Origin of the sequence: Roseibium sp. MMSF_3412 (genome assembly GCF_030733265.1) — a bacterium.
Classification (GTDB): domain Bacteria; phylum Pseudomonadota; class Alphaproteobacteria; order Rhizobiales; family Stappiaceae; genus Roseibium.
Window position 1 is genome coordinate 1 of the sequence record NZ_JASHJI010000007.1, and the last position, 56,879, is coordinate 56,879.

56 protein-coding genes (1 of these 56 running past the window's edge) are annotated in these 56,879 nt (G+C 59.0%); 27 read left to right on the plus strand and 29 right to left on the minus strand.

Translation table 11 applies throughout. The features are described from left to right. The 4 genes from RBB49_RS13860 to RBB49_RS13875 form a co-directional block, all read right to left on the minus strand. Positions 1 to 1,350: amidase (locus tag RBB49_RS13860; RefSeq protein ID WP_306143427.1), on the minus strand; the 1,350-nt coding region annotated here is incomplete at its 3' end. Further along, positions 1,351 to 1,554 (minus strand): hypothetical protein, encoded by a 204-nt coding sequence (locus RBB49_RS13865; protein WP_306143428.1) that lies wholly within the window; start codon positions 1,552 to 1,554, stop codon positions 1,351 to 1,353. 61 nt (positions 1,555 to 1,615) lie between these two features. Further along, positions 1,616 to 2,767: a Xaa-Pro peptidase family protein gene (locus RBB49_RS13870; RefSeq protein WP_306143429.1), complete on the minus strand. Its 1,152-nt coding sequence runs from the start codon at positions 2,765 to 2,767 to the stop codon at positions 1,616 to 1,618. A 51-nt stretch (positions 2,768 to 2,818) separates the two neighbouring features. After that, positions 2,819 to 3,976 (minus strand): Xaa-Pro peptidase family protein, encoded by a 1,158-nt coding sequence (locus RBB49_RS13875; RefSeq protein WP_306143431.1) that lies wholly within the window; start codon positions 3,974 to 3,976, stop codon positions 2,819 to 2,821. Positions 3,977 to 4,345: 369 nt separating this feature from the next. On the opposite strand from RBB49_RS13875, the gene RBB49_RS13880 reads away from it, so the two are divergent. The 7 genes from RBB49_RS13880 to RBB49_RS13910 all read left to right on the plus strand — a co-directional run bounded on the left by RBB49_RS13880 (position 4,346) and on the right by RBB49_RS13910 (position 9,614). Beyond that, the gene (locus tag RBB49_RS13880; RefSeq protein ID WP_306143432.1) at positions 4,346 to 5,188 is read left to right on the plus strand and encodes a transporter substrate-binding domain-containing protein; all 843 of its coding nucleotides are present in this window, start codon (positions 4,346 to 4,348) and stop codon (positions 5,186 to 5,188) included. A gap of 54 nt (positions 5,189 to 5,242) precedes the next feature. Further along, entirely contained in the window at positions 5,243 to 5,908 is a 666-nt protein-coding gene (gene ehuC / locus RBB49_RS13885) for an ectoine/hydroxyectoine ABC transporter permease subunit EhuC (protein WP_306143434.1), read from the plus strand. A gap of 4 nt (positions 5,909 to 5,912) precedes the next feature. Next, entirely contained in the window at positions 5,913 to 6,581 is a 669-nt protein-coding gene (gene ehuD, locus RBB49_RS13890) for an ectoine/hydroxyectoine ABC transporter permease subunit EhuD (RefSeq protein WP_306143435.1), read from the plus strand. Further along, entirely contained in the window at positions 6,581 to 7,393 is an 813-nt protein-coding gene (gene ehuA / locus RBB49_RS13895) for an ectoine/hydroxyectoine ABC transporter ATP-binding protein EhuA (protein WP_306143436.1), read from the plus strand. The genes ehuD and ehuA overlap by 1 nt, the downstream gene beginning before the upstream one ends. Positions 7,394 to 7,415: 22 nt before the next feature. Further along, on the plus strand, positions 7,416 to 8,222 hold the full coding sequence (locus RBB49_RS13900; protein ID WP_306143437.1) for an aspartate dehydrogenase: 807 nt from the start codon (positions 7,416 to 7,418) through the stop codon (positions 8,220 to 8,222). 95 nt (positions 8,223 to 8,317) lie between these two features. Then, positions 8,318 to 8,971 carry a GntR family transcriptional regulator gene (locus tag RBB49_RS13905; RefSeq protein ID WP_306143439.1) on the plus strand — a complete coding sequence of 218 codons (654 nt, stop codon included), beginning with the start codon at positions 8,318 to 8,320 and terminating at the stop codon, positions 8,969 to 8,971. Positions 8,972 to 9,089: 118 nt separating this feature from the next. Then, complete coding sequence (locus tag RBB49_RS13910) at positions 9,090 to 9,614, plus strand: GNAT family N-acetyltransferase (RefSeq protein ID WP_306143441.1); 525 nt, start codon at positions 9,090 to 9,092, stop codon at positions 9,612 to 9,614. A gap of 12 nt (positions 9,615 to 9,626) precedes the next feature. On the opposite strand, the gene RBB49_RS13915 is transcribed toward RBB49_RS13910, so the two are convergent. From RBB49_RS13915 to RBB49_RS13935, 5 genes are all read right to left on the minus strand, one after another. After that, positions 9,627 to 10,577, minus strand: a complete 951-nt coding sequence (locus tag RBB49_RS13915; protein WP_306143442.1) for a bifunctional helix-turn-helix transcriptional regulator/GNAT family N-acetyltransferase — start codon at positions 10,575 to 10,577, stop codon at positions 9,627 to 9,629. Positions 10,578 to 10,690: 113 nt separating this feature from the next. After that, a complete protein-coding gene (locus RBB49_RS13920; RefSeq protein WP_306143443.1) occupies positions 10,691 to 11,599 on the minus strand; it encodes a fatty acid desaturase family protein in 909 nt (302 codons plus the stop codon). A 609-nt stretch (positions 11,600 to 12,208) separates the two neighbouring features. Beyond that, a complete protein-coding gene (locus RBB49_RS13925; protein ID WP_306143444.1) occupies positions 12,209 to 16,183 on the minus strand; it encodes an efflux RND transporter permease subunit in 3,975 nt (1,324 codons plus the stop codon). Continuing rightward, positions 16,180 to 17,283, minus strand: coding sequence for an efflux RND transporter periplasmic adaptor subunit (locus RBB49_RS13930; protein ID WP_306143445.1), 1,104 nt, complete (start codon positions 17,281 to 17,283; stop codon positions 16,180 to 16,182). Before RBB49_RS13930 ends, RBB49_RS13925 begins: the two co-directional genes overlap by 4 nt. A gap of 24 nt (positions 17,284 to 17,307) precedes the next feature. Continuing rightward, entirely contained in the window at positions 17,308 to 17,859 is a 552-nt protein-coding gene (locus RBB49_RS13935; protein WP_306143446.1) for a PadR family transcriptional regulator, read from the minus strand. A 312-nt stretch (positions 17,860 to 18,171) separates the two neighbouring features. Here RBB49_RS13935 and RBB49_RS13940 point away from each other — a divergent pair, with 312 nt between their 5' ends. Continuing rightward, complete coding sequence (locus RBB49_RS13940; protein ID WP_306143447.1) at positions 18,172 to 18,546, plus strand: hypothetical protein; 375 nt, start codon at positions 18,172 to 18,174, stop codon at positions 18,544 to 18,546. A gap of 35 nt (positions 18,547 to 18,581) precedes the next feature. On the opposite strand, the gene RBB49_RS13945 is transcribed toward RBB49_RS13940, so the two are convergent. Then, complete coding sequence (locus RBB49_RS13945) at positions 18,582 to 18,710, minus strand: hypothetical protein (protein WP_306143448.1); 129 nt, start codon at positions 18,708 to 18,710, stop codon at positions 18,582 to 18,584. A gap of 324 nt (positions 18,711 to 19,034) precedes the next feature. On the opposite strand from RBB49_RS13945, the gene puuE reads away from it, so the two are divergent. The 4 genes from puuE (at position 19,035) to RBB49_RS13965 (ending at position 22,009) form a co-directional block, all read left to right on the plus strand. Then, entirely contained in the window at positions 19,035 to 19,946 is a 912-nt protein-coding gene (gene puuE / locus RBB49_RS13950; RefSeq protein ID WP_306143449.1) for an allantoinase PuuE, read from the plus strand. A gap of 522 nt (positions 19,947 to 20,468) precedes the next feature. After that, complete coding sequence (locus tag RBB49_RS13955) at positions 20,469 to 21,041, plus strand: hypothetical protein (RefSeq protein WP_306143450.1); 573 nt, start codon at positions 20,469 to 20,471, stop codon at positions 21,039 to 21,041. Between the two features lies 1 nt (position 21,042). After that, positions 21,043 to 21,426, plus strand: a complete 384-nt coding sequence (locus RBB49_RS13960; protein ID WP_306143451.1) for a helix-turn-helix domain-containing protein — start codon at positions 21,043 to 21,045, stop codon at positions 21,424 to 21,426. Between the two features lie 289 nt (positions 21,427 to 21,715). Continuing rightward, positions 21,716 to 22,009 (plus strand): hypothetical protein, encoded by a 294-nt coding sequence (locus RBB49_RS13965; protein ID WP_306143452.1) that lies wholly within the window; start codon positions 21,716 to 21,718, stop codon positions 22,007 to 22,009. Here the strand turns inward: RBB49_RS13965 and pcaF are convergent. Next, the gene (pcaF, locus tag RBB49_RS13970) at positions 21,976 to 23,181 is read right to left on the minus strand and encodes a 3-oxoadipyl-CoA thiolase (RefSeq protein ID WP_306143453.1); all 1,206 of its coding nucleotides are present in this window, start codon (positions 23,179 to 23,181) and stop codon (positions 21,976 to 21,978) included. The two genes, RBB49_RS13965 and pcaF, sit on opposite strands and share 34 nt — an antisense overlap. Before the next feature lie 97 nt (positions 23,182 to 23,278). Next, on the minus strand, positions 23,279 to 24,667 hold the full coding sequence (locus RBB49_RS13975; RefSeq protein ID WP_306143454.1) for a mannose-1-phosphate guanylyltransferase/mannose-6-phosphate isomerase: 1,389 nt from the start codon (positions 24,665 to 24,667) through the stop codon (positions 23,279 to 23,281). Positions 24,668 to 24,843: 176 nt separating this feature from the next. Between RBB49_RS13975 and RBB49_RS13980 the strand changes: the two genes are divergently transcribed. The 8 genes from RBB49_RS13980 to RBB49_RS14015 all read left to right on the plus strand — a co-directional run bounded on the left by RBB49_RS13980 (position 24,844) and on the right by RBB49_RS14015 (position 32,382). Continuing rightward, complete coding sequence (locus RBB49_RS13980) at positions 24,844 to 25,695, plus strand: metal ABC transporter ATP-binding protein (protein ID WP_306143455.1); 852 nt, start codon at positions 24,844 to 24,846, stop codon at positions 25,693 to 25,695. Continuing rightward, positions 25,685 to 26,503, plus strand: coding sequence for a metal ABC transporter permease (locus tag RBB49_RS13985; RefSeq protein WP_306143456.1), 819 nt, complete (start codon positions 25,685 to 25,687; stop codon positions 26,501 to 26,503). Before RBB49_RS13980 ends, RBB49_RS13985 begins: the two co-directional genes overlap by 11 nt. Before the next feature lie 37 nt (positions 26,504 to 26,540). After that, a complete protein-coding gene (locus tag RBB49_RS13990; RefSeq protein ID WP_306143457.1) occupies positions 26,541 to 26,951 on the plus strand; it encodes a Fur family transcriptional regulator in 411 nt (136 codons plus the stop codon). 164 nt (positions 26,952 to 27,115) lie between these two features. After that, positions 27,116 to 27,697: an NnrU family protein gene (locus RBB49_RS13995; RefSeq protein ID WP_306143458.1), complete on the plus strand. Its 582-nt coding sequence runs from the start codon at positions 27,116 to 27,118 to the stop codon at positions 27,695 to 27,697. A 194-nt stretch (positions 27,698 to 27,891) separates the two neighbouring features. Continuing rightward, positions 27,892 to 28,572: a tetratricopeptide repeat protein gene (locus RBB49_RS14000; protein ID WP_306143459.1), complete on the plus strand. Its 681-nt coding sequence runs from the start codon at positions 27,892 to 27,894 to the stop codon at positions 28,570 to 28,572. Then, positions 28,569 to 29,921 (plus strand): PQQ-binding-like beta-propeller repeat protein, encoded by a 1,353-nt coding sequence (locus RBB49_RS14005; RefSeq protein ID WP_306143460.1) that lies wholly within the window; start codon positions 28,569 to 28,571, stop codon positions 29,919 to 29,921. The genes RBB49_RS14000 and RBB49_RS14005 overlap by 4 nt, the downstream gene beginning before the upstream one ends. 153 nt (positions 29,922 to 30,074) lie before the next feature. Beyond that, positions 30,075 to 31,502 (plus strand): ribosome biogenesis GTPase Der, encoded by a 1,428-nt coding sequence (gene der / locus RBB49_RS14010; protein ID WP_306143461.1) that lies wholly within the window; start codon positions 30,075 to 30,077, stop codon positions 31,500 to 31,502. Between the two features lie 79 nt (positions 31,503 to 31,581). Beyond that, entirely contained in the window at positions 31,582 to 32,382 is an 801-nt protein-coding gene (locus tag RBB49_RS14015; RefSeq protein WP_306143462.1) for an inositol monophosphatase, read from the plus strand. A 6-nt stretch (positions 32,383 to 32,388) separates the two neighbouring features. Here the strand turns inward: RBB49_RS14015 and RBB49_RS14020 are convergent, their stop codons facing one another. The 11 genes from RBB49_RS14020 to rpsF all read right to left on the minus strand — a co-directional run bounded on the left by RBB49_RS14020 (position 32,389) and on the right by rpsF (position 42,332). Then, on the minus strand, positions 32,389 to 32,760 hold the full coding sequence (locus RBB49_RS14020; protein WP_306143463.1) for a VOC family protein: 372 nt from the start codon (positions 32,758 to 32,760) through the stop codon (positions 32,389 to 32,391). A 117-nt stretch (positions 32,761 to 32,877) separates the two neighbouring features. After that, a complete protein-coding gene (locus tag RBB49_RS14025; protein ID WP_306143464.1) occupies positions 32,878 to 33,603 on the minus strand; it encodes an SDR family NAD(P)-dependent oxidoreductase in 726 nt (241 codons plus the stop codon). A gap of 11 nt (positions 33,604 to 33,614) precedes the next feature. Next, complete coding sequence (purF, locus tag RBB49_RS14030) at positions 33,615 to 35,081, minus strand: amidophosphoribosyltransferase (protein ID WP_306143465.1); 1,467 nt, start codon at positions 35,079 to 35,081, stop codon at positions 33,615 to 33,617. Positions 35,082 to 35,227: 146 nt separating this feature from the next. Continuing rightward, positions 35,228 to 35,839: a CvpA family protein gene (locus tag RBB49_RS14035; RefSeq protein ID WP_306143466.1), complete on the minus strand. Its 612-nt coding sequence runs from the start codon at positions 35,837 to 35,839 to the stop codon at positions 35,228 to 35,230. 73 nt (positions 35,840 to 35,912) lie between these two features. Continuing rightward, positions 35,913 to 37,307, minus strand: coding sequence for a DNA repair protein RadA (gene radA / locus RBB49_RS14040; RefSeq protein WP_306143467.1), 1,395 nt, complete (start codon positions 37,305 to 37,307; stop codon positions 35,913 to 35,915). A gap of 11 nt (positions 37,308 to 37,318) precedes the next feature. Then, positions 37,319 to 38,461 carry an alanine racemase gene (gene alr, locus RBB49_RS14045; RefSeq protein WP_306143468.1) on the minus strand — a complete coding sequence of 381 codons (1,143 nt, stop codon included), beginning with the start codon at positions 38,459 to 38,461 and terminating at the stop codon, positions 37,319 to 37,321. A gap of 145 nt (positions 38,462 to 38,606) precedes the next feature. Next, the gene (locus RBB49_RS28415; RefSeq protein WP_369293626.1) at positions 38,607 to 38,891 is read right to left on the minus strand and encodes a PilZ domain-containing protein; all 285 of its coding nucleotides are present in this window, start codon (positions 38,889 to 38,891) and stop codon (positions 38,607 to 38,609) included. A 195-nt stretch (positions 38,892 to 39,086) separates the two neighbouring features. Then, on the minus strand, positions 39,087 to 40,571 hold the full coding sequence (locus tag RBB49_RS14055) for a replicative DNA helicase (protein WP_306143470.1): 1,485 nt from the start codon (positions 40,569 to 40,571) through the stop codon (positions 39,087 to 39,089). A gap of 369 nt (positions 40,572 to 40,940) precedes the next feature. Next, positions 40,941 to 41,558 carry a 50S ribosomal protein L9 gene (rplI, locus tag RBB49_RS14060; RefSeq protein WP_306143471.1) on the minus strand — a complete coding sequence of 206 codons (618 nt, stop codon included), beginning with the start codon at positions 41,556 to 41,558 and terminating at the stop codon, positions 40,941 to 40,943. A 108-nt stretch (positions 41,559 to 41,666) separates the two neighbouring features. Beyond that, positions 41,667 to 41,915, minus strand: coding sequence for a 30S ribosomal protein S18 (gene rpsR / locus RBB49_RS14065; RefSeq protein ID WP_029066450.1), 249 nt, complete (start codon positions 41,913 to 41,915; stop codon positions 41,667 to 41,669). A gap of 6 nt (positions 41,916 to 41,921) precedes the next feature. Beyond that, positions 41,922 to 42,332 (minus strand): 30S ribosomal protein S6, encoded by a 411-nt coding sequence (gene rpsF / locus RBB49_RS14070; protein ID WP_306143472.1) that lies wholly within the window; start codon positions 42,330 to 42,332, stop codon positions 41,922 to 41,924. 531 nt (positions 42,333 to 42,863) lie between these two features. Here rpsF and fabD point away from each other — a divergent pair. From fabD to gmk, 7 genes are all read left to right on the plus strand, one after another. Then, on the plus strand, positions 42,864 to 43,808 hold the full coding sequence (fabD, locus tag RBB49_RS14075; protein WP_306143473.1) for an ACP S-malonyltransferase: 945 nt from the start codon (positions 42,864 to 42,866) through the stop codon (positions 43,806 to 43,808). 66 nt (positions 43,809 to 43,874) lie between these two features. Next, positions 43,875 to 44,612, plus strand: a complete 738-nt coding sequence (gene fabG, locus RBB49_RS14080) for a 3-oxoacyl-[acyl-carrier-protein] reductase (RefSeq protein WP_306143474.1) — start codon at positions 43,875 to 43,877, stop codon at positions 44,610 to 44,612. 244 nt (positions 44,613 to 44,856) lie between these two features. Next, entirely contained in the window at positions 44,857 to 45,090 is a 234-nt protein-coding gene (locus tag RBB49_RS14085) for an acyl carrier protein (protein WP_006931822.1), read from the plus strand. 84 nt (positions 45,091 to 45,174) lie between these two features. Then, positions 45,175 to 46,440: a beta-ketoacyl-ACP synthase II gene (gene fabF, locus RBB49_RS14090; protein WP_306143476.1), complete on the plus strand. Its 1,266-nt coding sequence runs from the start codon at positions 45,175 to 45,177 to the stop codon at positions 46,438 to 46,440. 124 nt (positions 46,441 to 46,564) lie between these two features. Then, complete coding sequence (gene mltG / locus RBB49_RS14095) at positions 46,565 to 47,695, plus strand: endolytic transglycosylase MltG (protein WP_306143477.1); 1,131 nt, start codon at positions 46,565 to 46,567, stop codon at positions 47,693 to 47,695. A gap of 67 nt (positions 47,696 to 47,762) precedes the next feature. After that, a complete protein-coding gene (locus tag RBB49_RS14100; protein ID WP_306143478.1) occupies positions 47,763 to 48,656 on the plus strand; it encodes a YicC/YloC family endoribonuclease in 894 nt (297 codons plus the stop codon). A gap of 5 nt (positions 48,657 to 48,661) precedes the next feature. After that, a complete protein-coding gene (gmk, locus tag RBB49_RS14105) occupies positions 48,662 to 49,357 on the plus strand; it encodes a guanylate kinase (protein WP_306143479.1) in 696 nt (231 codons plus the stop codon). Between the two features lie 291 nt (positions 49,358 to 49,648). Here the strand turns inward: gmk and rsmA are convergent, their stop codons facing one another. The 6 genes from rsmA to lptF all read right to left on the minus strand — a co-directional run. Continuing rightward, on the minus strand, positions 49,649 to 50,500 hold the full coding sequence (rsmA, locus tag RBB49_RS14110; RefSeq protein WP_306143480.1) for a 16S rRNA (adenine(1518)-N(6)/adenine(1519)-N(6))-dimethyltransferase RsmA: 852 nt from the start codon (positions 50,498 to 50,500) through the stop codon (positions 49,649 to 49,651). A 9-nt stretch (positions 50,501 to 50,509) separates the two neighbouring features. Next, entirely contained in the window at positions 50,510 to 51,529 is a 1,020-nt protein-coding gene (gene pdxA / locus RBB49_RS14115; RefSeq protein ID WP_306143481.1) for a 4-hydroxythreonine-4-phosphate dehydrogenase PdxA, read from the minus strand. A 6-nt stretch (positions 51,530 to 51,535) separates the two neighbouring features. Continuing rightward, the gene (locus tag RBB49_RS14120) at positions 51,536 to 52,456 is read right to left on the minus strand and encodes a SurA N-terminal domain-containing protein (protein WP_306143482.1); all 921 of its coding nucleotides are present in this window, start codon (positions 52,454 to 52,456) and stop codon (positions 51,536 to 51,538) included. A 209-nt stretch (positions 52,457 to 52,665) separates the two neighbouring features. Beyond that, entirely contained in the window at positions 52,666 to 55,035 is a 2,370-nt protein-coding gene (locus tag RBB49_RS14125; protein WP_306143483.1) for an LPS-assembly protein LptD, read from the minus strand. Positions 55,036 to 55,040: 5 nt separating this feature from the next. Then, positions 55,041 to 56,135, minus strand: coding sequence for an LPS export ABC transporter permease LptG (lptG, locus tag RBB49_RS14130; RefSeq protein ID WP_306143484.1), 1,095 nt, complete (start codon positions 56,133 to 56,135; stop codon positions 55,041 to 55,043). Next, positions 56,132 to 56,879, minus strand: the 3' portion of a protein-coding gene (lptF, locus tag RBB49_RS14135) for an LPS export ABC transporter permease LptF (RefSeq protein ID WP_306143485.1). Its footprint extends 437 nt past the window's final position; the window shows 748 of its 1,185 coding nt (coding positions 438-1,185); the start codon falls outside the window, past its right edge; its stop codon occupies positions 56,132 to 56,134. The genes lptG and lptF overlap by 4 nt, the downstream gene beginning before the upstream one ends.

Below are 56,879 nucleotides of genomic sequence, written 5' to 3' on the forward strand. Positions count from 1 at the left end.
CGCAACGCGGAACAAGGTTTTCTCATCAAAGTAGCGTCCGACGAGTTGCAGACCGATGGGAAGCCCTTCCGAATGCATGCCGCAGGGCATGGTCAGCGCGGGGTGCCCGGTCATGTTGAAAAAGCTCGTGTAACGGGTGATCGCGTTGCCGATTGCCTCGTCGATGCCGTCGCGCCGGATGTTGACGGTTCCCACCTTCTGCGCAATTTCAGGCGTCGCGGGTGTCAGTATGACATCGACCTGATCAAAAAGAGCGCTGGTCTGTTGCCGATAGGTTTCAATGAATCTCTTGGCTTTCACATAGTGCTCCGCGAGGATGCACTGGCCAACGGCCAGCCCTGCCCGAAAGTCCGCGCTGTAAAGATCGCCGCGCGTTTCCAGGTAGGCGGAATGCGCGCTGAGCGCCTCCGGCATCTGAACCGTAAGTGACACTGTCCGCGTCTGTTCCATGTCGGGAAGTGCCACAGGCACGAGCTCCGCTCCCCGGTGGACCAGATGGGCTTTCACGCCCTCCAGTGCATCCAGTATCTGCGGGTCGCACCGGTCGAAGAAAAAATCGGCAGGTATGCCGACCTTGATACCGGAAATGCCGCGCCCGAACGCATCTGAACAGGTCTCGAACGGCAAGTTGACGGACGCGGGATCTTTCGGGTCGTGTCCGGAGATCGCCTCAAGCAAGTCGGCGCTGTCGGCGATCGTGCGCGTGATGATGCCGACATGGTCGAGTGTCCAGCAATAGGGCACGATCCCGCTGGTCGGGACCCGGCCGATCGTCGGTTTCAGCCCGACAAGGCCGTTCAGCGCAGCGGGTGCACGCACGGAGCCGCCGGTATCCGTGCCAAGCGCCGCCGGAACCAGGCCAAAGGCGACCGCTGCCGCCGACCCGCTCGAGGAACCACCGGCCAATCGCGTGGTGTCGTAAGCATTGACGCACGTTCCGTAGACCTCGTTTTCGCCGGTCGCACCGTAGGCGAATTCATGAAGGTTGGTTTTCCCCATGCTCAACGCACCGGCGCCGCGCAGGCGGGTGATCACGAAGGCGTCCTCCCGGGCGATCCTGTCTTGGAAGACCCGCGATCCCGCGGTCGTTTTCACACCGGCAATGTCGATGAGATCCTTGCTGGCATAGGGAACGCCGGCGAGCGGTGTCCGCGACAGGTCGCTTCTTGACAGTGTTGCAGCTTTTTCCGCTGCCTCGGCCGCAGTCACGGTGATGAAGGCGCGGGAAACGGCATTGTGCCGTTCGATGCGTTCCGCAAAAACGGCAACGAGTTCCGGCACTGATATCTTGCCGGATGTCAGCAGCGTTCTGAGGGAGCGGATATCTTCGAAGGCGGGGTGCGTTGTCATCTATCGTTTCTGTACACCGAGCGCCGGAGCCGTTGTGCCGAGATCCGTCTTGCGAAGAAGCTCCAGTTCTTCAAGCAGGTCCTGAAAGCCGGTAATGACTCCCATCTTCGGGTCGATCAGTTCATTCAGTTCCGCATCGGACCACTTATGGCTGGCCATCTGATCGCAGATGCCTTGCAAGGTCTGTTTCTGCAACGGTTTCATCCTGGGTCTCCTGACAAGCCGGTTGAGAGCCGCATGTCCGCATTTGCCGCGGCCGCGCGTCTCAACGGATAATGAGGGTTTCTGGTGTTGTGTTGGTGAGAATTTCGGCGCCGTTCTCGGTCAGAAGAACAGTGTTGGAAACGAAGTAGTCGACAACGTCCGTGTTGGTAAACCAGCTATGTGCGTGAAACACCATGCCGGTCTCCAGCGTGCGTTCGGAGTTGGGAAAGAGCGACGTCACCATGGACCCTCCTGTCCAGCTTGGTGGAAACCCGATGCCGACCATGTATCCGCAATGATGACGCTCATAGTCATGAAGACCGGCCGATACGGCAACCTCTCGCCAAGCATCATAGGCATCTCCGGCCTTGCCGCCCGGCGTCAAAGCGGCGCAGATCGCCTTCATTCCGGCGATTGCCAGTTCGGCGGATTGCTCCGCACCTTCCGGCGCGCTGCCGACATAGGCCAGCCGTCCCATCGGTGCCTGGTACTTGCGGAAGGCGGCGCATGTTTCCAGGAAGACGGCGTCTCCGTTCTGAAAGACCTCACCGCGCCAGGTGGTATGCTCTTCGCCGAGCCGTGTCGTGGGTCTGATAAAGGGGCCGAAGCCGGGATATTCGCTGCCTTCGCGGATCATCCGGTCATGATATGCCGCGGCAATCTCGTAGTCGCTGGCCCCGTCGCGCACCGCCTCAATGGCTGCGAGGGTCCCGAGGTCCGCGGCGCGGGCCGCTTTTCTTGTGTACTCGACCTCCAGTGCGGACTTAACCTGCCGCAGATCATCGGCAATGCCCGATGCGTCCACCCAATGCGCATCGCCTTGCTGGATCAGTTCCGCATGGCGCGGCGTCAGAAACAGGCTTCGTTTTTCAATACCGACACGACCGCCCTTCAGCCCGAGATCCGCGACCGCTTTGAGGACGGCATCTGAGAGTTCTTCGTCGTCCCGATGTCCGTAAAAGGCCGCGTTTTCGACCTGGTTGTCGACGGTGATCTTTTCCATGGCCCGGCAGCAAAGCGCCATTTCGCCGTTACGGTTGAGCACAAGGACGTGCGCGGCGAAGAACCCCCAGTGGTCCAGTCCGGTCAGCCAGTAGATGCTTTCCGGCACCGATATGAGGAGACCATCGAGACTGTTTTCGGCAAGTGCGGCGCAAGTGCGTTGCAGGCGTTGCTGGAGCTCGCTTGCCGGAAACGGTCTGGTGTTGTCCATGTCTTCTCAGGTCCGTGTCATTCGATTGAAAGGATGGGCTGCGCCTCGGCTTCAGTGTTTGCTCAGGAGGATCGTGCGCGGATATTCCGTGATGTATTCGCAGCCCGTGTCTGTAACGACAACGGAATCGCCTATGCGGCCGGCAGTGACACCGTCGATTGAGATCCCGCCGTCGACGGCGAAGGTCATTCCGGGCCTGAGGACCGTCTTGTCGCCTTCTTTCAGTTCGGGCGCCTCGAGATAGGCGACACCGATCGACCTGCCGGTCCGGTAGCCTGTCTGGTACCCGCGCGCGCGATAGACATCGTTGGCGGCCATGGCGACCTCTTCGGCCAGAACTCCCGGGCGTATGGCTGCAATTGCTGCCTGTTGCGCCGCAATGGCGGCCTCCTGCACGTCACGCGCCTGGTCGGTGACATCGCCAATATGAAACATCCGGTCGAAGCCGAGCTTGTATTGCTTGAACTGGGCCATGTTGCAGAAGCAGAAATAGACCGGGTCAAATTTTTCGTACGCCCTGACGCCGGCGCGCCTGTGGACCATGGAGGTGTCTGCGCCGCTCTGCAGGATCTGCAGGTTGTGGATCATCGGTGACACGAAACGGTCCCAGCCCTTGCCGGTCAAAAAGCCCGCAGCCTTTTTCGACCCGGCCTCGATCACGGCGAGGGCGGATTCATACTCCTGTGCGCCTTCGCTCAGGGACTCGTGCGCCGCCAGCATCATTGCGCCCGCGATCTCTCCGGCTTCCTTCATGACACCGATCTCGAAATCCGTCTTGATCATGCGCATGTCTGCCAGGACCCGGGAAATGTCCCTGAGCGGCACATCGGCGAAGCTGTCATCGAGGAAGTTGCGGACAAGTGCGGGAACGGAAGTCCGCTCGATCCATATTTCGTTCGGGATGCTTCCGATCACCTCGGAAAGCACGCGTCCCCAACTGCGCTGTCCGGCATCTTCCCAGACCCTGATTTCCGTGACCCAGGTCATCGCGGCCACCATCTCGCTTTCCATCAGGGGCGTGATGACTGTCGGCGCGCTGTCCGCGCGGACGACCAGCAGGGTGGGGCGGCCGAATTCGATGCCCAGATAACCCCAGAACCCGGCGAGATAGGCAATCGAGCTTTCGTCGGTGAACACCGCGAGTTCAATCTCTTCATCGCGCATGCGTTGCTGCAGTTCCGCGGTCTTCTGCTTTGCATGTTCCAGCATTCAGACGTTCCTTTTCCGGCCGTTGCCGCAGGTCTTTCGTTGGATGGACTGTTCGCGCTTTTGAAACGGAAGCAACCGAACAGTCCGGCTGGCGTCAAGCACGGTTTCGAGAGCATGTGACATGTGCGTGTCCCCCTTTCCAAGTCGGTGGCGAAAGCGTGGACGCAAGGAGCGCGCGCGTCTTGATTTGGTGTACCTTTAGATAAATCATGGCAAGGCCACAAGAAAAATCGACATGAAATACGCAAAAATTTCCAGAAAACTATCAATTAATCAGATTGATGGAGCTGTCTGTTGCAAGTGTAAGGAGAATTGGTATACCTTTATAGTGTTGGGGGATCTAACGCCTTCACACAAGGGAACAGACCTATGACAAAATTTGGAAAGTCGATTACCGCTGCCATCATGCTGATGGGGGCAGTGTCTGTCGCCTCTGCCGGCCCAATACAGGACCGCATCGATGCGGGCGAACCTATTCGCATCGGATTTGCGAACGAAATTCCCTGGGCCTATCCGGGAGACGGCAACGCGCCTCTTGGATTTGCCAATGTGCATGCTCTCGGTGTTCTGAAGGCGATGGGCTACGAAAACATCGAACCGGTTGTCACGGAGTGGGGCGGGTTGATCCCGGGTTTGAAGGCAGGCCGCTTCGATATCATTACCGGTGGCATGTACATTATCGGCAGCCGCTGCGAGAACATCTCGTTTTCCGAGCCGATGGGCATCTTTGGCGACGCATTTCTGGTCGAGGCAGGCAATCCCAAGAACATAAACAGCTATGCCGACATCAAGGACAGCGGATCGCTCATGGTGACGGGTGCCGGCTACAACACGGTTGAGGCGGCCAAGAAAGAGGGGGTTGAAGACAGCCGGATCATGCAGGTGCCAGGGCCGACCGAAATCCTCGCAGCCATGCGCGCGGGCCGCGCGGATGCAGGTGCCGCCACCTATTTCACGCTGCTTGGTCTTGCCGAACAGTCTGACGGCAAACTCGAGGTGACCGACCCGAACGAGTTGCCGGACTGGACGAAGAATTGGGTGGGTATCGGTTTCCGTTCGGACGACAGTGACTTCCTGAAGGCCTTCAACGCGGCGCAGGCCGACTATCTTGGAAGTGATGCAATGCTTCAGGCCGTAGCTCCCTTCAAATATGGAAAATCCCAATTGCCGGACCCAGGCGTGAAGACCGAATGGATTTGCGCAAACCGCTAACCTGCAAGGGCGGGGTGGTTGCCCCGCCTTCTCGAGCCGATTGTCGGAGGTGGCATGGCTTACTTGGAGTTCCTTGCCGAATTCGGCAGCCGTTTTTTGGACGGGTCACTCATCACGGTTGCACAATTCCTGCTGTCCGCGGCGCTGGCTATCGCCATTGCATTGGGCTTCGGGCTTCTGAAACTGGCGCGGCACTGGGTCGTGCGCGGTGTCGCCACCCTCTACATCGAACTGTTCCGGGGTACCTCGCTTCTCGTACAACTCTACTGGATCTTCTTCGTTTTGCCTCTCTTCGGTCTGACGCTGGAGAAATTCACGGCGGGTTTCCTGGCCGTTGGCATGAATCTCGGTGCCTATGGCGCAGAACTTGTACGGGGAGCGGTCCGGTCCGTGCCGAAAGGGCAGTGGGAAGCAGCCTACGCGCTTTCGATGTCACCGGCGCGGCGCATGTGGCGCATCATTCTTCCGCAGGCCTTGGTGATCATGCTGCCGGGATGGGGCAACCTGCTGATCGAACTGCTCAAGGCAACAGCGCTGGTTTCTCTGATTTCAGTTACCGATCTCATGTTCGAGGCGAAGCAGGTCAACAGCACGACCTTTCTCTCCATTCAGGCGTTCGGGACCGCTCTGGTGATCTACTACGTTTTTGCACGGTTCCTTTTGACGCCCGCGATGCGACGCCTTGAGTTGTCAATGGCGCGCCGGATCGGAAAGGCCTGAAACGATGTTTGACTGGCGATGGGATTTTGCCTGGGAAATTCTGCCTCGTCTCATCGTGGCGACGGGCAACACGCTGATCGCGGCAGGTGCCGGTTACCTGATTGCCATCGTGCTCGGCCTGGTTCTTGCGCTGGCGCAGCGAACGCCGCTTCGTTCCCTGTCCTGGATCGTGCGCGAATTCGTCGAGTTCATAAGGTCCACGCCCCTCGTGCTGCAGATCTTCTTCGTGTTTTACGTCGGACCGCAATTCGGCGTTCGGCTGGATCCCTGGACTGCGGGAATGATCGCGATCGGCCTGCACTATTCCGCATACCTGTCGGAGGTCTATCGGGGTGGGTTTGAAGCCGTTCCGAAGGGGCAATGGGAAGCGTGCACATCCTTAAGCATGTCCATGCGCCAGACCTATGTCCGCGTCATCATCCCGCAAGCACTTCCACCCTCGGTCGCCGGCATGGGCAACTATCTCGTCGGAATATTCAAGGACACACCGATGCTTTCCGTCATCGGGGTTGCCGAACTCATGCATGCCGCCAATGCAATTGGTTCCGAGAATTACCGTTTCCTGGAGCCGTTCACGCTGGTCGGAATCATTTTCCTGGCGATTTCGCTGCCCTCCGCCGGTCTGATCAAGCTGTTCGAAAGCTGGGTGCGCCGCAGGATTGGAATTGATTGATGGACACACTGACTGCCTATCCGCTGAAACTGGATGGAACAGATGTTCCCATGGTCCGGTTCATGAACGTTACCAAGAAGTACGGTGCCCTGACCGTTCTTGAAAATCTGAATCTCGACATTGCCGAAGGAGAGATGGTCTCCATCATCGGTCCATCCGGCTCCGGCAAGACAACGGTCCTGCGCATGTTGATGCTGGAGCAGATCAACAGCGGCGTTATCTATGTAGATGGCAGGCCGCTCACACACATGAACAAGAACGGAGCTCTGGTTCCCGCAGACCGGCGATACCTTCGTACGGCGCGCGAGCCAATCGGCATGTGCTTCCAGCACTTCAACCTCTTTCCGCATATGACGGCGCTGCAAAACTGCATGGAGGGTCCGGTCCAGGTCCTCGGTTTGACGAAACGGGAAGCGCGCGAGCGCTCAGAAGAACTGCTGGAGTTGGTCGGCATGAGCGAGAAACGCGATCAGCATCCTTCGCGCCTGTCCGGCGGGCAACAGCAGCGGGTGGCCATCGCGCGTGCACTCGCCATGCGCCCCAAGGTCATGCTCTTCGATGAGGTCACGTCAGCCCTTGACCCGGAAGTGATCGGTGAAGTCACAAATGTCATTCGAAAGCTCGTCTCCGAACACAGCCTGACCATGCTCATGGTGACTCACCAGATGGGGTTCGCGCGCGACATATCGGACCGCATCTGCTTCTTTTTTGGTGGAAGGATTGAAGAGCAGGGAACGCCGGATGAACTCTTCGGCAATCCGAAAAGGGAGCGCACGCAGCAATTTCTGAGCGCCGTGAAATCGGCAGACTGATCGCAGCCACTTGGGGGCAAACATGTTGAAGATCGGCATTGCCGGAACGGGTGCGATTGGTCTGGCTGTTGCAAGAGCCATGAGCGAAGGCGGTATCCCGGGATGCAAATTGGTGGCCATTTCGGCCCGTAATGCGGAGCGCGCCAATGAGATCGCCCGCGCGATTCCGGTCCCGGTTCGTTTCCTGACGTTTGCGGGGCTCGCGGAAGAATGCGATGTCATCGTTGAGGCATTGCCTCCTGAAAAATTCGGGTGCCTGGCCCGGCCAGTCCTTGAAAACGGCAAAGTTCTGGTTGCCTTGTCGGCAAGCCAGTTGCTTGGGCGCGACGACCTGATCGATCTGGCTGCCGGGGCAGGCGGACGTATTCTCGTTCCCTCCGGTGCGATGCTTGGCCTCGACGCCATCAAGGCCGTCAGCCAGGGCAAGATCACGTCAATCACGATCGAGACACGCAAGCCCGTCGCCGGTCTTGTGAATGCGCCGTATCTTCATAAAAACGGTCTTGATCTGGCAGGCATTACCGAGGCGGTGTGCATCCTCGCAGGATCTGTGACGGAAGTTGCCCGCGAGTTTCCGGCCAACGTGAATGTGGCAGCTGCACTCAGCCTTGCCGGGATCGGCCCGAACCGGTCGCGCATGGAGATTTGGGCGGATCCGGCCTTGAACCGCAACATGCACACGGTCAGGGTTGCCTCCGACAGTTCCGATTTCACCATGCAGATCCAGAATCGGCCGAGCGTGGAAAATCCGGCGACTGGCCGGATCACCCCTCAAAGCGTGATTGCACTCTTGAAAGACCTCACTGCGGTCATGAGGATCGGCACCTGACAAAGCCAAAATTGGCAAGCGATGCTTGTAACAAACACGCGCCTGTGCTGTGAACTTCCTGAAAACATAAACCATCACGGCGCTCGGAAAACCCGATGACCAAAGACGAGATTTTTGAAACCCTGCGCATGCGGATCTGTCTCCTGGATTACGCGCCCGAAGCACGCCTGAACGAACGGGATCTGGCAGCGGAATTCGGCATCAGCAGGACGCCCATGCGGGCGGTGCTGCAGCGGCTCGAAAGGGACGGTCTCATCGAGAGCAGACACGGGCAGGGGACATCTGTCACGAGCATCGATCTGAAGCGAATGCAGGACGTTTACCTTGTGCGCATGCGCCTGACGGACGCACTGGCAGACTCCGAACGGCTTCCGATCTCCGATGATCTGGAGAATGAGCTTGCCGATCTTATCGCTGCCTGTGATGCGGTCTGCGCAAGCCGCGACAAGCGCGAATTCGCGCGGATCAACATCCGGCTGAATACGATCATGCACGGACTGGTAAAAAACGACGTGCTGCGCGAGATCAACGAGAAGCTCTTCTTCGAGTCGGCAAGGTTCTGGTTTCTGCTTCTGGACGAACTGGATTTCGAAGAACAGGTGACGGCGCTGAGCGATGAAATCTCGATGATCCGCCGTGCGATTGCGTTGCGGGACATAAGGCTCGCTGCCGAAATTCACAAATCCCATCTCGCCCTCGTGCAGTCTTCCATAAGACAGCAAAGCGCGTATTCCGGCGAAATCTCATGAGCGCGTTTCTTCTGACCGCATCGCTTGACCGGGGTCAATGACGGGTGGCGGAGAAGCCGGCAAGTTTTTTCGAGAGTCAGGCAGCAAGCAACCGCCGACGCAAACCCGGGAGCAGAACGTGACGCCGGACATTGCAATCAAACACGCAACGGCCCGGGATCTGGAGAGTTTGCGGCAGCTTTATCTCGACGCCTTTCCCGACGAAGACCTGTACCCGCTTGTCACCGACTTGCTTGGCGGCGCGGCGCCGGTTCTATCTCTCGTGGCAGCTTCCGGCGGCAAGCCTGTCGGACATGTCGTCTTTACGCATTGCTCGGTTGAACCGGGGTCCGTTACCGTCGCTCTCCTCGGGCCGCTTTGCGTGACGCCGGGACGCCAGAAAGGCGGCATCGGTTCCGCGCTGGTGCATGCCGGTCTCGATCACCTGAAAGCAACCATGGCGCAGGTGATGGTTCTTGGCGACCCGAACTATTATGGACGGTTCGGCTTCAGGCCCGACCATCTTGTGGAACCACCCTGTCCGATCCCGGGTGAGTGGAAAGACGCCTGGCAGTCGGTCCGGTCCGATGACGACACTGCCCCCGTGTCCGGACGGCTGGTCGTTCCCGGTGCCTGGAACAATCCGGCACTCTGGTCGGATTGAGCTGCGTGCGCCTCAGCGTCTTTTGCGAATGAACATCTGCTCCGTCACCGACTTGCCCCATTGGTCGCCGACATATTCATCGGCAAGGGTGAAACCGTTCCGCTCGTAGAGCGTTCGGGCTGCATCAAGGCCCTTCAGCGTCCAAAGGTGGATTTCATCGAAGCCGTGTCCGTCGCAATGCTCGAGCGCTTTGAGCAACAGGGTTTTGCCGAGGCCGAGGCCGCGCAGCTTTTCCGACAGGATAAACCAGCGCAGATGGGCAACATTTCCGTCCAGATCTTCGCCGTCGATGCTGATCGATCCGATGACCTCGCCCTTGTCCAGGATGCTCCAGCTGTTGTTCAGCGGGTTGCCGACACGCTGCATGAATTCCGCCATCGCCTGCGAGACGACGCTTTCGAAGGTCGGTCCGTTGCCGATGATTGCGCCATGGGTTCTGGCATGCAGAGCGGCAATGTCGCCAATCATTCCGGTCTGATAGCCTTCCACGACCTCGAAGCGGTGCAAGGGTTTGTCTTCCGTACCCTCAGAGCCTGCCAGGGCATCCGCGTAGGCGGTCAGGGCGTCGGCGATCGACCGCGCGGACCCGTTTCTGATGTTCGACAAGGCAGCGCGCGCCTGCCGGTCGCCGAACGTGTCGATCTCGGCGAAGGTTTTCCAGCCCGTGTTGGTCAGGCTCAATCCGAAGACGCGGCCATCCTGCTCGGAGCGCGTCTGGATGATATCACCGCGGATTTCCAGCGATTTCAGCAGTCTGCTGATTGTCGATTTTTCCAGCTTCAGCCGGGTGGCCAGGTCCTTTGCCGTTACACCGGGATGCAGACCGATTTCCATGATCGCGTGAACGCCCGAACCTGAAAGATCCGTGCCTGCGATGGTTCTGTCGAGAAACCCGAACTCCCTGACAAGCTGACGGGAGGCGGAGCGGATGTCCTGGACAAGCGAAGTGGAAATGTCGGTCATGTGATCCCTGAATATAGTTGTATAGTGCAACTATATGATTGCCGCTTGCCGATGGCAAGTGGCCATTGTCAAATCTGAAGGCCGTGATCCACACTCTGCAACGCGCGCGCCGGTTACCCGGCATCCGGCAGGTTTTTGAAGCTGCCGACATAGTCTCTGTGGAAGGCGCCGTATCCATCCGACGTTACGCCGAGATGTTCCCTGGTGAGCCGGTGCAGATCGGGGAGCTTGTGGAACGGAACCGTGGGATAGCTGTGATGCTCCGCGTGGTAAGGCATGTTCCAGGCCAGTCTGCGCACGACGCGGTTTGTATAGGTGGTACGGCTGTTTTCCAGCATGTTGGCAACAAAGGGACAGCGGCCGTGTTCGGCGAGAAGATAAAGCCTCAGAAACGGCTGCCCGAGCAGGCAGGGGAGAGCCCATGCGAAAAGGAGAAGGCTTGAAGCTGTCACAAGCGAAACACCGGCAAGGACGGCATAAAGCATAAGCGACACGACTGCTTCAAGCCGGACTTTGCGCCTGCCGCCCGCAGGTACAAACGCATCGTCGCATCGGCCCGATGCGTTCTTGAACAGTGTCTTCAGTTCGCTCCACCATGTCGGCAGGCCGCTGATATGCACGATGTATTGCCAAAGGGATTTGGGTTTTTCTCCGGCGAGTTCCGGATCGTTCTGCGGGTCCTGCGTGTGCCGGTGATGGGCAAAGTGGAAATACCGGAACCAGTCCGCCGGCACCAGGATGAGGAAACCGCAAATCCGTGCGACGAGATCGTTGATCCACGGCGACCGGAAGGCCGTCCTGTGGATTGTCTCGTGAAGCGTTGTGAACAGGAACATGATCAGGATGCCTTGCGGCACCATCAGCACCGGCCAGCCGGGGACTTCCAGCGCGATTGCGGTCCCCAGAAAGGCAATCGACCCGAAATGAACCGCGAGCGCCGCAAGGCCCTTCCTGTCCGACGTTGCGGTCAGTTCGGCTCTTTGCGCTGCCGTCAGCCCGGCAAGAAACGATCGATGATCCATCTGGCTTTCTTATCACAGGTAAAGACGCGCAGGGAGCATGAGAACGGGTCACTTCCATCTCTCGGTAGCGTCAAGGGTGTTGAGGCATCTAGAGAGATGCGCCCGCATTCGCTGCTCTCACCCTGAAGCGCCATCCCCGGCTTGATCGGGGGTCCAATCCACTTTTCGGCAAAATGCGTGGTCCGGATCGGGTGCGGCGGCCCGGTTTTCGGTCAAACGACCGAAGCTCTGGAAACGAATGGATCCCGGATCTCCGCTGCGCTGCGTCCGGGATGACGGAAGGAGAGATCAACGAAAACCGTGTTCTTGCGCAAGCATTCGAGAAGAGCCGCGGTCGATCCTTCGAGACGGACCTTCCGGTCCTCCTCAGGATGAGGCGTTTCACACCCAAACGCAGCTGAGAAGCTGCAAAATTGAACGGCCTCATCCTGAGGAAGCGCGGCAGCGCTGTCTCGAAGGATGGGCAAGGCGCTAGGAGCGTGCGGCTCCAATGCCAATGCCTGGCCATGGTCGACCTCGAAAAACCGCGGTGTTGACCGCTTGGCTCCAGCAACAAAAAAAGGCCGCGCGGTGCGCGGCCTTTTCATCATGTTGTTGCCGTTTCCCGGATCACTCCGCCGCGAGCGGTTGCTCGTCCTGCGGCGGTACCTTGGGAGGGGCCGGTTTGGGCATGGAAACCACCTTGGCGGCCGGGCGTTCCTTCTCCAGATCGGGGTCGGTCCACTCGACATCCTGGTCAGCATCCGTTTCCGGCTCAACTTCGGCTTCCGCCGTCCTTGCTGCTGCTCTTTCACGGCGCGTCGTCACAAGACCTGCCATCCAGTTCCAGCTCGCATTGTAGCTGCGCACCCAGGTGTTGGGCAGCGCGATCATGACCGGGATCATGACAAGCGTCAGGATGGTCGAGAAGGCAAGACCCGAGATCACCGCTGTCGACAGCTGGATCCACCAGATTGCCGTGATGCCGCCGACCGCGATCGTCTGGGAGAAGAAGTCCAGATTGACGGCGGTTGCCATCGGCACCAGACCGACGATCGTCGTTACCGTCGTCAGCAGGATCGGACGGATACGCTGACCGGACGTTTTCAGGATCGCATCGAGCGGATCGAAGCCGTCATGCCGGAAGCGGTTGTAGGTATCGATCAGAACGATGGCGTTGTTCACCACGATCCCCGCAAGCGCCACGACACCGGTTCCGGTCATGATGATCGAGAACTTCTGGCCCGTCAGCATCATGCCCAGCAACACGCCCATGACCGACATAACCACCGTGGAGAGGGTCAGGAAGGTCTGGTAGAACGAGTTGAACTGGGTCAGCAGGATCAGGAACATCAGGAACAGCGATGCCATCATGGCCCGCATCAGGAATTCACCCGACTCCTTCTGGTCCTCGTCCGCGCCTCGGAACTGCAGGTAGACATTGTCCGGGAAGGTCTGGGTGTCCAGCCACGTGCTGAGTTCCTGCACCTTCGCGTCGACCGTCAACGGCTTGCCGTCCGCATCGACCGCCGTCTTGTCGACGGTTGCCTTCAGCATCATCGAGTAGAGGCCGTCGCGGCGGGTGATCGAAGACACTTTCGGCTCCGGAGACCGGTCGATGAAGTTCGCGATCGGAACGAGACCGAGCGGCGTCTGCAGACGCAACTGGTCGAACCGGTCGAGTGTCCGCTCGTCGGCTGGGAGCCGAACCCGGATGTCGACCTCGTCCTCGGAATCCGTCGGACGGTAGTTGCCGATCAGAACACCATTGGTGACCAACTGGACCATGTTGCCGACCGAGCCGATACCTGCCTGGTAGCGTCCGGCCTGTTCGCGGTCGATGTCGATCTGCCACTCGATACCGGGCAGGGGACGATCGTCCTCCTGGTCGATCAGGTGATCCATCGTGTCCAGGTGTGTCCGGATACGGGCAACCTGTTCCACCATGGTGTCGTAGTCGGTGGACGTGACTTCAAGCTGGATGTCCTTGCCTGTCGGAGGACCGCCCTCAATCTTGCGCGTCTCAACCCGGATACCAGGGATATCCGCAGACCTGTCCCGGATCTCGGCAAAGATCTCCGAGGCATTCCGGCGACAGCAGTATTTTGCAAGCTCCAGTGTCATCTCGCCGATCAGATCGCCTGGTTTGTCCTGTACACCGCCGATGAAATCGGGTCCGCTACCGCCACCAGGTGGGTAGGCGGAGGTGATGACGTTCTGAATGCCGGCCGTCTGAAGGACTTCCGCTTCGACCTGCTTGACGATCTCAAGCGATTCCGCCGCCGACATGTTGCCGCGCGCCGACACCATGACGACCGCCTGGTCGGGCTCCTCGTCAACGAAGAACTCGACACCGGTCGGGTTCGACGCGAAGGAGGTGAAGATCAGGGCACAGGTTCCCAGAACCGCAACCAGCGTCAGGACGTTGCCGAGCGGGTTGCCCGCCAGCAGCTTCAGATGACGGACGTAAAGGCCGGTGAAACCCTTGACCGTGCTCGTGTCAAACCTCAGTTCCTCAGGCTTGTCGCTTTCCCCGGTTCCGTTTCTTGTGCCGAAACCAAGCCATTTGCGCAGGCCGTCGAACATCCACTCCACCAGATGAACCAGCGGTGAAATCGCCTTGTAGGCTGCCCAGATGGCCAGGATCGCAAGCCCGAAGACGACCAGGAAGAAACCAGTGTCAAGTGCGATCGGGTGCGTAAACACCGTGAACGGATGTCCGAGGCTTGCAATCGAGCCGAACACGGAACTGATCGTGTCGGTGACAAACGGCGGTCGCGTAATCGCCAGGAAATAGGCGAAATAGGCCGCGAAACCGACCGCGAGTATTTCGAACGCAAGCGAGACAAAGGTTACCGAGCGGTATTGCTTCGCCGGTTTCTGGCTCTCCTTCTCCACACGCATCGCAGTGCGCTCACGGCGCCAGCGAACGAACGGGCGCAGAACAAGATACGCGGCAATCAGGGTGAGAAGGCCGAGCAGACCGGCAACAGGTGCCGCCATTGGTGACGCAGCCAGTGCCTCGGCAAAGCCGGGTGCTCCGGGTACAGCGCCAAAGGAGCCTAGCGTAATGACGACGGCAATTGCGCTGAACACGACCGCAAGAACAAACGCGGCCTTGCGCTCGATCCAGTGCGTCACCATCGCGAAGATGCCGCCCGTCACGGGCAGGAACACCATCGCGGTCAGGAGCGCTGCCATCAGGACGATGATCACCATGATCGGCAGGTAGCTCATGAACTCGCCGGCAACACCCGGCCACAGGAGCATCGGCAGGAAGGCAACAAGCGTGGTTGCGGTCGAAGATACGATCGGCCAGAACATCAGGCGCGCCGCGCGGATGTAGGCTTCACGGTCTTCCATGCCTTCGCTTACCTTGCGGTCGGCATATTCGACCATCACGATCGCGCCGTCGACGAGCATCCCGACCGTCAGCACGAGGCCGAACATAACCATGATGTTGACGGTGTAACCGAGCCCGGACAGGATCAGGAAGCCGACCATGAACGAGGTCGGGATCGCGAGACCGACAAGCAGGGCAGAGCGCAGGCCAAGGGCCGCGAGAACCAGGATCATCACGAGAAAGATCGCCGTCAGGATCGAGGACTGCAGCGAGCCGAGCACCTCGAAGATATTCGACGACATGTCGATCATGTAGTCGACCTGGATCGTCTCAGGCCAGTCTTTCGTCGCTTCATCGACAACCGCACGGATGGCGAGGTTGTTTTCGATGATATTGGTGCCGATTCGCTTGGTGACGTTCAGCGCGATGGCCGGGCTTCCGTTCACGCGCGTATAGGAATCTGCATCCTTGAAGGTGCGGCGGATCTCGGCGACGTCGCTCAGAGTGACGACGCCTTCACCGGCCTGCTTGATCGGCAGCGAATAGACATCGAGCGCGTTCTCCACCAGGCCCGGAACCTTGACGTTGAACCGCCCCTGACCGCCATCGATGTAACCGGCGGGAACAAGCTGGTTGTTGTTCGACAGCGAGGTCAGCAGTTCCTGCTGGGTGATCGCGTAGGATTCCAGTTTTTCCGAATCGATCAGCACTTCGAGCTGTTCTTCCCGGTGACCCGTGAGGTCGGCCGAGCGCACGGTGTCGATCGCCTCGACCTGGTCTTTCAGGCGGCGCGCATGCTGGTACAGCGTGCGTTCCGGTACGCTGCCGGAGAGCGCAATCGTGATTGTCGGGACCAGCGCGAAGTTTGTTTCCGAAATGGTCGGTTCTTCGGCATCGGCGGGCAATTCGCCCTTGGCTGCATCCACCTTGTCGCGGACATCGGCGAGCGCCTCGTCCTTGTCGAAGGAGATGTCGAATTCCAGAACGATCCCGGCATGGCTTTCCGAAGCGATTGCCGTGATTTCCTTCAAGCCGTCGAGGCCACGCAGTTCCGTTTCCATCGGCCGGACCAGAAGCCTTTCGGCATCTTCGGGTGAAATTCCCTGCTGGACGATGGAGACGTAGAAGACCGGAACGTCGATGTCGGGACTGTCTTCCTTCGGAATGCTGATATAGCTGAACACCCCGGCGACCAGGAGCGCCAGCATCAGCACGAAGACCGTCTTGGGGCGTCTCAGGACGCCTTCAAGCATGTTTATCATTGGCTGAGCCCCGCAGTTTCAAAGACCGGCTGGACGGTTTCGCCGTCGCCAACATATTCCTGACCGACCACGATCACGGTTACCTCTTCGGGAAGGCCACCCACCCACAGGCCGTCATCCTCACCACCGAGGACCTTGACCGGGTAAAACGCGGTCTTGTCGTCGTCATCGACGGCGCGCACGCCAACGATGCCTTCATCGCTCAACGTCAGGATGGCGGGAGAGATCTTGTGTGCCTTTTCAACCGGCAAGGCCAGCCGCGTCACGGCGGTCACGCCGTCGCGCGCGATCCCGTCCGGGTTCGGCAGTTCGACCTCAACGCGGAACGTGCGTGTGTCGGGTTCCGAAGACGGGGAGACATAACGGACCTTGCCCGCCATGGTTTCGCCGGTGACCAGCCTGACTTCGGCCGGCATGCCGATTGAAATCTGACCAATATTGAGTTCGGATACCTGCCCGATGGCAATCATCGGATCGGAATTCACAACAGTTGCGCAGATGCCGCCATTATCAAGCTGCGCACCGATTTCTGCCATGGGGCTTTCGATGACGCCGCTGATCGGCGAACGGATGATGGTGCGCTCCAGCTCAAGTTCAGCTTCCTTGACGCGTGCGCGTGCCGCATCAAGGCCGGCCTGCGTTGCAGCGGCACGGGTCTGTGCCGTGAAGCCCTTGTCGGCGAGTTTCGTGGCGGCAGAGTGGTCCAGTTCGGCCTGGCCGAGAAGCGCCTTGGCTTCCAGGACACCGGCTTCGCGCGAGCCGCGGTCCAGTTCACACAAAACGTCGCCAGCGGCAACATGGGCACCTTCGCGCGCCGGACGCCGGACAACGTCGTCCTTCGTCTGCGACATGACGGCAACCTTGGCTTCTGCCTCGGTGCGTCCACGGACCTCAAGAATGGCCTGACGGTCTTGCGCGGTCAGCTTGACAACCTGCACACGGAACATGTCGCCTGCGTTTTCGGCAACGCGTTCGGCTGGTGGCGGGACGGCATTCTCGCCATCGCCGACACCGCCGATGACCACGGTGCCGCTCGACATCCAGTAGCCTATGCCTGCGGCAAGGCCCACCGCCATGATATAGGACAACTTAACTTTCATAGGTCTTCACTCCGAAACTCAAACTTACTCGGCGGCGTCGGAAACGGGCCTGGCCGCGTCTTCCGCAATCTTGACGAGTGCATTTCCGTGTTCTTCAAGGTAGGCCAGCGTGCAGTTCATGCAGGCGATGCCGTAACTTCTGGTCCAGTTGGAGCCGGGATGGCTGCATTCTTCATCCGACTCGGTCAGGAGGCGCAGTTCTTCGAGCACCTGAGCCTTACGTCTTTCAAGGGCGCGCCGGATGACATCGGGCGGCAATTGCGCGGCATTCAGTGCAATCAGCAAAAACGGGGATTTGAACGTGTCTGGCGCCTGTGGCTCGCAGAGATATTCGATAAGTTCCGCGTGGCCGGCCTCTGTGATCGAATAGACCTTCCTGGCGGGTTTCCCTGCCTGGGGTTCTTCCCTCACAGTGACGAGGCCTTCCGATTCAAGCCGCGCGAGAGCGGGGTAAATCGATCCGAAACTGGCATCGTCAAAATAGCTGAACCGACCGTCGGTCGATTCCTTGCGGATCTCGTATCCGGTGGCGTCGCCAAAAGACAGGATCGCCAGGCACAGGCTGCGTACACTCATCGGTCTCTCCGTTCCCGAAGGCGTCCCTCCGGATTGACGGCATCTCAAAACGCCAGACTGGGCACCGGTTTATATCTCCGGCTGTAGCGTAAAGAGAGGTATATGTTGGTTCGATATATCGGACTAATATATATCATGCTGAAATGAATCAAGGGTGCGCTGCACAAAAATTTGGGGCTGCGACCAAAATGGTCAATGATGCAGCGGGGGCCGGCGAAGCGCTTTTGACCTGTTCAATTTGTCACCTTGCTGTTTGTCGCCCGCACTTTAGTTTGGAGAGATGAGTGCAGGGCAGGCACATCGGAGCGACCAATGTCAGACGGGAAACGGGCGGCGGCGCCGCGCAAACTGAAAGATGAACCGCTCATCCGGCTCGTGGCCATCAACGGCGCGGCCGGGGTTTGCGTCGCCATGCTGGTCATGGGCGGTATTTTCTGGGCCAATATCGGAAATCTGCGTGTTCTGGTGTCCAAGGCGGAAGATCCGGTTCTGCCGGTCCTGATGCTGGCATTTGCTCTCATCATCACCCTCGGGTCCGTCGTCATCGGCTCGGCGATCATGCTCCTCGGCAAAAAACACGGAAACGGTGGCTCTTCCGGAGGTACGTTTTTCCACAATTGGACGCAGAGCATGAAACAGGCGCGCGTCTACGCGCCTGCGCGTGCCGGCGGTTCCCGGAAAAGGTAATCGAAACGGGGATGCAGGGCCTCAGCCGGCGCTGCCTAGTTTGCGGTGTTGCCAAGCAGCACCACCGCGCTTGCTTGCGGGGACGTTTCGGAGCCAACGTCTGAAAAGGCGGTCATGGCAGCGGCCGCCAGCAACAGCAGCAGGCCCGCGGATGACAGTTTCATCTCATCAATCCTTGCGATCATGGCCGTCCCCCAGCTCTGTCCGTGTCATCCTTTTAGTTGCAACGCGCTAAAGCACGGATAATCGCGTGATTAAAATTTTATCGTTCTGCGTTTTTCGCTGCTCAAACGGCAGAAGGCTTGCACTCGGGCGAATGTTGCGGTCTTTTGAAAACATCTGATTTGAGAGGGAATTTTCAGTTGCGCCGGGGCTGCAACACCGCGCATTAAACACTGCGGACTTGCTGTTTCGGCGTCCCGCGTCCCGCAGTTTGAGCAACCCGTCACCATCCGTATCGAACCGGATCTGCAACGATGGAGCACGCGATGAACGACACCTATCCACGCGACATGGTCGGGTATGGCCGGACGCCACCGGACCCGAAGTGGCCCGGTGGCGCGAAACTCGCGGTCCAGTTCGTCGTGAACTATGAAGAGGGTGGCGAGAACAATATTCTCCACGGTGATCCCGCGTCGGAAGCCTTCCTTTCGGAAATCGTCGGGGCGCAGCCCTGGCCGGGCAAACGCCACTGGAACATGGAATCGATTTACGAATATGGATCTCGGGCCGGGTTCTGGCGGTTGTGGCGCCTGTTCACCGAGCGTTCCCTGCCGGTGACGGTTTTTGGTGTGGCAACGGCGCTGATGCGAAACCCCGAAGCTGTCGCGGCGATGAAGGAGGCCGACTGGGAGATCGCCTCACATGGCCTGAAATGGATCGAACACGGCGACATGGAAGAAGCCGAGGAGCGGCGGCAGATCCGGGAGGCGATCCGCATTCATGAAGAGGTAACCGGTGCGCGCCCGCTAGGCTGGTACACGGGCCGATGTTCCATGCAGACCCAGAAGCTGGTGCTGGAGGAGGGGGGCTTCCTGTATGACTCGGACAGCTACGCGGACGATCTGCCGTATTGGGTGGACGGACCCGACGCAGACCATCTGGTCATACCCTATGCGCTCGACACCAATGATATGAGGTTCGCATCGCTGCAAGGCTTCAATTCGGGTGACCAGTTCTTTGCTTACCTGAAGGATGCGTTCGACACGCTCTATGATGAAGGCCGCCGCGGCGCTCCGAAGATGCTCAACGTCGGTCTCCATTGCCGGCTTGTAGGCCGGCCAGGACGCGTCGCCGCTCTTGCGAGTTTTCTGGACTACATCGCCAGCCATGCAGATGTCTGGATCACAAGGCGCATCGACATCGCCTGGCACTGGCACGCGCATCATGGCCGCATTTAGGAGAACTCGGACTATCGATAGCCGGCCCTTGAATAAATAAGCCCCGTCAGCCTTTTCCCGGGCGGCTGACAGGGCAATGAAAATTTCTGCTCGCAACAACATCTAGAAATCGCATTTCGTTACGTAAGTAAACATTTCGTTAAATTTAACCTTAAGATTTAAATCTGCTTGTAAACTTGCCGAATGCTTAACGCTGTGCGTCCGGCTTCGACGATCCGTGCCGCCCGCAGCCGGCCGTGCTGCCGCCTGTACCGGTCTCACAGATGCCTCATGAATGCAGCGCCGATGGCATTGTGGGGCTCATTGCGGTTCCTGCCTGAAGTGCATCTCATTGAAAAACCCTAATTATTTCCATCGTGTTTCAAAATGATACGAAAACCTGTGAATTTCGATGGTTTCCCGGGAAGGGATTTGCATCTCACGGGTTTTGCAGACGGTGGGGGAGTGGAACTGATGGGGTGTGGGCCTCGTCGGTTCTCTCGAATGCAAGGCCGGGTGACCGGCTTGTGTTGAACCAGGTGGATGTCGGGCAAACAGACTGTGGATCTCTCAACTGTACGTACTGAGGCAGACAGCGTATTCAAAAACCATGTTCTTGGGTTCAAAGACCCGGGAAATCCGCTTTTCCGGACTGTGTGTGTCCCCCGGATTGGCCAGGATCCGTCAACGACGCGTTTGAGAACAGGCAGTTCCTTTTTGGAATCCGCACATGCGGTGCCTCGAAAACGCAACGCCCAGCCCATTGAAACCGGTTCAGTAAGGCACATCTCCAAAGCTGATGATGTACCTCGTGGGGCATGCGTGTTGTCGCTGTTTGACGCACGTGCCTCTGGTCATTCCAGAATGGATGAAACAGCGCTTCTCAGAAAAAACAGAACCGAAGAACGCGACAACTGTGCCGGTGAGACACCCTTGGTGGATCTGCCGATTGTCGCGGCAAAGAGAGAACAAAACTCCATGAAACCACTCATGCGGCAGACATTGAAAAACCGTGGGCAAAGCAGGATCTGTCCGGAAAGCACGATCCTCGTCGGAACATCAACCCTCACAACGCAGACCCGAGGCGTTGTCTCGAAAAACAGCGGAGGGCTTTGAGATGAGCCTTGCGCTTGACTACGAAATTGTACACCTGCGCGCACAACTTGAGCAGAAAGAGGCCAGAATTGCCGAGTTGGAGCGACTCATCGCGGACCAGCAGATCGCCTTTCCGCCCGATTGGGATCTGACGCGCATCCAGACACGCATCCTGAGGTTTCTGTTGAAGCGGAACTTCGCCAACAGGGAACAGATCCATGCTTTCCTTTACGCGGACCGCGACGATGGCGGACCGGAACTGGAAAACGTGCGTGTGCATATCTGTCTGCTTCGCAAGAAGCTGAAACCGCACGGCGTGAACATCAGTTGGATGGTCGGCATGGGCTACCGTCTCGATGATGAGACGAAAGAAAAGATCCGGTCTTGTTCCGCGCGGGCGGAGTAGGACTCACCAACGACGATCTTGAACGGCGAGTGCGTCAGGACGCTCTCGCCGTTCCGGTTTCCGGCGGAACCAGATTAACCTTACCATTTAAAATACAACTTAAAACTGAGCAATTCGTATTGCCTGTTTCGCGTGTATCGCATACCACCGCAAGAGCTTAATATTTTGTTAATTAAAGCCTGGGGTTGTGATGCGGTTCTTTTTTCGGAATTTCCATATAATTGTATTTGCTTGCTTTTCTCTGTTTGCAGCCGTCTGGGTTGCAACCAGCCCTGAGCGCACGGAGAGCATGGTTCGCTCCATGGTGGAAGATGCGCGGGAGGTTGAAGGGCTGGCAACTGCCGCCTATCGGGAGTTGCGCGGCTTCCATTGGGGCGCCGCCTACGATGAATTCGTCACCTTGTATGTTGCCGCAATGCGGATGCCTTCTCTTGTTTTTGAAAGGCTCGCGGAGCGGCTCGACAAGGTCAACGAAGACATTTCAAAACGAGCGCGGTCCGCGCACCGCCCGTCACCGGAAGCGGAGCAAGAAAAGCGTTTCGCTTTCCATCACGCGCAGGCCAGGGCGAGCGCGATGCCTTGACCGACCCCGATGCACATCGTTGCAAGGGCGAGCTTGCCGCCGCGTTTCTTCAGTTCCAGTGCGGCGGAACCCGTAATGCGCGCACCGGACATGCCGAGCGGATGACCGAGCGCGATTGCGCCCCCATTCGGGTTCAACGCGTCGCTTTCCTCAGGTAGCCCGAGGTCGCGCATGACAGCAATTGCCTGCGCCGCGAACGCCTCGTTCAATTCGATCACATCGAATTCACCCGCCGAAAGCCCCAGATGCACGCAGAGTTTCCGCGTTGCCGGCGCAGGGCCGATGCCCATGATCCGCGGCGGGACACCGGCGGTCGCGCCGCCCAGGATCCGGGCAATGGGCGAAAGGTTGTATTTGCCGACGGCGGTTTCCGAAGCAAGCAGCAGCGCGGCAGCGCCATCATTGACGCCGGAGGCGTTTCCGGCAGTGACGGTTCCGTTTTCCCGGAAGGGCGTCTTCAACGCACCGAGCGCTTCTCTCGTGGTGCCGTGCCTGGGGTGTTCGTCGGCTGTGATCAGGACCGGATCACCCTTCCTCTGAGGTATCGTGACCGGCACGATCTCTTCGGCCAGGCGGCCGTTTTTCTGGGCGATTTCCGTCTTTTGCTGGCTCCTGAAGGCGAATTCATCCTGATCGGCACGGGAAATGGAGAAATCCTCGGCAACGTTTTCTGCCGTTTCGGGCATGGAATCGATACCGTATTGCCGTTTCAAAAGCGGGTTGACGAACCGCCACCCGATCGTGGTGTCGTAAATCTCGGCCTTTCGCGAAAAGGCCGTATCGGCTTTTGGCATGACCAGCGGCGCGCGGGACATGCTTTCAACGCCTCCGGCAATGGCAAGGTCCATTTCGCCGGCCTTGATCGCCCGGGCTGCGGTCATGACAGCATCCATGCCGGAGCCGCAAAGCCGGTTGAGCGTAAGGCCGGGCACGGTGTCGGGCAGGCCGGCCAGGAGGGTCGACATTCGCGCGACGTTGCGATTGTCTTCGCCAGCCTGGTTGGCACACCCGTAAAAGACATCATCGAGTTGCGTCCAGTCCGTGTCCTGGTTCCGCTCCATGAGTGCTTCGATCGGAATGGCGCCGAGGTCATCTGCCCTGACAGCGGACAGTCCGCCGCCATAACGGCCAATGGGCGTTCGGACGTAGTCGCAGATAAAAACATGGTGCATTGGACATCATCCCGGATAGCGCGGTCTCTGAGACACGGTCTTGAATAACCTTGCCGCCGATTGCAAGCAAACTCCCCGCGGCTGTCCGGGACAGGGCTCAGTCCGTATGGCGGACGATATCGTCCTCGGCGAGATAGGTTCCCGACTGCACCTCGATCATCCGCACGGGGATCTTGCCCGGATTGTGCAGGGTGTGCCGCGCGCCGAGCGGAACGTAGGCGGACTGGTTTTCGGTCAGCAGTCGCGTCTGGCCGTCGATCGTGATTTCCACCGTCCCGGACACGACGATCCAGTGCTCGGTGCGGTGCAGATGGCTTTGCAGACTGACGCGCTGAGCGGGTTTGATCATCATGGATTGGACCGCAAACCGCTCGCCCGCATTTATCCGTTCCGTGTAGCCCCAGGGTTTGTAGGCGCGTGTGTGGCGGTCGACTTCGTCGCGGCCTTCGGCTTTCAGCTGATCGACGACTTTTTTGACGTCCTGAGCGCTGTTCTTGTGCGCGACGAGCACGCTGTCGCTGGTCGCGATCACCATCACGTCTTCAAGTCCGATCACCGAGACAAGACCCTGCTGCGAATAAGCCAGGCAATTGCGGCTGTCGAGAAAGCGCGTATCGCCCAGGCCGGAATTGCCGCCTTCATCCTTGTCCAGCACGGTCCAGATGGCGGACCAGGAGCCCAGATCGTCCCATTCGGGCGCGACAGGGGCACAGGACACGTTCCGGGCCTTTTCCATGATGGCGTAGTCGATGGAAATGTCGGCAAGCTTTTCAAAGAGCGCTTCATCGAGCCGGGTGAAATCCAGATCGCTGCGCCGCGTTTCCATGACCTCGCTGACGGCCTGGTAGAGGTCTGGCTGATGGTTTTTGAATGCGGTAATCATGGTGTCCGCAGAGTAGAGGAAGATGCCCGCATTCCAGACATAGCTGCCGTCCTCCAGAAAAGCCTTCGCACGGTCAAGATCCGGTTTTTCAACAAACTTTTCGACAGCGCGAACCGCCGTGTCGCCGGGAGCCACCTTGATGTAACCGTAGCCGGTGTTCGGCTCGGTGGGCGTGATGCCGAAGGTAACGATCGCTCCGTTGCGGGCGGCGTCTTCAGCCGAGCGGACGGTTTTCAGAAAAACGTCTTCCTTGCGGATCAGATGATCCGAAGGCAACAGGAGAATGAGCGCGTCCGGATCGATTTCCGCTGCGATGATCGCTGCCATCAGCGCAGGCGGCGCTGTATTCCTGCCAACCGGCTCGAGCAGGATGCTTGTTGCCTCGATGCCCAGGTCGGAGAGCTGTTCGCCCATCTGGAACCTGTGAGTGTTGCTTCCGATCACGATCGGGTTGGCAAAGCCTGGCTGCCGCACCCTTTTGCAGGTCTTTTGAAACAGGCTTTCGCCTTCGAACAGGGGAAGGAACTGTTTGGGACGGTCCTTGCGCGAGAGAGGCCAGAGACGAGAGCCGACACCGCCGGACAAAATGCATGGAAAGATCATGGAACGGATCCTGAGAAAAACCGACTGCAGAGTTGGTTATACATCCCAGAATGTCTAATTTTATTAACGCGCGCAATCTGCTGCCTGTTCTGACTTGACTGAGTTTTATGTAATAATATAACGCGGTCTCCGGTTCTATACTGGAAATCCGGGCGTATTCGGTACAGGCTTGTCAGATGGTCCTTGAAAAAAAACAATTGGTAGAACTCGACCGGGCAGGGGTGCGACGGGGCGGCAGCTGGCTTGTCAGGGGTGTCGACCTGTCGGTTTCTCCCGGCGAGATCGTGACCCTGATCGGGCCGAACGGGTCGGGCAAGTCCACCACGGCGAAAATGACGCTCGGTATCTTGAAGCCGTCGGAAGGCTCGAGCCGGCGCAAGGCCGGGCTGCAGGTCGGCTACGTCCCTCAGAAACTTGCGATCGACTGGACGTTGCCCCTTACGGTCCAGCGTTTCATGCGCCTGACAAACCGATTGACCGACGAAGAGTGTTCCCAGGCTCTTGAGCAGACCGGTGCAAGCCACTTGCTGCGCTCGGAAATGCGAACCCTGTCCGGCGGAGAAATGCAGCGGGTCATGCTGGCAAGGGCGATTGCCCGAAAACCTGATCTCCTGGTTTTGGACGAACCTGTCCAGGGTGTCGACTATGCCGGAGAAATTGCCATCTACGGGCTCATTTCGGACATCAGAAACGCGCTCGGATGCGGCATACTGATGATTTCCCACGACCTGCATGTGGTTATGGCCGCAGCGGACCAGGTCATCTGTCTGAATGGACACGTCTGCTGCCGCGGCACCCCGTCTGATGTCAGCAACAACGAACAGTACCGGGCCCTTTTCGGCGCCAGGGCCAGCGCCGAGCTTGCCGTCTATCAGCACAAGCACAATCACGTCCATCTTCCCGACGGATCCGTGATGCATGCCGATGGAAGCGTGTGCGAAGACTGCTCCGGCGAACATCACGGCCACGATCACGAAGAAGCGGACACCTCCGAAACGGCTCGGGGCGGAGCAACCCATGCTGGATGACTTTTTCACACGGGCGCTTGTTGCGGGTGTGGGCGTGGCGCTCGTTGCCGGGCCGCTTGGCTGTTTCGTCATCTGGCGGCGCATGGCCTATTTCGGAGATACGTTGTCGCACGCCGCGCTCCTTGGCGTCGCGCTCTCGCTCCTGTTTGATGTCAACACGACACTGGCCGTGGGTGCGACATCGGTAGCGTTGGCTTTGCTGCTACTGTCGCTGCGCCGAAGCGAATTGCTCTCCTCCGATGCGTTGCTGGGGCTTTTGTCGCATTCGGCGCTCGCGCTCGGCCTGGTTTGTCTTGCATTCATGACCTGGGTGCGCGTGGACCTTCTCGGGCTCCTGTTTGGAGACATCCTTGCTGTGACCCGCACGGATATCGCCATGATCTATGGTGGTGGAGCTTTCGTGCTTTTCGTTCTGGTTGTAGTATGGCGACGGCTTTTTGCCGCGACGGTCAACCCGGACCTTGCCGGTGGAGAGGGGCTCGAACCTGAGAAGATGGAGCTGGTATTCATGCTGCTCACGGCTGTCGTGATCGCTATTTCGCTGAAAATTGTCGGGGCCTTGCTGATCACTGCCCTGTTGATCATTCCAGCAGCTGCTGCACGAAGGATCTCCTCGACACCTGAACAGATGGCCTGCCTGGCGGCCGTCATCGGTGCAGTCTCGGTTGTCGGGGGGCTCTACGGTTCCTTGACCTATGATACGCCTTCCGGTCCGTCCATTGTCGTCGCCGCGATGCTAATTTTCGGCCTCAGTCTTGTCCCGGCAGGCGGACTCGTGAGAAAGATGAGACAAGGCTCCGATCAATGACAACGCACATCGCTCCGAAAAAAACAGGAGACCGTACGTGACCGCTCATGCGCATCCCGAACTGACGAAGAACCAGTCACTGGTTTTCGGCTCGCTCTCCGACGCCGGTGGCCCACTCACGGCCTATGCGATCCTGGATCTGCTTCGCGAAGACGGTTTCAGAGCCCCCCTTCAGGTCTACAGAGCGCTCGACAAGCTTGTCGAATACGGCATGGTGCATCGACTTGAAAGCCTGAATGCATTTGTCGCTTGCGCGCACACGGGGTGTTCGGCGCACGGGGCGGCAGCATTTGCCATTTGTGAACAATGCGGCGATGTCATCGAATTCACCCCTGATGAAGCGCTCAAGGGGTTGAACGATTGGGCAGGAGCACAAGACTTCACGCTTGCCCGCATGACCATCGAGTTGCGCGGGACCTGCGGCGCGTGCAAATCGAAAGCAGTGTAACGGCACTGCCGGTCTGGTAGGGCCGGCAAGACGGATCTCCGGTCCCGACAGCAAAAAACCTCCCGGCACGTGGAACCATGTTGCAGGCCGGACGCCTGCCTCTTATGGTCCGTCGGCGCGCGAATGGCCGACTACGGTCGGTGCAGAAAATGAGGGAGAACGGCATGGCTCTGCTTGTGGCCGGTTTGGTGTTGTTTTTGGGAATTCATGTCGTGCCGATGTTTCCGGCATTCCGCGGCTCCCTCACGCAAAAGCTGGGCGAGAACGGCTACAAAGGTTTGTTCAGCCTTGTTTCATTCGCCGGTTTGGCACTGACGATCTACGGCTATGGTGAAGCGCGCTTCGACGGATCACCCGTGCTTTACGACCCGCCGGTCTGGCTCCGCCATGTCACAATGCTGCTCATGGTGCCGGTGTTCATATTTCTGGTCGCAGCCTACATGCCCTGCAAGATCAAGAAGGCCCTGAAACACCCGATGCTCGTCGCCGTGAAACTGTGGGCATTGTCTCATCTCCTGGCGAACGGTGATCTTGCTTCTGTCCTGCTGTTCGGAGGCTTTTTCGTGTGGGCGGTGTTCGACCGTATTTCCGTCAAGCGCCGGGGCCCGCTTGCCGGCCAGGGGCCTGCCGCCGGGGGCGAGCCCGGTCGATATTCCGATGTCTGGGTGATTCTCATCGGCTTGGCTTTGTACGGACTTTTCGTCTGGAAGCTGCATGTGCTGCTGATCGGTGTCCCCGTCGCGTAGGCGACACGACAAAAATCCTTCGGGATTTTTGTCAATTCAGGACGGATTGCCCCACTTGCGCCACGAAGGCGGGCTTAAAGCCCGTGCAGGGAATTGCCCAAGACGGATCAAATGGATAATGTGCGCCACTCGAAACAGGGTGGTAGCTCATAACGTGAACGGGCCGCTGAGATAAATGCAGGAAATAGACACGCATGTCTGATATTTTTCGTGAAGTCGATGAGGACATCCGCCAGGAGAAATACCGCCGGCTTTGGAACAAGTTCGGTCTGTGGATTATCGGCGTCGCGGTTCTGATTGTCGTGGGTACGGCCGGGTATCGCTTCTGGCTGGGTTACGAGGAAACGCAGTCGCAGAACGCAGGGGACAAGTTCTTCGATGCGATCGCGCTGTCGGACCAGCAGCAGTACCAGGAAGCTGCCGAGATCTACACCGAACTGGAGAGTTCTGTCGGCGGATATCCGGCACTTGCGAAGTTCCGCAGGGCGACGGATCTGGCAAATTCCGGAAATTCGCAGGAAGCGCTCGATGCGTTTGATGCGCTCTCGCGCGACACCGCGCTCATGCAGGCGATGCGTGATGTCGCTGCGCTTCGGGCAGGGTACATCGCCGTTGATCTGGAGGATTACACGGCTGTTGCCGACCGGGTCGAGGGCCTGACCGGAGACACCGGTCCGTTCCGTGCAGCCGCACGCGAGCTGCTTGCTCTGAGTGCCTGGAAAAACGGTGACTTCGAAACAGCCAGCCGCTGGATTACCGCGCTGGAAGAGGATCAGGAAACGCCGGTCGACGTGAACCGGAGAGCGTCGCTTCTCGGTGAGGTGATCCGCGCCAATGACGGCAGCGCAACGGTCGGCGAAGGAAGCAACCAGTGATTTTTGCAGCAGGCGCAGCCAGCAGACGGACACTGCTGGGAATATTCGCACTTTCCCTGGCGCTGACCGGCTGCGGATCTGTGAGCGAGTTTGGCGACTCCATCAACCCGTTCTCGCGCGAAAAGATCCTGCCGGGTGAGCGTCAGCCCGTTTTTGACGGTGCCGATCCCGCAGCCCGGGCCCTCGGCCAGACCGCCAAGGTCGGACCGGCAACCGGTGGACAAAGCTGGACGACAAGCGGCGGCGGTCTGACCAACGACCCTGGAAATGTCGCCGTTTCGGTTTCCGGGAACACCTCCTGGCGCTCCAATGTCGGCACGTCGGGGCGGGGGCTGACGTCGGCGGCCTTGAGGCTGTCGGCCCGGCCCGTGAGTGATGGCAGCAAGATTTACGTTTACAAACCCAATGGTGAAGTCGTCGCGCTGTCGACCGCTGGCGGCCGGGTCTGGACACAGAACCTGCGGCCCGAGGGCGAGCGCGATGTCGGTCCGGGCGGCGGTGTGACCGTTGCCGACGGCGTGGTTTACGCAGCCACCAGCTACCGGCAACTGGTCGCTCTTGACGCAGGCTCGGGCCAGGTTCTGTGGACCGCGGATCTGGATACGCCGGCGCGTGGCGCTCCGGTTGCCGGTGCGGGGCACGTTTTCGTGGTCTCGCAGTCGAACGAGGTCTATGCGCTTTCCCAGTCCGACGGTGCGGTTGCCTGGACATATGCAGGCATCGAGGAAACCGCCGGATTGCTGTCGGTGGCCAATCCGGCCATCTCCGGCAATCGCGTGATTGTTCCGTTCTCGTCGGGCGAGATAATGGCCATCGATATCAAGTCCGGTGAAGCGGAATGGATCGACAGCGTCTCCCGCGGTTTCAGAACCCTGGCTCTGTCCGGCCTCGCCGATGTGTCCGCAAGTCCGGTTGTCGCCGACAACATGGTCTACGCAACGGGGGTTGCCGGCCGGACGGTCGCGGTTGAGGCCCGCACCGGCGTCAGGCGCTGGGAACAGGATCTCGGCAGTGTTCACACACCGGTGGTGTCCGGCAGCGCCATGTTCATGGTGGATCTTGACGACCGGATGGTCGCGCTTGATTTGAAAAACGGCGAAACGCTCTGGGCAACCTCGCTTCCGCGCCCTGAAAAGAAAAAGCGGCGCCGCAACTGGGCGGGACCCATCCTGGCGAACGGTGCTCTGGTCGCCTTTTCCAGCGATGGCCAGATCGCGATCGTTGACGCGACGACCGGGAACATCATGACCTCCCAGCGAACCAATGCCGACGTCTACGTGACGCCGATTGTCGCTGGCGGCCGGATCATTGTCCTGAGCGGCAACGACGGGGTCACTGCATTTAACTAGAACGGCGTTGTACCCGTGGCCATTGGCGACCGGGTGTGACGATCAAGAATTCAAGGAAAAAGCGATTTGTCCGCCATCCAGCGGACAAATCGCGTTTTCGCGTGGCTTTGGGGTTGGGACCTGCATGAAGCCCGCGTGTCAGGAGATACTGCTGTGGGCGCAACTGTCGCCATTGTCGGACGGCCGAATGTCGGCAAGTCCACCTTGTTCAATCGTCTGGTCGGCAAACGGCTGGCGCTCGTCGACGATACCCCTGGCGTGACCCGGGACCGGCGGCCCGGCGATGCGCGCCTCGGCGATCTCCGTTTCACGATCATCGACACGGCCGGTCTGGAGGAAGCTGACAAGAGCAGCCTCGAAGGTCGCATGCGCCGTCAGACGGAAGAAGCGATTGATACGGCCGATGCCGTTCTTTTCCTGATCGATGCACGGGCAGGGGTAACGCCGCTGGATGCGCATTTCGCCGATGTCGCGCGGAAAACGACGCGTCCGGTGATCCTGTTGGCAAACAAGGCCGAGGGGCGCGCCGGCGAGAGCGGGCTTTACGAATCCTATTCCCTCGGGCTCGGCGAGCCGATTGCGATTTCGGCGGAACACGGCGAAGGCCTCGCCGATCTCTATGACGCGTTGAAGCCGCATGTCGACCGTGTAACCGAAGAAGAAGAGGCTCGCCGCGAGGAAGCCGTTACCAATGTCGACGTGAACGAAGACGGCGAGCTTATCGACGAAGAAGACCCGGTCGGCACGGCCGAGCGTCCCCTGAGGGTCGCCATTGTCGGCAGGCCGAATGCGGGCAAGTCGACCCTGATCAACAAGATGGTCGGCGAGGACCGGATGCTGACCGGTCCTGAAGCGGGCATCACGCGTGACTCCATTTCCGTCGACTGGACCTGGCGCGATCGGCACATCAAGCTGTTCGACACCGCGGGGATCCGAAAGAAGGCGCGCGTTCAGGAAAAACTGGAAAAGCTATCTGTCGCCGACGCCTTGCGCGCGATCAAGTTCGCCGAAGTGGTCGTCGTCACGCTCGATGCCACGATGTCGTTTGAAAAACAGGACCTGCAGATCATTGATCTGGTCGCGCGCGAGGGCCGCGCGCTCGTGATCGCGGTCAACAAGTGGGATTTGATCGAGGATCGCGAAGCAGCCTGGAAAAAGATCCGCGACGCGAATGAACGCTACTTCAACCAGATCAGAGGCGTCCAGATCGTTACGCTTTCCGGTATTCAGGGGCAGGGTGTCGAACGTCTTGTTGAGACCGTCTTCTCGGCCTACGAAGCCTGGAACGCGCATGTGTCCACTGCGAAGCTGAACCGCTGGCTCGACAAGGTCACGGCAACGCATCCGCCTCCGGCCGTGGCCGGGCGGCGCATTCGCCTGCGTTACATGACGCAGCCCAAGACGCGGCCGCCACATTTTGTGGTTTTCTGCTCGCGCCCCGAACAGCTTCCGGAAAGCTACACCCGCTATCTGGTCAATTCGTTGCGGGAAGCCTTCGATATCAAGGGCACGCCTGTTCGCCTTGCGTATCGCAAGGGCGAGAACCCTTATGCGCCCAAAAAGAAACGAAAGATCCAGTAGCTGACAGTGCGTCCGGCCTGCAGCTGCGATGAGTGTGTTTCCCTTGTTTGTTTGAAAGAGATAGTGAAGGAGCTTTTTGATGATTTCCGAACGACTTGCTTTTGCCGAAAGCCTTGCGATCAAGGCGGGTAAACTCGGTCTGGAATATTTTCGAAAGCTGGACACGCTGACGATTACCCAGAAGGGACACCAGGATCTGGTTTCGGAAGCTGACAGGAACGTGGAGACGCTGATCCGCGAGGAGCTTGGTGCTGCCTATCCCGAAGACGGAATTCTCGGCGAAGAACACGGCATGGAAGAGGGCGCATCCGGCTACACCTGGGTTACGGATCCGATTGACGGAACCGCAAACTTCGTCACCGGAATACCTCAGTGGTGCGTCATCATTGCGTGTGTGCACCAGGGACAGGTGATCGTCGGTGTCATCCATGATCCGGTCGCGGGTGAAACATTCACCGCCGGAGCAGGCCAGGGCGCGTTCTTGAACGGCAAGGCAATCAGCGTTTCTGACAGCGACAGCCTGGCGGTCGGATCGGTCGGTGTCGGCTTCAATGGCCGGACAGCCATAACCGATGCGGTCAATGTTGTCGGCGCGCTGGTCTCCAAGGGTGGCGTTTTCTTCCGCAATGCGTCCGGCGGCCTCATGCTTGCCTACACCGCGTCTGGCCGTCTGATCGGCTATGTCGAATCTCACATGAATGCCTGGGACTGCCTGGCCGGCATGCTGCTGATCAGGGAAGCGGGCGGCGTCGTCATGGATCAGGATGTCAACCACGCGCTCTATCACGGCGCGCGCATTGTTGTCGGCTCACCGGGCGTATACGGCGACCTGAAAGAAATCGCCGACAGCTCCTTCGCACCGCTGGAGGCGGCCGAATAAAAAATTCTAGATGTGCTGGTCGACAAGAACCGGATTGCCGTCCGGGTCGATCAGCATGAAACTGGCCGGACCGCTTGATGTTTCATCCGCTTCCGCCTGAAAGACGTAGCCCTTTGCCTTGAGCTCTTTCTGCAGAGCGCGGATATCCTGATAGTCGTCAAGTGTCTGCGCGCTCTGGTCCCAACCGGGATTGAAGGTCAGCATGTTTTTCTCAAACATGCACTGAAACAGGCCGATGACGGTGTCGCCGTTTTTCAGGATGGCCCAGCCATCTGATCCCGAGCCACCCAGATCCGAAAATCCGAGCCCTTCATAAAAGGCCTTCGATTTCTGAAGGTCCTTGACCGCAAGGCTGATTGAAAACGCACCGAGTTGCATGAAACGGCCTCCTTTGCCGCTGAGTGGACAACAGGCATGGTTTCAAATGCAAAGAGGAGTTGCAAGCTCGGGACTGTTCACTTCGCAATGAGAGCGGGCCATCCGCCCGCAAGCGGGTCAGCTAAGCCACTCGCCGCTGACGCGGTCGAAGACTTCACCGGTCCGGTAAACGTCCGGCGAAACAAGATCCACGATTTCGCTTGCGACCTCGGCCGGTGACGGCAGGTTCTCCGGCGTTTCGCCCGGCATCGCCTTTGCGCGCAGACCGGTACGGGTCGGTCCGGGATCAACCAGGTTGATCTTCATGTTTGTCTGCAGGCTCTCATTTGCCCAGGTTTTCGCCATCGCCTCGACGGCGGCCTTGCTGATGGACTGGAGCCCCCAGAAGGCGGTGCGGGTCTGGGACTGTACCGACGTCAAAAACAGCGCGCGCCCGGCATCGGACTGACGCAGCAGCGGATCGAGCGAGCGGATCAGGCGCCAGTTGGCGGTCACGTTCACCGCCATCACTTTTTCAAAGTCCTTCGGGCTGATGTGCCCGAGGGGCGACAATACGCCGAGCATGCCTGCATTGCCGACCAGAATGTCGAGCTTCTTCCAGCGTTCGAAAATGGCTGCACCCAAGCGGTCGAGTGCATCGAAATCGGTCAGGTCCACAGGCACAAGCGTCGTCTGGCCACCAGCGGCCTTGATCTCGTCGTCGAGATCCTCCAATCCTCCGACGGTGCGGGCGAGGGCGATGACATGCGCGCCGCGCGCTCCGAGCAGTTTCGCAAGCTGATAGCCAATGCCGCGCGAGGCGCCGGTCACCACCGCGATCCGGCCTTCAAGATCATTCGTCATATTCTGGTCTCTTAGCCGACCTCGACCAGACGCGGTGCACTGACGAAGTCGTTGTCTTCCGACAGGTCTGTCAGGGGCGTCGGGTAGTCACCGGTAAAACAATGGTCCGTGAACTGCGGGCTTGCGTCATCTCGCCCGTCATAGCCCATCGACTTGTAAATGCCGTCAACGGAAAGAAACGCCAGGCTGTCGGCCCCGATATAGGCCCGCATTTCTTCCAGGCTGTATTTGGCGGCAAGGAGCTTTTCGCGCACGGGCGTGTCGATGCCGTAATAGTCCGAGTACCGGATCGGTGGGCTTGCGAGGCGGAAATGAACTTCCTTGGCTCCGGCTTCCCGGATCATCTGGACGATCTTCACCGATGTCGTGCCGCGCACGAGGCTGTCGTCGACAAGCACGACACGTTTGCCCTCGATCTGCGCCCTGTTCGCGGAGTGCTTCATCTTGACGCCAAGGGCCCGGATCTGCTGCGTCGGTTCGATGAAGGTCCGGCCGACATAGTGATTGCGGATAATCCCGAGTTCGAAGGGAACGCCGCTTTCCTGGCTGAAGCCGATCGCCGCCGGGACACCGCTGTCCGGAACCGGTACGATCACGTCCGCATCGACGCTGGTTTCGCGGGCAAGCTGTTTGCCCATCTCGCGCCTGACGTCATAGACACTGCGTCCGCCGACGATCGAGTCCGGCCGCGAGAAATAGATGTATTCGAAAATGCAGGGCCGTGCGGTCTGCTTTCCGAACGGGAAATAGGACTGAATGCCGGTCGAGGTGCAAACGATCACTTCGCCGTTTTCCACTTCCCGGATGAACTTTGCACCGATGATGTCGAGAGCGCAGGTTTCGGATGCCAGGATGGGAGCGCCGTTCAGGTCCCCGAGGACCAGCGGGCGGATGCCAAGCGGGTCACGCGCACCGATCAGCTTCTTGGACGTCAGCGCCACGAGCGAGTATGCGCCTTCCATCTGCATGATGGCTTCCATGAACCGCTCAACGATCTTGGCTTTGCGGGAACGGGCAACCAGCTGCAGGACAACTTCGGAATCCGATGTCGACTGGCAGATCGCTCCATCGCGGATCAGCTGTTGTCTGAGGGTGAGGGCGTTGGTGAAATTGCCGTTGTGGCAGACCGCGATCCCGCCGCCGTCCAGCTCGGCAAAGAGCGGCTGCACGTTCCGCAGGATTGTCTCGCCGGTCGTGGAGTAACGGACATGGCCGATCGCCGCGCGGCCCGTCAGCCGGCCAATCGTCTCGGCATCCGAGAAATGGTCGCCGACAAGCCCCAGATGACGTTCCGCCCGGAACTGCTCATTGTCGAAGGTGACGATGCCCGCCGCCTCCTGGCCGCGGTGCTGAAGCGCATGCAGCCCGAGAGCCGTCAATGCGCTGGCATCTTCATGTCCGAGGATTCCGAACACGCCACACTCTTCTCGAAGTGTGTCACCGTCCAAAAGATCATGCACTTCGGTTCCGCCGATCATGGCGAACACTCCTCTTGTTGACTGGCCCATAGCACCAGCCCGGGAAGTTGATTGCTTCGCTATCAGCGCGAAAGCAGCATTGTCGTCCAGCACGCGGAAAGGCGGCGGCGGGACATGTCACATTTCGGTATGCGCCTCTTCGGGCGTCAATTGTTATCGCTCGTCAGCTGGTCCAGCCCCTGACGTTCTGCGTCGCTGTATTCCGGTTCTTCCGACTGTGCGCCGGCACCGCTGCCGGTCAGGTCGGCATCCCGGATCCGGTCCAGTATTGCCTTCTCCGGATCTTCCGGCAGCACCGAAACCAGACGTTCGCCGATCGAAAGCAGGATTGGCCGCGACTTCGCGTCAAGGACCCATTCCGGCTGCTGATCCGGTTGAACGAACCAGTTGAAGAACATCATGGCGACCACGACCAGCAGAAGTCCGCGCACGGCTCCGAACACAAAACCGAGGGTGCGATCAAGCGCTCCGATCCGGCTGTCCAGAACGAAATCGGAAATCCGCATGGTGATGTAGCTGACAATCACCAGCGTCACCAGGAAGACGGCGGCTGCGGAAACGCCGGCAGCGACCAGTTCCTGAGGTATGTATGGTTTCACATATGGCAAGACCCGCTCGTAGAGCAGAAATGCCGCAGCCGCGGCGGCGACCCAGGACACGATCGACAGGACTTCCCGGACAAAACCGCGGATCATCGCAAGAACCGCCGAAATGAACATGATGGCCAAGAGCAGTCCGTCCAGAATGGTTATCGGCATGTTCCTGAAAAGTCCCTTTGTCTGGCGCTCACATGCGCTTCAATCTCAATCCCGATCCGCCCGGCATTTTGCGTCAAGTGCCCCCCGACGCACCAGCCTCAGCGGACAGTTTGGCAACAAAGTCCCCAAGTTCCGCAAGGCCTGTTGCCTTGAACGGCGACCCGGCACCGTCCTTCAGGTTGCCTTCCGGACAGATCGCCTGGTCGAAGCCGAGTTTCTCCGCTTCCTTGAGCCTTGACTGGGCCTGGGCCACAGGCCGGATGGCTCCCGATAAGCTGACCTCGCCGAAATAGACGCAATTGGCCGGAAGGGCAAGCCCGCTGAGTGATGATATCAGGGCGGCGGCGACCGCAAGATCGGCCCCGGGTTCGTTGATTTTGAGGCCGCCTGCCACATTGAGGTAGACATCGTGCTGCGAAAAGCGGACGCCGCACCGCGCCTCGAGCACGGCGAGGATCATCGACAGACGCGCATTGTCCCATCCGATCACGGCCCGCCGCGGCGTGCCGAGCGAGGACTGGGCCACGAGCGCCTGGATTTCAATGAGAAGAGGCCGGGACCCTTCCAGTCCGGCAAAGACCGCCGCGCCGGGGGCTGATGTGGTCCGGTCGCCAAGAAACAGGGCCGATGGATTGGCGACCTCGACGAGGCCCTTTCCGGTCATTTCAAAGACGCCGATTTCGTCGGTTGCCCCAAAGCGGTTCTTGACCGAGCGAAGGATGCGGTACTGGTGTGCTCCGTCACCCTCGAAATAAAGCACGGCGTCAACCATGTGTTCGACCACGCGCGGACCGGCGATCTGGCCGTCCTTTGTGACGTGGCCGACAAGCACCAGTGTCGTTCCGTTTTTCTTGGCGTAACGGACCATGGCCTGCGCCGAGGCGCGGACCTGGGTCACCGTTCCGGGCGGGGATTCCACCTGGTCGGTCCACAGGGTTTGAACGGAATCGAGGATCAGCATTGCGGGCGCCTTGTCCACCTCCAGCGTTGCGAGAATGTCTTCAACGCTGGTCTCTGCCGCCAGCGCCACCGGAGCATCGGACAGGCCGAGGCGTTCGGCGCGCAGACGCACCTGGCCAATCGCCTCTTCGCCCGAGATATAGACAGTCTTGTGACCGAGATGGGCAAGCTGCGCCGCCGCCTGGACCAGCAGCGTCGATTTTCCGATGCCCGGGTCTCCACCTACCAGCAGGGCGGATCCGCGAACAAAGCCTCCGCCCGTCACCCGGTCCAGTTCCGCGACATTGGTCTTGATCCGGGGCGCTTCCTTGGTGTCTCCGGAAAGGCCGACAAGCGGCACGACGCGTCCCTTGCTGCGCGCGGCGCGCGCGGGTCCGCCGCCGATCCCGCCGCCGGACTGTTCTTCGACAATGGTGTTCCATTCGCCGCAGGATTCGCAGCGGCCAACCCATTTAGCAGTGACTGCGCCGCAGGACTGGCAGACAAAGGATGTGGACCGCCGGGCCATGCAAACTCCAATCAGGTGAGGGGGCCGTAGACGCGCTCAAAACGCCGCCCGAGGCTTGTCAGGTACTCGTAGTCGATCGTCTCCGCATAAGCTGCAAGGTCCGCTGCTGCAACATTCGGACCCAGCATTTCCACATATGTACCGCGTTCGAGCAGATGTTCGGGGATGTCGGTGACATCCAGTGTGATCATGTCCATGGAGATGCGGCCGAGTATGGGAGCCCTGTGCCCCGAAATCATGGCAAATCCACCCGGCCTTTCGTCCGTCGAACCGGCCCGGCGCAGCATCCCGTCGGCATATCCGGCCGCAACCACGGCGTTCCTGAGCGGGCGTTTGGCCGTGTGCATGGCCCCATACCCGATCGTGTCGCCCTCCGGGACGTCGCGCACAATCATGATACGCGCCTCGACTTTTGCCACAGGGGTCATCGGGTTCGGGTCGTCGTCGATCGCCTGGCCGCCATAAAGCGAAATACCGGGCCGCACCAGATCGAAATGATAGTCTTCTCCCATGAGAACACCTGCCGAATTTGCAAGCGAGCGCCGCAGATGGGCATGGGGGGCGGTGACTTCGCGAAAGAGATCGAGCTGACGCCGGTTCATCGCATGGGACGGTGTTGAACCACAGGCCAGATGACTCATCAGAAGCGATGGCACGAACGGACCCATCATGCCGGCATCGCCAAGCGTTTGGGAGAATTCTTCCGGAGACAATCCGAGCCGGTGTATCCCCGTGTCCACATGCACCGCTGCATCAAGGGATCTGCCTGATGACTTGCAGAGCGCGATCCAGTCTTCCAGTTCGGCAAGAGAGCCGAGCACCGGGCGGATATTGTGCTCCAGATACGGTCCGCTCGTCCCGGGCAGAAGACCGTTCAGGGCGTAGATAACGGCCTCCGGCAAAACCTGCCTGAGTGCGATCGCTTCGGTGGGAACGGCGACGAAGAATGTCCGGCAGCCCGCCGCGAACAGCGCCCGACCGACTTCTTTCTGACCCGTGCCGTAGGCGTCGGCCTTGATGGCCGCCGCGCATTCGCTCTTGCCACCCAGCTTTTCCCTGAGAACGCGCCAATTTCGTGAAATGGCGTCAACGTCGATCGTGAGCCGGCCACCGTAGAGGTCGGAATGAAACTGGTTTTCTGGGGCTGCTGACACTGTCTGGCGCTGCTCCGGCACGTGCGACGGCTCAAGGATTCGCGCGCCAGTCTAGCGCATCGGCCGGGAGGAGTTCCAATTCAAAAACGGGCAAATAAGACCAAATCTTGCGCAGGTTCCGTTGCTTTACCCGCGAGATTGCCGGTCAGTCCTGGTATAGGAATTCGATTCCGGCCTCGTCGGTCCGTATCCATCGGACTTCGCCGTGAAAACGCAGCTTCTTGCTTTCCACCTCAAGCACGATTTTCTCGTTGTGCTTCAGGCCTTTGGTCTTGGTTGCAATGCGGCAGCCACCCGCGCTGATGTCTTCAACGACGCAGGGTTGGTGGCTATTCTCAAATTTCAGGATTCCAGGCCACTTGCAACGCTTGCGCGGGAAGATCCTGGTCTCCTCCAGTAATTTCTGCGTCGGTGAAAGCACGTGGGTCATTCCCGGTGTGAGGCGCAACTGACTTAATATTATTGACCTAGAGTAAGTAAAGGGGCTTAAAGATGGTTTAAGATTGTCATTTCATACAATTCGGAATTGAATGAAATTCTGGTTGTATTTTGTAAAAATACTCTACCAATACGCGCATTTATCTTGCTGCTCAGGACAACGGAGCATCGGAGATGTGCGCGCTGACTATTCGTAGCGCTGTGGCAGATGATCGTCTTCTGCAAGATCGGAAAAGCGCGTGAATTCGCCCTGGAAGTGAAGATTGGCGGTGCCCGTCGGTCCGTGGCGCTGCTTGGCAATAATCACTTCGGCCTTGCCTCTGGCAGCGTCATGCTTGGCTTCCCACGCGGCGTATTCGGGCGATCCGACATCAGGCTCGGTCTTGGAAAGATAGTATTCCTCGCGGTAAACGAACAGGACCACATCGGCGTCCTGCTCGATTGAACCCGATTCGCGAAGGTCGGACATCATCGGCCGCTTGTCATCGCGCGACTCGACCTGGCGGGAGAGCTGGGAAAGGGCGATGATCGGGACATTCAGCTCTTTGGCCAGTGCCTTCAGCCCGGTCGTGATTTCGGTGATTTCCTGAACCCGGTTTCCGGCGTTCTTCGCCGATCCTGACAGAAGCTGGATATAGTCGACCACAAGCAGGTCCAGTCCGCGTTGCCGCTTCAGCCTGCGTGCCTTGGCGACGAGAGAGGCGATGGAGATGCCACCCGTCTGATCGACGTGCAGCGGAACAGACTGCATTGTCTGGGCACAAGCGGCGAGTTTCTCGAACTCCGCTTCCGTGATGTCGCCCCGGCGGATCTTGGAGGAAGAGATTTCGGCCTGCTCGGAAATGATACGGGTCGCGAGCTGTTCCGCCGACATTTCGAGTGAGAAGAAACCGACGACGCCGCCATTTACCGTCTTGATCGCGCCGTCCTTCTGTTCTTCGGACTTGTAGGCCTGGGCGATGTTGTAGGCGATGTTGGTGGCAAGCGAGGTCTTCCCCATCGCCGGACGCCCGGCAAGCACGATAAGATCCGAATGCTGCAAACCGCCCATCAGCCGGTCCAGCTCACGCAGCCCCGTGGAAATGCCCGACAGTGCACCTTCGCGGTTGTAGGCGGCGTGTGCCATTTCGATGGTTTCTGTCAGCGCATCGCCGAAAGCGACGAAACCACCCTCGCTCCGTCCGGTTTCGGCAAGTTCGAACAAGCGGCGCTCGGCATCGTCGATCTGCTGGCCCGGGGGTACGTCGATCGGTGCGTCGAAGGCGATATTGACCATGTCTTCGCCGATCCGGATCAGGTTTCTGCGGATGGCAAGATCGTAAATCGTGCGCCCGTAGTCCTCAGCGTTGATGATGGAGGCGGCGTCACCGGCCAGTCGCAGCAGGAACTGCGTCGCGGACAGATCGGCGATCTTCGCATCCGCCGGGTAAAATGTTTTCAGCGTGATCGGAGACGCGGTCTTCCCGGCGCGGATCAGATGGCCGATTTTTTCGTAGATGTCCTGGTGGGAGGGGACGAAAAAGTGGTGCGGTTCCAGAAAGTCGGACACCCGGTAGAACGTTTCGTTGTTTACCAGGATTGCGCCCAGCAGCTGGCGCTCCGCCTCTGCGTTATGCGGCGCGAGACGTTGAACGTCTTCTTCAGTTTCGACCTTCTTAAGCGTGCCCTTCATACCGACCCCCGATATCCCAAGTCCATCCGGCATACCTTCACTTGCTGGTCGTCTCAAGGCTCAAAAACAGCTGTCACTGTTTCCCACCGACTTATGCAGATCAGCGGGGAAAGACTCAAATCCGTCTTGACTCCAAAGCTGTTTGAAGACTCAAGGCGATAGCTCTTAGTCATTGAAATCTATTATGTTTTTAAAAGTGTTAATCAGAAGTTAAAGAATTCCGTTGTGCTTTCAAAGCCTTGCCGGAGAATCTGTACCCGTTGCATTAGGGGGCAGTCAAAACGGTTTACGAAGATTGCCGGCAAAACAAAAAAACGGCGCTGCAAGCAGCGCCGTTTCACAAAATTGCCGGAATGAATTTGAAGCCGGTTAGACTTGTTCTTCTTCCGCTGCAGCTTCCTCGACAGCTTCGCCTTCGCCTTCGGCTGCAGCTTCTCCGTCTTCAGCTTCCCCGCCTTCTGCTTCTTCGTCTTCTTCGAATTCAAAGACGTCCTGCTCGGGGGTCGTGAGGTCTTCGCCGGCAGCCTGACGGACCGCTTCGTCTTCTGAGCGGGCAACGTTTACGCTGATGGTGACTTCGACTTCCGGGTGCAGGCGGATCAGGACGCTGTGCAGGCCGATCGTCTTGATCGGGGTGCGCAGTTCAACCTGGCTGCGGGCAACGCTGAAGCCGGCCTCGGTCAGTCCTTCTGCAATGTCGCGCGTGGAAACGGAACCGTACAACTGGCCTGTTTCACCGGCGGACCGGATCATGACCAGTGCTTCGCCGTCCAGCTTCGATGCAACGGCTTCGGCTTCGCTCTTGCGTTCCAGGTTACGGGCTTCGAGTTGCGCACGCTCGCGCTCGAAACGCTCCAGGTTGGCCTTGTTGGCGCGCAGTGCCTTGCCTTGCGGCAGAAGGTAGTTGCGGGCATAGCCGTCGCGAACGCGGACGGTGTCACCCATCTGGCCGAGCTTGGCGATGCGCTCAAGTAGAATGATTTGCATTTTGTTTCTCCTACTGTCCCGCCATGTGGCGGTTAGAGACCGTTTCTCCGCGGTCCCAATACGGATCTCCCGGGCGGACCCGGGAGAACGGGTTTCTGTTCAGAAACCTTAGCTGATCACGAACGGCAGCAGGCCGAGAAGGCGGGCACGCTTGATCGCGCGCGCCAGTTCACGCTGCTTTTTCGCGGAAACCGCGGTGATGCGGCTCGGAACGATTTTGCCGCGCTCGGAAATGTAGCGCTGCAGGAGACGGATGTCCTTGTAGTCGATCTTCGGTGCGTTGGAACCGGAGAACGGGCAGGTCTTCCTGCGGCGGAAGAAGGGACGGCGGCTCGGAAGCTGTGCAATATCAACCATTGTCTCTTACTCCTCATCACCACGGCGCGGCGGACGGCCACCACCTGAACGCTCACCACGATCACCACGGCCACCGCCACGGCGGTCGTCACGGTCACGCTTCTGCATCATTGCGGACGGTTCTTCGTCCAGTTCGTCTACCTTGAAGGTCATGAAGCGAAGGACATCTTCGCTGAGGCCCATCTGACGCTCCATCTCGGCAACAGCCGCATGCGGCGCCGTGATGTTCATCAGGGTGTAATGAGCCTTGCGGTTCTTCTTGATGCGGTAGGCGAGGGTCCGCAGACCCCAGTTTTCGATCTTGCCGACAGAGCCACCAGCGCCTTCGATGAGGCCCTTGTACTGTTCGACGAGCGTTTCGACCTGCTGGGCCGAAACATCCTGGCGCGCCAGGAAAACGTGCTCATAAAGAGGCATGAAACAAGCCTTTCTTCGTGTTGACAACGCGGGATTGGCGCAAAGCCTCCTCGTAGACCCGGAAAGGCGAACGAGAAATCTTACGGGAGTGGGAACACGGGAAGTCGGGTCTTTTGAAAAGATCCTGGCAAACGCCCTTCCGTTCAGCCCCCGGCCAAAGCCCGGATGAAGCGCGCTCTATACCCTGTTTTGAAGGAAATGCAAGCTCAATCGCTTCAAACGGCGAAAACACCGCTTATCTACTCCCAAGGGCTGCAGCAGATGTGTTGAAACGCTGGATGGCACGCAGGCGGAGTTATAATAAAGAAGACGAAAAATCACGGCCAGTTGGACATTTTTCGGATAAAAGTGGCGAGATTTTCGGTTTGAAGCCGTTCCGGGTCTTGACAGGTCGGGCAAGAGCGTATCATAGCCTCGCGCCAAGTTTGACGTCGCCCGGTCCGGCGCGACACTTCGCTTTCTTCCAATAGCAGATGGTCGTTGCCTCAGACAGGAAGCAGACCCGAGCACGTACATGGAGGCGTATTCCAGATGACCATAGCGTTCACATTTCCAGGCCAGGGCAGCCAAAACGTTGGCATGGGCAAGGTGCTTGCCGATACCTTTCCGGAAGCGAAAGCCGTCTTTGAGGAAGTGGATGAAGCGCTTGGACAGAAACTGTCCGACATCATGTGGAACGGACCGGAAGAAACCCTGACCCTGACCGCGAATGCGCAGCCCGCCCTTATGGCGGTGAGCCTCGCCACGATGCGGGTGCTGGAGGCGAAGGGGCTCGATCTGAAATCAAGCGCCGCCTATGTCGCCGGGCATTCTCTCGGAGAATATTCCGCGCTTGCAGCCGCAGGCAGCATAGATGTTGCAACGACGGCCCGGCTGCTGCGTGTACGCGGCGATGCCATGCAGAATGCAGTGCCGGTTGGTGTTGGCGCAATGGCAGCGCTGCTGGGTCTCGATTTTGAGCTTGCCGCCGAAATCGCCGAGGAAGCCGCACAAGGCGAAGTCTGTCAGGCCGCCAACGACAACGCGCCCGGACAGGTCGTCGTTTCCGGGCATCTGGCTGCCGTCGAGCGCGCGGTCGAGATTGCGAAGGCAAAGGGCGCCCGCCGCGCGGTGATGCTGCCTGTCAGCGCCCCGTTCCATTGCTCCTTGATGGCACCGGCTGCCGACGCCATGTCTGAGGCTCTCGCAAATGCGGAAATCAGCCCGCCTGCCGTGCCGCTTGTCGCCAACGTTCTGGCCGAACCGATTACCGACCCGGCAGACATTCGCGCCCGGCTTGTCGAACAGGTCACCGGCACGGTCCGCTGGCGTGAGAGCGTGCTCTGGCTCGCCGGTCAGGGCGTTGATACCCATGTCGAGGTCGGCACCGGCAAGGTGCTGACGGGCATGGTCCGCAGGATCAACAAGGAATCAACGGGCATCGCCGTGAACACGCCGGAAGACATAGACGCGCTGATTGAGAAACTCGGCGGTTAGTCTGCACCGCAGGTGACGCACTGCCGTCGCGTGCAGGATCGAAGATTGATGAGGGAAGGACCCCAAATGTTCAGCTTGGAAGGCAAGAACGCGCTCGTCACGGGCGCAACGGGCGGCATCGGCGAAGCGATCGCCCGCATGTTGCATGCACAAGGAGCATCGGTCTCTCTGTCGGGCACGCGCGCAGAAAAACTGGAAGCGCTGGCAGCCGAGCTTGGCGAACGGGCGTTCGTGACACCGGCAAACCTGTCGGATCGCGATGCCGTCGATGCCCTTCTGCCTGCCGCGGAAGAGAAGATGGGCTCGGTCGACATTCTCGTGAACAATGCCGGGATCACACGCGACAACATTTTCATGCGCATGAAGGACGACGAGTGGGATCAGGTGCTCGAGGTCAACCTGAGTTCCGGGTTCCGTCTTTGCCGGGCCGCGATCAAGGGCATGATGAAGCGCCGGAACGGCCGTATCATCGGCATCACCTCCGTCGTCGGGGTGACCGGCAACCCGGGTCAGGTCAACTATGCCGCTGCGAAAGCGGGCATGATCGGCATGTACAAATCATTGGCGCGCGAAGTCGCCAGCCGCAACATCACCGTCAACGCGGTGGCGCCCGGGTTCATTGAAACCGCCATGACAGACGCTCTGAACGACAAGCAAAAAGAATCAATTCTCGGAAGCGTTCCAGCCGGGCGATTGGGCACGTCTTCGGAGATTGCTTCCGCGGTCCTTTACCTGGCAAGCGAAGAAGCGGCGTACGTGACCGGCCAGACCCTCCACGTCAACGGCGGCATGGCTATGATTTAAAAGGGAATTTTGCCGGGATGGCAAAAAGAAACCAGACCGTTTCAAAGCGGTCCGGACTGGCTGGTAATGGTCAACAAAGTGTGTTACCAACCCGCCGATTGTTACGAATTGCGTTATTGGGGCCGGTCTCCCGGTGCGGTGACGCTGAGACATCTTCAAGACCGCGAGTTGGTACTGTCTGTTTAGCCCAAGGGCCGGGGCAGTTTCGCGAGTGATGAATAGACGAAGAATAAGGAAGTGAAAGATGAGCGATATCGCGGATCGGGTGAAGAAAATTGTTGTTGAACACCTCGGTGTCGACGCTGACAAGGTTGTGGAAGGCGCAAGCTTCATTGATGATCTCGGTGCAGACAGCCTCGACACCGTCGAGCTGGTCATGGCATTCGAAGAAGAGTTCGGTGTTGAGATCCCCGACACGGCTGCCGAGACGATCCTGACCGTAGGTGACGCGGTCAAGTTTCTGGAAGCAAACAAGTAAGGGTCAGGCCCTTCTTGAATTTGGTTTTATGTTTGGGCCGGCGGGGCATTCTCCGCCTGGCCCTTCCAACGTAAGTGCAGGTGTATGAGGCGAGTTGTCGTAACTGGGTTGGGCATGGTGACACCGCTTGGCGGTAACGTCGATGCCACTTGGAAAGGGATCCTTGCAGGAAAGAGCGGGGCCAACAAGGTCACGAATTTCAAGGTTGATGATCTGGCTTGCCAGATTGCCGCCCAGATCCCCCGCGACCCTGGCGAGGAAGGGGCGTTCAATCCGGATGACTGGATGGACGTCAAGGAACAGCGCAAGGTCGACGACTTCATTGTCTACGCCATGGCTGCCGCCGATCAGGCGATGGCAGACTCCGGTTTCAAGGCTGAGACCTATGAACAGCAGGCCCGATCCGGCGTTCTGATCGGTTCCGGCATCGGCGGACTGCAGGGCATTGAGCAGGGTGCGCATCTGCTGGCCGAGAAAGGTCCGCGCCGCGTCAGCCCGTTCTTCATTCCCGGCCGTCTTATCAACCTTGCAGGCGGCTACGTGTCCATCCGGCACAGCCTGAAGGGACCTAACCATGCCGTTGTCACGGCGTGTTCGACCGGTGCGCATGCGATCGGCGATGCGTCGCGGCTGATTGCCTTCGGTGACGCTGACGTCATGGTGGCGGGTGGCGCGGAATCTCCGGTCTGCCGTCTGGCCATTGCCGGGTTCGCGGCTTGCCGGGCCTTGTCCACCGGCTTCAACGACATGCCCGAAAAGGGCTCCCGCCCGTATGACGTTGCCCGTGATGGGTTCGTCATGGGAGAAGGCGCCGGCGTGGTCGTTCTTGAAGAATACGAACACGCGGTGAACCGTGGAGCCACGATCTACGCCGAGGTGATCGGATATGGTCTTTCCGGGGATGCCCATCACATCACGGCTCCGTCTTCCGATGGCGACGGTGCCTACAGGTGCATGGAAGCCGCGCTGAACCGTGCCGGTATAACGCCCGCCGACATTGACTATGTCAACGCGCACGGCACCTCCACGCCTCTTGGCGATGAAATCGAACTTGGCGCAGTAACCCGGCTTGCCGGAGAGCACGCAGCGGGATTGACCATGTCGTCGACGAAGTCTTCGATCGGACATCTGCTCGGCGCCGCTGGTGCTGTTGAGGCCATATTCTCGATCCTGGCGATCAGGGACGGTATGGCGCCGCCAACCATCAACCTCGACAATCCATCGGTGGAAACCGAAATAGATCTGGTGCCGCATAAACCGAAGCAACTGGACATCAACGTGGCTCTGTCGAACTCATTCGGCTTCGGCGGAACAAATGCGTCAGTTGTCTTCCGTAAAGTTGCCGCATAACCCTTTCAAGTTCTGTTCGACCGGGACTGATTCCCAGTGTCCGGCCGTAGAAATTGAATGTGACGACTGGTCCGCTTGAGCTCGGCTCATTCGCAAGAGCTCAATATTGGAGGTGCGACCCGATATGCGCAGAAAGCCGAAAAGCCCACGCGAAGCCCTGCAGCCTGAACCAGCGCCTGCACCGCCGCAGCGTTCCAGGCATGTGCGCAATCCCCTGGTCATCCTGAGCAATCTGATTATCACGCTCGCTGTGTTTGGCCTCGCCGCCGTGGGTGGAGCGCTTTATTTCGGTAAAACGAAATTTGAACAACCCGGTCCCCTGACCGAAGACGCGACGGTCGTGATCACTTCGGGTTCCGGTCTTTCGGGCATCACCAACCGATTGGCCGGCAAAGGCGTTATCGGTGACAGCGTCTTCGATGAGTGGGTCTTCAATCTGGGTATCCGCTTTTACAAGAACGCGACCGATCTGAAGGCCGGTGAATATGCCTTTGCCCCCGGCGTGTCGATGCACGAGATCATGACCGATCTTGTCCAGGGCAACGCTGTTACGCATTCCGTGACGATCCCGGAAGGCTGGACGACCGCGCAGATTCTTGAGCGTGTTCGCGAGCACCCGATCCTTGTCGGCGAGATAACGGATGTCCCCGCCGAGGGAGACCTGTTGCCCCAGACCTACACGTTCGCGCGGGGCACGACGCGGCAGGAGGTTCTCGGCCAGATGAAGGAAGCGCAGGAGCGGCTTCTCGCCGAAATCTGGGAGCGGCGCACGGACGACCTGCCGGTTTCCTCACCGGAGGAACTGGTTGTTCTGGCCTCGATCGTGGAAAAGGAAACGGCACTTGCAGATGAACGCCCGAGGGTTGCCGGTGTCTTTGTCAATCGTCTGAACAAGAGCATGCGCCTGCAGTCGGACCCGACGATCCTTTACGGGCTTTATGGGGGCGAGGCATGGCTGAAGGACAGATCGGCCATCAAGCAGTCCGAGATCAACGCTCAGAACAAGTATAACACCTACCAGATCGACGGGCTTCCGCCCGGACCGATCGGAAATCCTGGGCGGGCCGCCATGGAGGCGGTTGCCAATCCCTCCCGTACGCAGGATCTCTTCTTTGTCGCCGACGGTACCGGCGGGCACGTTTTTGCCGAGACTTATGAACAGCATCAGGAAAACGTCCGCAAGTGGCGCCAGATCGAACGGCAGCGCCGGCAGGCTGAGCAACAGCAGAACACGGAACCTGCGACGTCCAACTAGACGGAATTGACCGCAGGATCGCAGAAAGGCAGGGCTTTGCGGCTCTGTTTAAAGTGCGGAGGGGCAAATGGCGTTAGCCAGCATGACAGGTTTTGCAAGGTCGGTTGGAGAGTCCGGACCGGTCCGATGGACCTGGGAACTCAGGTCGGTCAATGGCAAGTCGCTGGATTTGCGTATTCGTATTCCGGCCGGGCTGGAAGCGCTGGAGCCTCAGATCCGGGAACGCTGCAGCAAGGTGCTCAGGCGCGGCAATGTCTCCATCGGTCTCGCCATGCACCGGGATCAGTCGGAGCAGATGCTGCAAGTGAACGAGAGCGCGCTGGAAGCGGTTCTGTCGACAATTGATCTTCTGAAAGACCGTGTTCCCGACCTCGCTCCGCCCTCGCTGGACGGTATCCTTTCTCAAAAGGGTGTTTTTGAACTGAAGGAACCCGAGGACGACGAGGAAACACAGGCAGCATTACACAAGGCTCTCCTGACGACGCTCGACGCAGCCCTGATTGATCTGGTGGACATGCGGCACACCGAGGGACAGGCGATCAGCGACGTTGTACGCGGCCAGTTTGACAGGATTTCGCAGCTCACCCAGGCGGCCGAAGACCTTCCGGCAAGACATCCTGAGGCCATCAGGGAGCGGCTCCGCAAACAGGTTGCGGACCTGATGGAAGCATCCGATGGCCAATTCGACCCGCAGCGGCTGCATCAGGAAGCGGTGTTTCTCGCAACCAAGGCGGATATCCGGGAAGAACTGGACCGGCTGCACGCCCACGTGTCGGCTGCACGGGATCTGATAGGCACCGGAGGCGCTATCGGACGGCGCCTTGACTTTCTTGCACAGGAATTCAACCGGGAAGCCAATACGCTGTGCTCGAAATCCAACGATGTGGATCTGACGGCAATCGGACTGGACCTGAAGGCCGTCATTGACCAGATGCGCGAGCAGATACAGAACCTGGAGTGAGACCCATGACTGCAACATCTGCAGGAACCATCGTCAGTGCAGAGCAGGCGGAACAGCAGCGGCGCGGACTGATGCTGGTGCTGTCATCACCGTCGGGCGCGGGCAAATCCACGATCGCCCGTCTTCTCCTGGACAAGGAGGACAACCTGGAACTGTCCATTTCCGTAACGACGCGCCCGCGCCGCTCCAGTGAAGTGGATGGGGTTCACTATCACTTTCTGGACTCCAAGCGTTTCGAGCAGATGCGCGAGCACGACGAATTGCTGGAATGGGCGGAAGTTCACGGAAACTATTATGCGACGCCGCGCGGTCCGGTCGAGGAGGCCATCGAGAACGGGCGCGATATTCTGTTCGACATCGACATCCAGGGCACCTTTCAGCTCTATGAAAAAATGCGCTCGGACGTGGTTTCCGTGTTCATCTTGCCGCCTTCCATTGCGGAGATGAAGTCGCGCCTGTTCCGCCGGGCCGAAGACGCCGACGAGATCATCGCGAAGCGCATGAAAACAGCGGTCGGCGAAATGCGACACTGGTCCGAGTATGACTACGTGGTCGTCAACGACGACCTGGAGCGCGCCTATGAAAATGTGCGTGCGATCCTCAGGGCCGAACGCTTGAAGCAGTTCCGCTCACCCAAGATCGGCCCTCTCATACAGGGCATGGTCGATGATCTGGAAACGGAACTCGGCGACAAGAGCTGAGACCCGCGACAGATCGCCAGAGGCTCTAGGGTACGGGCTCATAAATGAAGTCAATTTGGTTTGGATCGTTTTGACCAACTGCGAGAAGTGAAAGCGCAGGAAATGTGGTTCATTTTCAAGCCTTTCGCGACGTGGCAGATGGCCGAAACGGCCAAATCCGAAGGACGGCAAAATGGCTGTATCTCGCAGCGTCACCGCGCTTGACCGGGCATAAAGCCCGCTCTGCACACGCTTCCTCGCGAGATTTTGCCATTTCTGCCGCCAAATCGGCGTCATTTATGGGTCCGTACCCTAATCCGTCGCAGGCGGTGGAAACACGTTCGCCAGGCGCACAAAACCCTCGATATCGATTTCTTCCGCGCGCGCTGTCGGCTTGATACCTGCTGACTCGATCAGGTTTTCCGCCTCGCGCGAAAGCGGCTTGAGGCTTGCGCGCAACATCTTGCGGCGTTGACCGAAGGCAGCGGCGGTTATCCGTTCAAGGGATTTCAGGTCACAGGGCAGGGGATCTGCGCGCGGTGTCAGGTGAACAACGGCCGAGGTCACCTTGGGGGGCGGAGTAAAGGCCTTCGGGCTGATGTCGAAGAGAATTCCGCTATGGCACCGCCAGCCGGTCAGCACGCCCAGCCTTCCATAGGCTTTGGACGCCGGTTCCGCCGTGATGCGTTCAGCGACTTCCTTTTGAAACATCAGCGTCAGCGAGGACCAGAACGGCGGCCAATGCGGTGTGGTAATCCAGTTCAACAGCAATTGCGTGCCGACATTGTAGGGCAGGTTGGCAACGATCCTGACGGGGCCCCCGCCCGTCAGCGAGACCGGATCCAGTTCAAGCGCGTCGCCTTCAATCACCTCAAGACGGCCTGGGTAGCGTTGCGCAATATCCGCCAGCGCCGGCAGGCATCTTGTATCCTTCTCGATCGCAACGACCTTTCCGGCTCCTGCGGCAAGCAAAGCGCGCGTGAGGCCGCCGGGTCCGGGTCCGATTTCCAGAACCGTCACATCCGTGATATCTCCCGCCGAACGGGCAATGCGGGACGTAAGGTTGAGATCGAGCAGAAAGTTCTGACCAAGCGATTTCTTGGCGTTCAGGTCATGTGCCGCGATCACGTCGCGCAATGGGGGAAGGTCGTCGATCTGGGCCATTTTGATCAGTTACAGCAAATGCGGGTTTGACAGCGCGCTCGCCATGCGCACGGCAGCCGCAAAACTGTCAATGCGTGCGCTGCCACTTCCGGCAATGGCATAGGCCGTTCCGTGATCCGGTGACGTTCTGACAAAGGGCAGTCCGAGCGTGACATTGACGCTGTCGTCAAAGCCAAGGGTCTTGGCCGGGATGAGGACCTGATCGTGATACATGCCAAGCACGCAATCATAGTTTTTGCGAGCTTCGGCGTGGAACAGGGTGTCTGCCGGATGGGGCCCTGTGGCATGAATGCCCATGGCGTTCAGCGTTTCGATTGCCGGTTTGACAATGTCCTCGTCTTCGCTTCCCATCGATCCGTTTTCACCGGCATGCGGGTTGAGACCGCAAACAGCAAGCCTTGGATCCGTATAGCCGAACCGGTCCTTCAGGTCCGTTGCCGCTATGCGCGCCGTTTCGACGATCAGGGCCTGGTTGAGCGCATCGGGCACCTCACGGATCGCGATATGAATGGTGACGGGCACGACCATCAGATCCGGTCCGGCGATCATCATGACGGGTTTTGCTTCGGTATCTGGCCAGTGCTTTCGGGAAAGCGCACCCAGAAACTCCGTGTGTCCTGGAAACGCGAACCCGGTTTTGTAAAGTGCTGCCTTGTTGATCGGATTGGTGACAAGTGCCGATGCACGGCCACCCTTGATATCCTCAACGCATCCCTCGATTGCCTCGACAACCGGGCGCGCAGCAGCTTCCTGTTCAATGCCGGGCGTGTCGGTCAGCGGGTCGCCTGTTTGCACGACAGGCAGTCCTTTGTGAAAGGCTTCGGGCGCGTCCTCCGGTTCACAGGACACGATTTTCGCCCTGAGGCCGATCCTTTTCGCCCGTGCGGCAAGCAGGGCTTCATCGCCACGGACGTAAAAGCAGGGGAGCTTGATGGCTTTCCGGTTCCACCACGCCAAAAGGGAGAGCTCCGGGCCGATGCCGGCCGGTTCCCCCATGCTGACCGCAATCGGCGCTTGCTTGGGGCTCATCTGGGATCAGCGGTAGATGATTGTTGCGCGGCGGCGCACATCCATCAGGTATTTCCGGGACTGGCTTTCGCCTTCCTTGGCGCGCAACTCGTTTTCCAGTTCGGCGCGCACACCGATGTCAGACGCGATTTCGCGTTTTCCGCAGATTGCGATCATCTCGTAGCCGACCGGCGTGGTTGACGGCTTGGTCAGGCTGCCGGGTGTCATCGCGCTGATCTCATCGCGCATGTTCGCAGGCAATTCGGTTTCCAGTCGCCGTCCGATCGGCTGGACGACGACTTCGCTGTATTGGCCGAGCACGCTGCCGGCATCGTCGCAACCATTGAAGGCCGAGCGGATCTTGTTGCTCTCCTGCTTGCGCTTCGACTTGAAGCCGCCTGACGAGTTTTTCGGTACGACAACGATCACGCGTTTCAGGTCATATTCAACAGACTTCTGCCTGTCGGCCTCGTCTTTCTTCTGCAACGCGGCGATAATGTCGGACTCATCCACTTCAATCCGGCCGCTGAACCTGCGCTGGAGCAACTGGTTCCAGGCAAGCTGCGCCTTCAGTCGCGATTTGAGAGTGGCCGGCTGAACACCGCCGCTGCGCAGCGCCTTGGAAAGCTGGCTTGGCGACATTTTCACATTGCGGGCGATGTTGTTGAAAGCGTTGTCGATTTGCGTCGGGCCGATGTCGATGCCCATTCGTTCCGCCTCGGCAAGCTTGACCTGGTCGTCGATCAGTTCCTGTTGTGCCTGACGTTTTGCAACGGATGACGACTTGCGCTGTGTCAGCGTGATCAGGCGCGCCCGTTGGCTTATGTCGTAATCCGTGATCGGCACGTCATTCACAATCACCTTGATTGCTGCATGGGCCGGAGTGATTGCCGGCGTCATCAGTGCCAGGACAAGGCTCAGGAAAACAGGGGCAAAACGCAGTCGCATTGGTCAACCTTCTGTGTTGGCCCGCAGCCAAACCGAAGTTAGTGTTATTGTGGCTTGCTTTCTCGCATATAAGGGGCGCGATTTCAAAATAATACCTGCATGATGCCTGATATCATGGCAGCAAAATGTCTCGCGAAATCTTATGCGGACATAATCTCGTGAACCGGAGTGTTTTTTCTTAACTGAAATTGGTCCGATGAGAGGAACGGCTAGTTAAGCGCGCCGCTGGAAACCTGGGTGTTGCCGATGGTTCTCAGGCCGATGCGGAAATAGAGGGTGCGGTTGACCGAGTCGCCGTCATTCCGGCTGCGGTCCTCTGCGTAGGAAACAGAAAAAGAGAAGCCTTCGTCATCGTAACCGATGCCGACGCCGTCCTGGACAATATTCGAGTTCTCGATGTCGTAGCGCATCGACCCGAAGACTCTCCAGTTTTCCTGGAGACGAAGGCTTGCCGAACCGAGAATTTCCTCGCGGGGCGTATCGATCCCCACATCCGGCTGTTCGCCAAGAAATGCATAGGCGAGGGAAGACACCACCGGTCCGTAGATCGCGCTCGCCTGTGCCTGGAGACGGTTGACGGAAAAATCTTCCTTGTCGAAACGCGCCTGGGCTCCGATTTTGACACCGTATTGCGTGTCCAGATAAAGGCTGCCGACATAGTCCGAAAGCGTCGTGGCCAGACCGGAATCCTCGGTCGCACCGAGAATGTCCGGCGTTGCGTAGGAGTTCTCGCCGGCCAACTGGTACGAGCGTCCGAACAGGCCGCTCAGATAGTAGCCGCTGTTGAGCTGAAGCTTGTAGTTCAGCCCGACATTCAGCCGTGTACCGCCTTCAGCGCGGTCAAAACCGGAAAATTTGTCGTAATCGAACAGTGTGGTCGTGTCGAACACGATGCTCTGCGCGTCATCGTTCGGCAATTCACCGATCCGCTGTTCATTCGGGCGTGCGACGATCTGGGCGATGGGTTCGAAAACCTGGTTGCCGCCTTCGAACGTGGCGATGATCGGATAGCGATACTCAAGTCCGATCGCCGGCATCGCGCGGCCAACGAAACTTTCGCCTGCGAGCGCGGTGACATCGGAATCCGGCGAGGCCAGGAAGAACAGATCACCGCGCATATAGGCGAACGGCGTAAAGGACTGGCCAAGCGGGTCGATGAAGGTGCGCCGCCAGTCGCCTTGCAGCGAGAGACGCGAGAATGTGCCGTCGACACCGCGGAACCTGGCCGTTGTGCCGCCGTCGATGGAAAATGCATCGGTTTCATCGCGGGTCAGTGACGTGAAATTCGCTGCAAGAGACAATTCACCGGCAAGGATCGGGTCGGCAAAGACGTAGTCATAGTCAATGACCGGGAGAACCAGGGGCTGCTTGTCCTGCAGCGAGCTTCCGACCGGCGAGAAGCCGTCCGCATCGAAATCGCTGTCCTCATAGTCTTCCTGTGAAATCTGGAAGGCGTAGGCTCTGACCGAAAGCAGGTTTCGATCGTTCCTGCCTTCCAGAAAGATCTCCGACGGATCACCGCCGCCAAAACTGGCCATGGAGTAGTCTTTGAAGAACTGCCGGTCGCTCTTGTAGGTCACGTCCCAGCCGAGGGTCCAGTCTCTGCTCAGGTTGAACGAAGCGGACGAATTGACCGCTCCGCGCCAGCGCTCATCCGCCCTCGACGTCGAAAACTCGCTCGGCTGCGCCTGAAACAGGCCGGCAGCCGAAAAACTGACCTGTCCGTACTGGAACCTGTGCCGGTACTGAACGTCGCCGAAAAGGCCCTGTTTTGTCAGCGGCGTGAGGGTGGTCGTCAGATCGTAGTGCGGGCTGAGCGCCCAGTAATACGGAACGGTGACACCGTATCCGATCTTGTCGTTCACAACGCCGCTTGGGATCAGAAATCCTGACTTGCGCTTGATTGTCGGGTCCGGCATCGACAGATACGGGAGCCACGCAATCGGCTTGCCATAGACTTCGAAGGCAGCATTTTCGAAGCGGATGATCTTTTCCTGCTGCTTGTGAATGATCTTTTCTGCCCGCACGCGCCAGAGAGGCGGCTTGTTCGGCGGGTTTGTCGGTTTTGTGTAGACCGTATAGACGCCGTTTTCGATCGTGGTGACGTTGTTGCCTTCGCGGCGCGCTTTTTCCGCGAGAAAACGCGTGCGCTTGGTCGTATCAATCTGCAGCGCGTTGGCAAAGCCTTCTGCGAAATCCTCCGACAGTGTCAACTCGGACGTGCGCACGACATTGCCGTTGGATTCGATAAAGATCACGTTGCCGCGGGCGGTCAGCTGGCCTGACTTCCGATCAAAAACGATCTGATATGCCTGAACGGTGCTGCCGTCGTAATAAACCTGGACATCGCCGGTCGCGACAATGACATCCTTGTCAAAGTCATAGGTGATTTCACGGGATTCCAGCAGCATTTCCGCGTCCGGGTCGACGTCGCCCGTCAGGCCGCTGGTCAGGTCCTGTGCACTCGCACCGGTCGGCACGAGCGCAAGTCCCGCGCTGATCGCAAGCAGGCTCGCTGCCGCGAGGAGGCTACCCCGTTTGGCCCATCTCTCTTTATTCAGGAAAAGCGGTAAAGACATCGGTCTCACCCGTCCTCCTGATGCAAGAGAATTGTCAAACCCATAAGAACTCCAAACACTCCGGGCGCCCAGGCAGCCACCAACGGGGGGACAATACCGGCACCCCCGAAATCCTTCGCCAGCTCGGTGAGAACGTAAAGCACGAACCCGGACAGGATTCCACCCAGAATCATGGTCCCCAACCCACCAAATCTCGATACTTTAAGGGAAACTGCCGCGGCAATCAAAATCATGGCGACCAAAAGAAGCGGTCGTGCAAGCAAAGTCTGATACTGCAAATTGTACCTGTAAGCCGGCAATCCGGCATTTCTGGCCAGTTCGATGAAGCGGGGCAGGTTCCAGAACGATATTGATTCCGGTGAGCCGATGCTTTCGCGAACCTCCGTGGCGGTCAGGAATGTGCTGACCTGGTATTGTCCATAAGGCTGTGGATCTTGCTCGGTTGTGTAGACGATCGCGTCGCGCAGAAACCAGATTTCGTCTCCAAGACGTGCTTCATCGGCCTCGATGCGCTCGCGGAATGTGCCATCCTTGTCGAATGTGAAGACGGTGACGCCAAGAAGTCTGGTGCCGCCATCCAGCAGCTGCTTGGCCAGGAGCACCGATTCCCCATCAAGGCCATCCTGCCTGACCCACACCTCGTTGCTGTTTTGGAGAAGAAACGTCTGATCGGCGCCAAAAAGACCCGTGGCAACCTCATCGGATTTCTTCTGGAACCAGACAGCGGCAGGGTTGTAGACGGTCACCGACGCGATCCCGAGAATGATCCCCACGATGATGGCAGGCATCGAAAACTGCCAGACCGAGATGCCCGACGCTCGTGTGACCACCAGTTCCAGTGCGCGGCTAAGCGTTACAAACGCGGCGATCGACCCGAACAGGACCGTGAAGGGGATAACCTGCTCCAGGAGCAGGGGAACGCGCAGCAATGATATCAGGGACACTCTGAGCACGGAGAACCCTTCGCGATCACCGCCTCTGCGCACCAGTTCCAGAACGTCGAACAGGAAAATCAGCACCGCTGCGAACACAAACAGGCCAAGGATCGCCTTGAGAAAGCGATTTGAAAAATAGATTGCGAGTGTCCGGCCGAGGATCATGAAGCTCCTCCGGTCTGCCGGTTGTTGAGACGGTTGCCAATCGCCTCAAGCCGGTCCTGCAGCGCATGGTGCAGGGCAGCGAGCCACCGCGGCTGCGCCCGGCGTTCGCTGAAGATGGATATGAGGGCAAGGGCGGAGCCGGCGATGGGAACGACATAGAGCAGGCTCAGGAGGGCGTTCGAGACCCCGGCAATGGCCGTCACGCCAAATCCGGAGGTCCGCAATATGACGCAGCAGGCGATGGCACCGACGATCGCGCTGCCTCTGCCTTGCCGTGTCGTCCGTGCCTTGCCCAGAAAGGCGAAAACGATCAGTCCGAAAGCGATTGCGTAGAGCGGCTGGCTGAAGCGTTCGTGCAACTCTTTCGCCAGCTTGTCTGCATTGTTCAATGCATAGGCGTCGTTGCGGCCGGGTGAAAGCAGATTGGCGGTGGTCCGTTCACTCGCCTTGAACACGGGTTCTCCCGCTTCCGGGATCAGGTTCGACAGGTCAAAGGCGTAAGACTGGAAGCGAACGATCGAAATGTCGCCTTGCTGCTTCGGACGGCGCTGGATCGTGCCGTTCTGCATCACGAGCAGTGTCCGGTCTGCCGCTTCGACGATGTTCCCGGTGTCGGCCTGATAGGTGAACGCCGTTTCCCCGTCGCGCGTGTCGTGGAGCAAAAGACCGTCAAGTGTCCCGTTCCCCGACCGGTTCCGGATGTGAAACGTGAGACCGCTATCCACGTTTATGAACTTGCCGGGC

Coding starts and splice junctions, on each gene's coding strand:
- RBB49_RS13865 (WP_306143428.1), bottom strand. CDS start 1,554: ATGAAACCGTTGCAGAAACAGACCTTGCAAGGCATCTGCGATCAGATG.
- RBB49_RS13870 (WP_306143429.1), bottom strand. CDS start 2,767: ATGGACAACACCAGACCGTTTCCGGCAAGCGAGCTCCAGCAACGCCTG.
- RBB49_RS13875 (WP_306143431.1), bottom strand. CDS start 3,976: ATGCTGGAACATGCAAAGCAGAAGACCGCGGAACTGCAGCAACGCATG.
- RBB49_RS13880 (WP_306143432.1), top strand. CDS start 4,346: ATGACAAAATTTGGAAAGTCGATTACCGCTGCCATCATGCTGATGGGG.
- ehuC (WP_306143434.1), top strand. CDS start 5,243: ATGGCTTACTTGGAGTTCCTTGCCGAATTCGGCAGCCGTTTTTTGGAC.
- ehuD (WP_306143435.1), top strand. CDS start 5,913: ATGTTTGACTGGCGATGGGATTTTGCCTGGGAAATTCTGCCTCGTCTC.
- ehuA (WP_306143436.1), top strand. CDS start 6,581: ATGGACACACTGACTGCCTATCCGCTGAAACTGGATGGAACAGATGTT.
- RBB49_RS13900 (WP_306143437.1), top strand. CDS start 7,416: ATGTTGAAGATCGGCATTGCCGGAACGGGTGCGATTGGTCTGGCTGTT.
- RBB49_RS13905 (WP_306143439.1), top strand. CDS start 8,318: ATGACCAAAGACGAGATTTTTGAAACCCTGCGCATGCGGATCTGTCTC.
- RBB49_RS13915 (WP_306143442.1), bottom strand. CDS start 10,577: ATGACCGACATTTCCACTTCGCTTGTCCAGGACATCCGCTCCGCCTCC.
- RBB49_RS13920 (WP_306143443.1), bottom strand. CDS start 11,599: ATGGATCATCGATCGTTTCTTGCCGGGCTGACGGCAGCGCAAAGAGCC.
- RBB49_RS13925 (WP_306143444.1), bottom strand. CDS start 16,183: ATGATAAACATGCTTGAAGGCGTCCTGAGACGCCCCAAGACGGTCTTC.
- RBB49_RS13930 (WP_306143445.1), bottom strand. CDS start 17,283: ATGAAAGTTAAGTTGTCCTATATCATGGCGGTGGGCCTTGCCGCAGGC.
- RBB49_RS13935 (WP_306143446.1), bottom strand. CDS start 17,859: ATGAGTGTACGCAGCCTGTGCCTGGCGATCCTGTCTTTTGGCGACGCC.
- RBB49_RS13940 (WP_306143447.1), top strand. CDS start 18,172: ATGTCAGACGGGAAACGGGCGGCGGCGCCGCGCAAACTGAAAGATGAA.
- RBB49_RS13945 (WP_306143448.1), bottom strand. CDS start 18,710: ATGAAACTGTCATCCGCGGGCCTGCTGCTGTTGCTGGCGGCCGCTGCC.
- puuE (WP_306143449.1), top strand. CDS start 19,035: ATGAACGACACCTATCCACGCGACATGGTCGGGTATGGCCGGACGCCA.
- RBB49_RS13955 (WP_306143450.1), top strand. CDS start 20,469: ATGTCGGGCAAACAGACTGTGGATCTCTCAACTGTACGTACTGAGGCA.
- RBB49_RS13960 (WP_306143451.1), top strand. CDS start 21,043: ATGAGCCTTGCGCTTGACTACGAAATTGTACACCTGCGCGCACAACTT.
- RBB49_RS13965 (WP_306143452.1), top strand. CDS start 21,716: ATGGTTCGCTCCATGGTGGAAGATGCGCGGGAGGTTGAAGGGCTGGCA.
- pcaF (WP_306143453.1), bottom strand. CDS start 23,181: ATGCACCATGTTTTTATCTGCGACTACGTCCGAACGCCCATTGGCCGT.
- RBB49_RS13975 (WP_306143454.1), bottom strand. CDS start 24,667: ATGATCTTTCCATGCATTTTGTCCGGCGGTGTCGGCTCTCGTCTCTGG.
- RBB49_RS13980 (WP_306143455.1), top strand. CDS start 24,844: ATGGTCCTTGAAAAAAAACAATTGGTAGAACTCGACCGGGCAGGGGTG.
- RBB49_RS13985 (WP_306143456.1), top strand. CDS start 25,685: ATGCTGGATGACTTTTTCACACGGGCGCTTGTTGCGGGTGTGGGCGTG.
- RBB49_RS13995 (WP_306143458.1), top strand. CDS start 27,116: ATGGCTCTGCTTGTGGCCGGTTTGGTGTTGTTTTTGGGAATTCATGTC.
- RBB49_RS14000 (WP_306143459.1), top strand. CDS start 27,892: ATGTCTGATATTTTTCGTGAAGTCGATGAGGACATCCGCCAGGAGAAA.
- RBB49_RS14015 (WP_306143462.1), top strand. CDS start 31,582: ATGATTTCCGAACGACTTGCTTTTGCCGAAAGCCTTGCGATCAAGGCG.
- RBB49_RS14020 (WP_306143463.1), bottom strand. CDS start 32,760: ATGCAACTCGGTGCGTTTTCAATCAGCCTTGCGGTCAAGGACCTTCAG.
- RBB49_RS14025 (WP_306143464.1), bottom strand. CDS start 33,603: ATGACGAATGATCTTGAAGGCCGGATCGCGGTGGTGACCGGCGCCTCG.
- purF (WP_306143465.1), bottom strand. CDS start 35,081: ATGATCGGCGGAACCGAAGTGCATGATCTTTTGGACGGTGACACACTT.
- RBB49_RS14035 (WP_306143466.1), bottom strand. CDS start 35,839: ATGCCGATAACCATTCTGGACGGACTGCTCTTGGCCATCATGTTCATT.
- radA (WP_306143467.1), bottom strand. CDS start 37,307: ATGGCCCGGCGGTCCACATCCTTTGTCTGCCAGTCCTGCGGCGCAGTC.
- RBB49_RS28415 (WP_369293626.1), bottom strand. CDS start 38,891: ATGACCCACGTGCTTTCACCGACGCAGAAATTACTGGAGGAGACCAGG.
- RBB49_RS14055 (WP_306143470.1), bottom strand. CDS start 40,571: ATGAAGGGCACGCTTAAGAAGGTCGAAACTGAAGAAGACGTTCAACGT.
- rplI (WP_306143471.1), bottom strand. CDS start 41,558: ATGCAAATCATTCTACTTGAGCGCATCGCCAAGCTCGGCCAGATGGGT.
- rpsR (WP_029066450.1), bottom strand. CDS start 41,915: ATGGTTGATATTGCACAGCTTCCGAGCCGCCGTCCCTTCTTCCGCCGC.
- rpsF (WP_306143472.1), bottom strand. CDS start 42,332: ATGCCTCTTTATGAGCACGTTTTCCTGGCGCGCCAGGATGTTTCGGCC.
- fabD (WP_306143473.1), top strand. CDS start 42,864: ATGACCATAGCGTTCACATTTCCAGGCCAGGGCAGCCAAAACGTTGGC.
- fabG (WP_306143474.1), top strand. CDS start 43,875: ATGTTCAGCTTGGAAGGCAAGAACGCGCTCGTCACGGGCGCAACGGGC.
- RBB49_RS14085 (WP_006931822.1), top strand. CDS start 44,857: ATGAGCGATATCGCGGATCGGGTGAAGAAAATTGTTGTTGAACACCTC.
- fabF (WP_306143476.1), top strand. CDS start 45,175: ATGAGGCGAGTTGTCGTAACTGGGTTGGGCATGGTGACACCGCTTGGC.
- mltG (WP_306143477.1), top strand. CDS start 46,565: ATGCGCAGAAAGCCGAAAAGCCCACGCGAAGCCCTGCAGCCTGAACCA.
- RBB49_RS14100 (WP_306143478.1), top strand. CDS start 47,763: ATGGCGTTAGCCAGCATGACAGGTTTTGCAAGGTCGGTTGGAGAGTCC.
- gmk (WP_306143479.1), top strand. CDS start 48,662: ATGACTGCAACATCTGCAGGAACCATCGTCAGTGCAGAGCAGGCGGAA.
- rsmA (WP_306143480.1), bottom strand. CDS start 50,500: ATGGCCCAGATCGACGACCTTCCCCCATTGCGCGACGTGATCGCGGCA.
- pdxA (WP_306143481.1), bottom strand. CDS start 51,529: ATGAGCCCCAAGCAAGCGCCGATTGCGGTCAGCATGGGGGAACCGGCC.
- RBB49_RS14120 (WP_306143482.1), bottom strand. CDS start 52,456: ATGCGACTGCGTTTTGCCCCTGTTTTCCTGAGCCTTGTCCTGGCACTG.
- RBB49_RS14125 (WP_306143483.1), bottom strand. CDS start 55,035: ATGTCTTTACCGCTTTTCCTGAATAAAGAGAGATGGGCCAAACGGGGT.
- lptG (WP_306143484.1), bottom strand. CDS start 56,135: ATGATCCTCGGCCGGACACTCGCAATCTATTTTTCAAATCGCTTTCTC.